The 43,753-nt window shown below is 44.6% G+C and carries 26 protein-coding genes, 1 tRNA gene and 1 riboswitch; of the genes, 8 read left to right on the top strand and 19 right to left on the bottom strand.

Annotated features, from left to right (window positions below):
- The 3 genes from ACT29H_RS15995 to ACT29H_RS15985 form a co-directional block, all read right to left on the bottom strand.
- Positions 1-353, bottom strand: a 353-nt coding sequence (locus tag ACT29H_RS15995; protein WP_444822662.1) for a hypothetical protein, incomplete at its 3' end; no start/stop codon positions are given.
- Positions 354-904: 551 nt separating this feature from the next.
- Positions 905-1,648, bottom strand: coding sequence for an NADPH-dependent oxidoreductase (locus ACT29H_RS15990; protein ID WP_444822661.1), 744 nt, complete (start codon positions 1,646-1,648; stop codon positions 905-907).
- A 115-nt stretch (positions 1,649-1,763) separates the two neighbouring features.
- Complete coding sequence (locus ACT29H_RS15985; protein ID WP_444822660.1) at positions 1,764-3,749, bottom strand: glycoside hydrolase family 97 protein; 1,986 nt, start codon at positions 3,747-3,749, stop codon at positions 1,764-1,766.
- 659 nt (positions 3,750-4,408) lie between these two features.
- Between ACT29H_RS15985 and ACT29H_RS15980 the strand changes: the two genes are divergently transcribed.
- Positions 4,409-4,771 carry a BlaI/MecI/CopY family transcriptional regulator gene (locus ACT29H_RS15980; RefSeq protein ID WP_444822659.1) on the top strand — a complete coding sequence of 121 codons (363 nt, stop codon included), beginning with the start codon at positions 4,409-4,411 and terminating at the stop codon, positions 4,769-4,771.
- 12 nt (positions 4,772-4,783) lie between these two features.
- Complete coding sequence (locus ACT29H_RS15975; RefSeq protein ID WP_444822658.1) at positions 4,784-6,559, top strand: TonB family protein; 1,776 nt, start codon at positions 4,784-4,786, stop codon at positions 6,557-6,559.
- A 554-nt stretch (positions 6,560-7,113) separates the two neighbouring features.
- Here ACT29H_RS15975 and cobU read toward each other — a convergent pair.
- The 15 genes from cobU to dapA form a co-directional block, all read right to left on the bottom strand.
- Complete coding sequence (gene cobU / locus ACT29H_RS15970) at positions 7,114-7,647, bottom strand: bifunctional adenosylcobinamide kinase/adenosylcobinamide-phosphate guanylyltransferase (protein ID WP_444822657.1); 534 nt, start codon at positions 7,645-7,647, stop codon at positions 7,114-7,116.
- 223 nt (positions 7,648-7,870) lie between these two features.
- Positions 7,871-8,443, bottom strand: coding sequence for a histidine phosphatase family protein (locus ACT29H_RS15965; RefSeq protein ID WP_444822656.1), 573 nt, complete (start codon positions 8,441-8,443; stop codon positions 7,871-7,873).
- Between the two features lie 342 nt (positions 8,444-8,785).
- Positions 8,786-9,544 carry an adenosylcobinamide-GDP ribazoletransferase gene (gene cobS, locus ACT29H_RS15960; RefSeq protein WP_444822655.1) on the bottom strand — a complete coding sequence of 253 codons (759 nt, stop codon included), beginning with the start codon at positions 9,542-9,544 and terminating at the stop codon, positions 8,786-8,788.
- Between the two features lie 224 nt (positions 9,545-9,768).
- On the bottom strand, positions 9,769-10,833 hold the full coding sequence (cobT, locus tag ACT29H_RS15955) for a nicotinate-nucleotide--dimethylbenzimidazole phosphoribosyltransferase (protein WP_444822654.1): 1,065 nt from the start codon (positions 10,831-10,833) through the stop codon (positions 9,769-9,771).
- Positions 10,834-10,953: 120 nt separating this feature from the next.
- Positions 10,954-11,898 (bottom strand): adenosylcobinamide-phosphate synthase CbiB, encoded by a 945-nt coding sequence (cbiB, locus tag ACT29H_RS15950; protein ID WP_444822653.1) that lies wholly within the window; start codon positions 11,896-11,898, stop codon positions 10,954-10,956.
- Entirely contained in the window at positions 11,889-12,899 is a 1,011-nt protein-coding gene (locus ACT29H_RS15945) for a threonine-phosphate decarboxylase (RefSeq protein WP_444822652.1), read from the bottom strand. Before ACT29H_RS15945 ends, cbiB begins: the two co-directional genes overlap by 10 nt.
- Complete coding sequence (locus tag ACT29H_RS15940; protein ID WP_444822651.1) at positions 12,899-14,368, bottom strand: cobyric acid synthase; 1,470 nt, start codon at positions 14,366-14,368, stop codon at positions 12,899-12,901. Before ACT29H_RS15940 ends, ACT29H_RS15945 begins: the two co-directional genes overlap by 1 nt.
- 354 nt (positions 14,369-14,722) lie before the next feature.
- Positions 14,723-14,972: riboswitch (cobalamin riboswitch) on the bottom strand.
- Positions 14,973-15,809: 837 nt separating this feature from the next.
- Positions 15,810-18,242: a beta-galactosidase GalB gene (galB, locus tag ACT29H_RS15935; RefSeq protein ID WP_444822650.1), complete on the bottom strand. Its 2,433-nt coding sequence runs from the start codon at positions 18,240-18,242 to the stop codon at positions 15,810-15,812.
- A gap of 204 nt (positions 18,243-18,446) precedes the next feature.
- Complete coding sequence (locus ACT29H_RS15930) at positions 18,447-21,287, bottom strand: TIM-barrel domain-containing protein (RefSeq protein ID WP_444822649.1); 2,841 nt, start codon at positions 21,285-21,287, stop codon at positions 18,447-18,449.
- Positions 21,288-21,465: 178 nt separating this feature from the next.
- Entirely contained in the window at positions 21,466-22,977 is a 1,512-nt protein-coding gene (locus ACT29H_RS15925; protein ID WP_444822648.1) for a cellulase family glycosylhydrolase, read from the bottom strand.
- Between the two features lie 114 nt (positions 22,978-23,091).
- Positions 23,092-25,080, bottom strand: coding sequence for a hypothetical protein (locus tag ACT29H_RS15920; protein WP_444822647.1), 1,989 nt, complete (start codon positions 25,078-25,080; stop codon positions 23,092-23,094).
- A 23-nt stretch (positions 25,081-25,103) separates the two neighbouring features.
- Positions 25,104-26,702, bottom strand: coding sequence for a RagB/SusD family nutrient uptake outer membrane protein (locus tag ACT29H_RS15915; protein WP_444822646.1), 1,599 nt, complete (start codon positions 26,700-26,702; stop codon positions 25,104-25,106).
- Between the two features lie 14 nt (positions 26,703-26,716).
- Positions 26,717-29,833, bottom strand: coding sequence for a SusC/RagA family TonB-linked outer membrane protein (locus ACT29H_RS15910; protein WP_444822645.1), 3,117 nt, complete (start codon positions 29,831-29,833; stop codon positions 26,717-26,719).
- A gap of 403 nt (positions 29,834-30,236) precedes the next feature.
- Positions 30,237-34,394 (bottom strand): two-component regulator propeller domain-containing protein, encoded by a 4,158-nt coding sequence (locus tag ACT29H_RS15905; RefSeq protein ID WP_444822644.1) that lies wholly within the window; start codon positions 34,392-34,394, stop codon positions 30,237-30,239.
- A 203-nt stretch (positions 34,395-34,597) separates the two neighbouring features.
- Positions 34,598-35,488, bottom strand: coding sequence for a 4-hydroxy-tetrahydrodipicolinate synthase (gene dapA, locus ACT29H_RS15900; protein WP_444822643.1), 891 nt, complete (start codon positions 35,486-35,488; stop codon positions 34,598-34,600).
- Between the two features lie 319 nt (positions 35,489-35,807).
- Here dapA and ACT29H_RS15895 point away from each other — a divergent pair, with 319 nt between their 5' ends.
- The 6 genes from ACT29H_RS15895 (at position 35,808) to ACT29H_RS15870 (ending at position 42,413) form a co-directional block, all read left to right on the top strand.
- A complete protein-coding gene (locus ACT29H_RS15895) occupies positions 35,808-35,939 on the top strand; it encodes a hypothetical protein (RefSeq protein WP_444822642.1) in 132 nt (43 codons plus the stop codon).
- A 616-nt stretch (positions 35,940-36,555) separates the two neighbouring features.
- A complete protein-coding gene (gap, locus tag ACT29H_RS15890; RefSeq protein ID WP_444822641.1) occupies positions 36,556-37,569 on the top strand; it encodes a type I glyceraldehyde-3-phosphate dehydrogenase in 1,014 nt (337 codons plus the stop codon).
- Positions 37,570-37,871: 302 nt separating this feature from the next.
- Complete coding sequence (locus tag ACT29H_RS15885; protein WP_444822640.1) at positions 37,872-40,136, top strand: aconitate hydratase; 2,265 nt, start codon at positions 37,872-37,874, stop codon at positions 40,134-40,136.
- A gap of 465 nt (positions 40,137-40,601) precedes the next feature.
- Positions 40,602-41,072 (top strand): Dps family protein, encoded by a 471-nt coding sequence (locus ACT29H_RS15880; protein ID WP_444822639.1) that lies wholly within the window; start codon positions 40,602-40,604, stop codon positions 41,070-41,072.
- Between the two features lie 150 nt (positions 41,073-41,222).
- Positions 41,223-42,065, top strand: a complete 843-nt coding sequence (locus ACT29H_RS15875; RefSeq protein WP_444822638.1) for a restriction endonuclease — start codon at positions 41,223-41,225, stop codon at positions 42,063-42,065.
- Positions 42,066-42,339: 274 nt separating this feature from the next.
- Positions 42,340-42,413, top strand: a tRNA-Asn gene (locus ACT29H_RS15870).
- A 492-nt stretch (positions 42,414-42,905) separates the two neighbouring features.
- Here ACT29H_RS15870 and ACT29H_RS15865 read toward each other — a convergent pair.
- The gene (locus ACT29H_RS15865; protein WP_444822637.1) at positions 42,906-43,565 is read right to left on the bottom strand and encodes a hypothetical protein; all 660 of its coding nucleotides are present in this window, start codon (positions 43,563-43,565) and stop codon (positions 42,906-42,908) included.
- Positions 43,566-43,753 lie beyond the last annotated feature (188 nt).

The following is a 43,753-nucleotide window of genomic DNA, read 5'->3' as shown; positions in this document are numbered from 1 at the left end:
CCGGTAAAATTGGTGCCTCGGTTGTAATAATCAATAGAATCAATGCTGCCACCGGAAGCAAGATAGTCTTCGTCGGGAACAACGGTCATCAAAAAGCCACGAGTTTCGCCCGTCACCTGGTTGGTTTGTACCACAATTCGGGTACGGGAACGAACGACATCTTCCTTATTTTCATCATTCTGCAGACTAATTCCCTTCAGTGCTTCTGAATAGGTCGCTTCATCAGCCGGTGAAAAGACCGGTACTTCAACATTTTTAATATCTCCCAAAGTACGAGATACACTGTTCTCCCAATCACCAAATAAGGGGACATCGGTGATCTGCGAAGCAGAACTTTTCGTCGTCGATTCCATTTCCAGAAAAACATTTCCACCGGTTTGTTGATAAAACCACTCGCGAGCCTCTTCAACACTTTGGTAATCTATTCCGATTGGAGTCGATTCAGCCCTTTCAACCTCAATTTCATCTTTCTCTCAACCGGTTAACAAAAACAATGAGAGATAAACAAACAGAAATAGAACAATAGAATAAATGTGCTTCATCAGGCAAAGGTTTTAGTTAAGGATAAATTATACAATAAAGAATCATTTATATGAAGAATTGCCAAACAACAACCTTTAATACCTTCAAAATTAAAAACATCAAAAATAAATGTCAAGAAAGAGAAACATAAACAAGGAAGTAGTTTAATAATTTATCATTAACAAAACTTTTATTTTTTAATACCCCAAAGACACCAAACAGCTAAAAGAAATATATTATTAATACAGTTTACCCTAAATCCCCTGCCCCCAAAAAAACGTTCTGTTCGCTAATAATTAAGGTATATTTTAAACCGAAAACACCATCAAAAAAGGGCGGCTCCTGTTTTTGGAACCGCCCTTTTCTTTATGAATAACCTCATCTATTCCAAAAATCCCTGTTTTTTGAGGACATCCAGAAAGACCCTGCTGAAATGTTCGTTATTCTCTTTGGTATAGCGAACATCGGTGAAGACCTGTGCCAGGGTTTCCTTGTTGTTTTCGGCCACAAATTGTTTATTGACTTCCAGCGCTTCCTTTTCTTTAAAGAGTCGGTCAATATCTTCGGGTGTATAGTCGTGGTAGGTCTCTTGATGAACAACAGCCTCCAGTGGCAGTCTTTCCGGTTGAGGCGGGTTTTCATCTGGCCAGCCCAGCGTTACGGTAGCCACAGGCACCACACCTTTGGGAAGCTTTAAGATGTCAATAATTTTATCGGCATTGTAAGTCACGGTTCCCAGATAACAAATGCCCAAACCTTTGGATTCGGCAGCCACGCAAACGTTCTGAGCCACCAGCAAGGCATCGATGGCTGCTGCCACAAACGACTGAAAATTATCATACCCCGGCTCTGCCTTTCGCTGGCGACACCATTTATTGAACCGGTTGAAGTCGGCACAAAATGTAAGAGACACCGGCGCGTTGGAAAAAACCGGCTGATTGAAATGGGTAGGCGCTAACATCTCTTTCATCTGCGAGTCGCGCGTCACAACGATGCTGTATAGCTGCATATTACCCGTTGTTGACGCCCGGATGCCTGCTTGCAATAATTCATTTAACAAATCATCCTCTACCGGTTGATTTTTGTATTTTCGTATGGTTCGATGATTTAATAATACGTCTGTCATAACTGGCCTTTTTTATTCAGAATGCAAAGCTACAAAAAGAGGAAACTCTATTTATGATTATCGATCCAAAATTGCGATTTTTCAAACAAAATAGAGGCTGGCAAACAATAACAACCTACTTAACCGGCTGAATAACAGCAGCCCATCCTCCTCCGCTTTTCATCTCTATTTTCATCTTCTCACCGCCATTAATGGTAACTTCTTTTCTGGTGTAATCGCAGGCTGCCCGGTCGGCATTGATGCCGTCAGCAAAAACGGTGGCACGGTAACGCCCCTCTCCCAGAAATGAAAAATCAAGTTCAATTTCCCGGCTGTTCCAGTCGGTCATGGCACCTAAATACCATGTTTCACCTTTTCGGCGAGCCACTGCCACATACTCCCCCACTTCACCGGCCAGCGGAATTGTTTCGTCAAAGACGGTAGGTATCGAAGCAATAAATGCCACACTCTCAGGTTCCCGCATGTAATTGGAAGGATTATCGCAAAGCATGGAAAAAGGTGAATCGAACACCACATACATGGCCAGCTGATGGCATCGGGTACCCTGACTCATGGGTTCGCTATATACAGGTCTCCAATTATTACGATTGGCATTTTTCATGGCGCCGGGCGTATAATCCATTGGTCCGGCCAGATTACGGATATAAGGAACGGTCACATCGTATTCGGGAAATTCTTTGTAATCGGTCCATTTCACCTGTTCCTGACCATATACGCCTTCAAAAGTCAACACATTGGGATAGGTACGACTCAACCCGGTAGGTTTGTAGGCGCCGTGGAATAAAACAAACTGTTTGAATTCCGCTGCCTTTCTCGCGGCTTTATAGTAAAAATTAACCATCTTCTGGTCATCCCGGTTCATAAAATCAATTTTGTAACCTTTCACACCCATGCGGGAATATTTTTCAAAAACCTCATCCATCTGCTGATTCAGCGGAAACCATCCTGCCCAAAGTACGATGCCCACCCCCTTCTTATTTCCATGATCAATAATTTCCTGAAGATCTATCGCCGGAACCACATTCATCAGGTTGGTACTCTCCGACCACCCTTCGTCCAGAATGACATATTCGATGCCATTCTCTGCAGCAAAATCGATGTAATATTTATAGGTTTCGGTATTGATCCCTGCCCGGAAGTCAACACCATAAATATTCCAGTCGTTCCACCAGTCCCACGCCACTTTTCCCGGCTTGATCCAGGAGGTATCCTCCAGACGGGAAGGTGACGCCAGCTTATATACCAGGTCATTCCCCACCAGGTCGAAATCATTTTTACCTACCGCAATAACTCTCCATGGATAAGCTCTGTTGCCGTTGGTCTTTGCTATATAATCGGCCCGTCGGGTAACAAACGATTGCAAATTATTGTGTCCACCCTGTTTCTCTTCGAGGGGGAAAGGTGCAAATTCAGCTTCAAAACCAGTGCCCGCACCGTTGACGGTAAGAAACATCCCGGGATAATCCTCCAAATCGGCTTCGGTTACAACCAGAGAAGTACCGTCGTTATTCTTCACCAAAACCGGTGTAATAATCAGGGAATCGGGCTTTATTTGAGAAAGCGGAAGTACATCGTAGGTGCTTTCAAACGATACCTGGTATCGCCCCACCGGATTCTGTACATAGGGTACGTATGCCTCCCTGGCATCGGGAAATACAAATACACTCTTTTCACCCCTTATCACGATATCGCCTTTCATAGAGGTAACGAAACGGTAGGCCACACCATCGTTGTAGGCCCTGAAAATAAGACCGTATCGCCCCTTAAATACCATATTCAGTTCATTATAGCTGTTCTCAACCTCAGATTTTTTATAGAGAGCCGTACGGATTACTTCATCTTTCGATGAAGTAAATGAATTTCGCAATACCGGATTTTTACCCAGTACGCCATAATTCTCCACCTCCATTGCCATGACCGAGGGACCAGCAACCACATTACCATTTACTTTTAACACCCAGCTAATTTGGTCGGATATGGTTATTTCCACCTGAAGCGTTTTATCCGGAGAAACCAGATTGAGCACTTCTTCCTTTTTGGCATACGATGATATTGAAAAAGTTGCAATAATCATCAATAAGGCAACAAGTCTGTTCTTCATTTTTATAAAGATTTAGTTATCAAAAGATGGATTATAAGATTTTAAGATATAAAGATGTAAGTTATAAGATTTTCGATAAATTATCACCACCGGCAAATTCATAAGGCTTATTTCCTTCCATAAAAAACTATGGATTACGAATGTCCATGTGGCATTGTTCAAATATACCAGTTATTTTCAAACCATGGGAAGTATAATAACCAAACATTAATTAGTTGATAAAAAGAAACAAATATGACCATTTTCGATTGTCGCAAAAGAACATGTATTTAACCATTTTCATGCGGGTTCCATTAGGCCATTAACTCATATATAATTTATAAAACAATGTAAGTATCATAGTAACTGTAAATTCGTTTTACAATCAGACAGACAAAACAAGACATTAAAAAACAGTCATTTAACCCTCACCTAAACAAGAATTTTACAAAATGACTAATTTTTTAGTCATTTTAACATTAAAAAACTTGCATGACTAATTTTTTAGTCATTACTTTGTATTGGGATTGACAAAAAGCACTTTAATAGATTTATAGATGTAAGATTAACAGATATTAGATATTTTATATAGGGAATCAATACATCAAAGTCTCAGCTTTAACCGATTGGTTTCCCTGATAGAACGATTAATAAAATGTGGCACACAAAAAAATAGAAAGATGCAGTTAACAAAAGCCGAAGAACAAATAATGCAAATCCTTTGGGAACTGAAAGAAGGCGCAGTACGCGACATACTGGCAAGATTTGATGACCCCAAACCGGCGCGAAACACGGTATCCACCATCGTGCGTATCCTAGAGAAAAAGGGTTTTGTGGGGCACCGGCAATTTGGGAATGTGCACGTTTACCATCCTTTGGTACAAAAGGAAGAATACTCCAAGACCTTGCTTTCAGGGGTATTGAAAAAATATTTCAACAACTCTTTTCCTGCCATGGCCTCTTTTTTCGCCAAAGAGAACAATCTTTCTTTGAATGACATAGAGGAAATCCTGGAAGAGGTAAAAAAAGAAATTAAAAAATAAAAACCGACAGTTATGGAATCGCTGCTCATATACATATTAAGATCCTCGGTATGGTTAATTTTATTTGGCTCAATATATTTCCTTTTCTTACGGAACGAAAGGTATTTTTTTCTCAATCGCCTGTTCCTGTTGGCCGGGATGATAGCATCGCTTTTATTTCCGTTAATTACCTGGCACTACACAATAACGGTTAACATGGGGCCGGAAACCATATCTGCCGGGGCTCCGTTTGCATCCGCTGTTGTGGAAAAGGAAACAAATATCTGGACCCTACCAAATTTCATATCCGGAATTATTGTTCTGGGCTTCGTGATCCTTTTTTCCAAAACTGTCATTCAAACCCTGAAAATTTTGGCAATTGTCCGACATTGCCCCATTGAAAAACTTGACAATATAAAAATAGTACGTCAACACCCTTTCCGAACTTCTTTTTCCTTTTTCTCCTATGTATTTGTCAATCCCAATCTCCGGGAAAAGGAAATACAGGAAGTTATTTCGCACGAGAGGGCTCATATTGCGCAATATCACTGGATCGATCTGATGCTGATTGAATGGATCAGGCTCATTCAATGGTTCAATCCGATGGCATGGTTATATGGCCAGTTCATCCGGCAAAACCATGAATACCTGGCCGACAGGGCAGCCATCCATTCTACCGGCAACCCGGCTGTTTACAAAGCCATCCTTCTCAATCAAATGGTAGGTGGCGAAGTCATCAGCCTGGGAAATTATTTTAATTATTCACTCAACAAAAAACGTTTTATCATGATGACCAATAAATCAACTTCCATTATCAGCAAACTGAAACCGTTAGTTGTATTGCCTTTTATAGCTTTTGTTTTTTATGCTTTTGCAGAACCGAAATATCAATATATTTCCGGTATGGAACCTGCCACTAATGCGCCCGGTTTAATTTCCGATATGAAAGGAAAAACTGTTAATGGAATGGTCGTCCGGGAAAATGGTGAACCGCTTCCCGGGACCAGCATTGTGGTAGCAGGAACAACCTCAGGTACCGTTTCGGACAAAGACGGTAGTTTTACCCTTCAAAACATCAGCAAGAAATCTGAGTTGGTATTCTCTTTTGTGGGATACAAAACCACCAAAACACGCCCTGAATTTGGGAAAAACATGAAGGTGGTTATGCAAAAAGATACCATTGAAATTGATACCGGTGTTTCCATTACCATCAACAAAAAAGAACCCAAAGAAAAACCGCTCATCTTCCTAGATGGCAAAGAGATGCCCTATGAGGCATTGGAAAACATCGAACCGACAGCAATTAAAAAGATTGAAGTTTTAAAGGACAAATCGGCCGTTAGGAAATATGGCGACAAAGGGAAAAACGGGGTTATCTTAATTCAAACCAAACTTAAAAAGGATGGAAAGAAAGAAGAAATAGTTGAGGTCCGCATTCAAAAAGAGAATGAAAAGGATACCCTCGCCCAACCCACCTTTTTCATTGTGGAAGAGATGCCCAAGTTTCCGGGTGGCGATCAAGCTTTACACGACTATATATTAGCAAACACCAACTATCCACCTAAAGCTAAAGAAGACGGTATTGAAGGAAGAGTATATATCTCTTTCATTATCTTACCTAATGGAAAGGTTGGCAATGTTAATGTGGCTCGCGGGGTTCATCCGCTACTGGATGAAGAAGCCGAAAGAGTCATTGCCGCCATGCCCGAATGGAAACCCGGAAAACAAAGGGGTAAAAACGTGGCAGTGCAATATACATTGCCCGTAAATTTTGCACTCAACGAGACAGATTCCGATAGTGACCAATAATTAAACAGAACAACATAATTTATTCCTATTGGTAACAGTTTCTGTAATGGGGAAGGCAATGTGTATCATTACCTTCCCCATTCCGAGTTCATAGCTACTAGTTTTTAGCATATTTTAATTCCCAAAATATTCCGGTCTAATAGCCTAATAGTCAATCAACCTAATCGCCTATTTTCGAAACCTTCATGCAGCGTTGCAATGCCTTCCGCTGTCTGCCGAAACCTTCATGCAGCGGTGCAATGCCTTCCGCTAACTGCCGAAACCTTCATGCAGCGTTGCAATGCCTTCCGCTGTCTGCCGAAACCTTCATGCAGCGTTGTAATGCCTTCCGCTAACTGCCGAAACCTCCATGCAGCGTTGTAATGCCTTCCGCTAACTGCCGAAACCTCCATGCAGCGGTGCAATGCCTTCCGCTGTCTGCCGAAACCTTCATGCAGCGGTGTAATGCCTTCCGCTAACTGCCGAAACCTTCATGCAGCGTTGCAATGGCTTCACATGAAAGTTTTCATCAGACGGTATCCTTGTATAGTCAAAGAAAGTATCTTAAACATTCCTTATTCCCTGCGCTTTTCCTGTTTGCCTGCTTTCACCGTAAGAGGTAACCCCGACACCATAAGCGTTACCTCATCGGCTTTTGCTGCAATATGTTGATTCATCCACCCCTGCAGGTCGGTAAAACGTCGCGCCACCGCATTGTCAGCATGTCCGCCCATACCTATCTCGTTGGAAATAACAATCAGTGTGGCTTTCTTCTCCAACAGTTTTTCAAATTCAAGTTTTGCCATTTCCAACACCTCATCCACACTTTTTTCCTGATTGTCGAAAAAAAGATTGGTCAGCCACAGCGTGATGCAATCGAGCACCACCACCCGCCCGTCAATGTCGACACGGGAAATATTAACCGGTTCCTCCAGATTGGTCCATTCGGGCCCGCGGTCTTGTCGGTGCCGCTCCACCCGTTGCCGGAAATCTTCATCCCAGATGCGGGCGGTAGCCAGATAAACGGGACGGTCTGTCAGCTGTAACGCCAGACGTTGTGCATAACTGCTTTTCCCCGACCGTTGTCCGCCTGTTATAAAATAGAGCATGGCTTAGAAGTTTAAATTGACAGATTAATAGATATTAGATTATTAGATGTAAGATTGTTAGATATTAGATTGTTAGATATTAGATGTCAGGGGCCGGAAGTCAGATTTCAGAAGTTCAAAAAAGACCATAATACTTATCGCCCTCTTAAATCTATTAATCTTAAATCTAACAATCTAATATCTAAAAATCTAACATCTATTAATCTATCCTCCACCATTTGTCCTACAAATATTTCACTTTATAATACTCATTATTATGCCATTCGAGGCAAAATACGTCTCCGTAGTCGATATGAAGGGCAAAAATTTTTCGTGGTGAAGCCTCCAGTAAATGAGCCAGCAGGGCTCTCAGCAGGCCGGCGTGAGTTACCACAAGAATATTGTTATAACTTGTTTGTACCACCTCTTCCAGAAAAGTCAGCACGCGCTTTTGAACGTCAAAGAAGTTCTCCCCACCATGTACTTTACAGTTGATGAAATCTTCGCCCCATGCCTTTTGTTCTTCCTGCGAAATGTCGACCCAGGGCTTCAGTTCCCAACGGCCAAAGTCTATTTCGCGCAAATGTCGGGACCGAACAATCTTTTCCGGCGTCAGGAATGCTTCGGCCAGAGTGGTACATCGTATGAGCGGACTGGAAAAACAGATTTCCGGGCGCACCCCTTTAAGTTTTAATCCAACCTTCTCAACAGCCATTGCCAATCCTTCTTCCGAAGGCTTTACATCTGAGATACCGTAACAGATTCCCTGTGGCACCTCGGTTTTGGGATGACGCATAAAATAAATTCGCTTGGGCATACTTCCTTTCTTTATATTTAAACCATAAGTTTAAAAACTTATTCATCCGTATAAATTTTATCTAAGTTATTGGCTGGATGTAACTCGCATGGCTTAGTCAAATTTATACATGTACTTTTGTGGCAGCAAGCCGCCATGCTCGTTTCATTAGTATAAAATTTACTTATATAATTAGTTTAAAGTCCATTATGGCCAGCCCACACCCCTTAATCCCCTAAAGGGGAAATTTCCCAACCCGCAATCATTAAATCGATAAATCTCACTTCTGCCTTCTGCCTGTGCACTTCTGCCTATATCATTTTATACATGCTCTTTTGTGGCAGCAAGCCGCCATGCTCGTTTCTATTGTAATACGACAAACAGAACAGCCATCACCAACACTTCATTCAGCTGCTGCACAGCTCCCAGACAATCGCCGGTATAGCCGCCAATCCTTGCCTTAAACCACCTGCCGGCCATCAATGCGGATATAATTACCATAGGCACCGAAACCAATAACCACCATGAACAGAAATATATCAGGGGGACAACGCCTAAAACCGTGGCAATAAAAAAACGTCCGGCAGAGAGGGGATGACTGGTATCCCTCGACTTGGAAGCGCCCGACGGTCGCGCATAAGGCCACCGCATGGCGATAATCAAAACAGACCACCGGCTTAAGGCATGTGATGCCACCAATACCGCCGGCACCACGGAACTATCCGTCTCGGTCAGCAATACCATCTTCATCGCCAGCAACAACAACAGACCAAGAACCGCATAGGTACCCACCCTCGAATCTTTCATAATATGCAACCGCTGCTCAGCAGTATATCCCCCGCCAAAGGCATCGCACACATCGGCAAAACCGTCTTCGTGAAATGCGCCGGTAACCAATATGGTCACTCCTAACGCCAACACCACGGCAACCGACGCCGGGAACACCATACTTGCCAGATAATAAGCAACGCCTCCCATCAACCCCACCACCACACCTACCAGCGGAAACCAGGTAAGGGCCAGGTGCTGATTTTCTTTCCTGTATTCCACACGAATGGGTAACGACAAACGCGTAAAATAAAGAAATGAAGAATAAACTATTTGTAATTCACGCTTTAGCATTGGAAAGTGTTTCGTTTTTATTCCTTAGTTTATAATTTTTTTAACTCCCCTATCCCCTCCATCCGGTCAATCTCCACTCCGGCAAACAAGTATCTCCGCCTTGCGGCTCAGTCAGTAGCTAAAAGCCGGTATACAGTGAACAGAAGCCCCCCCAAAACCCAAGCCCCACTCATCAACATACGGTCTATCAAATCTTTTATCTAATAACCTATTGGCCCAATAGTCTATTGGCCTCTTATGTCTGCTACATTATACACCTTAGCCTCGCCGAATGAGGTCATTTGGTTCAGCATGGCCACGCTGCCCTGAACGATGGGATAAGCCAGTGCGGCACCGGTACCCTCTCCCAACCGCATTTCAAGGTCCAAAACGGGACGCCCACCCACAAAGTCAAGCATTTGCTTATGTCCCGGCTCCCCCGAACAGTGGGCAAAAATGGCATAATCGCGTACTGCCGGACAAATGGCATAGGCGGCCATAAAGGCAGAGGTTGTGATAAAGCCATCCACAAGGATGACCATGCGTCGCCGGGCCGCTTCCAGCATTCCGCCGGCAATGGTAGCTATTTCGAGCCCTCCGAAAGACGCCAGGTTTTCCTCCGGCCGTTCAGAAACACCATGTTTTTCGATGGCCTGACGTATCACCTGCGCTTTTTTACGTACCCCACTCTCATCCAGTCCACACCCCGGACCGGCACACGCTTCAACGGGGATACCGGCATAGACCGACAACAGAGCCGTGGCCGGTGTGGAATTACCGATGCCCATCTCACCAAAGCCCACCACGTTACTACCTTTCTCTGCCAGCGAAGCTACGACGTCCCGCCCGTTTTGGATGGCACGGTCACACTCGTTCAGCGTCATGGCGGGCTCCTTCAGAAAGTTGCGCGTTCCTTTCCGGATTTTCTTATCAATCAATTGCGGGTGGGGTTCAAAGTCAAAGTTAACACCGGCATCCACCACATACAGCTCAAAACCGTATAGCCGACAGAACAGTCCGATGCCCCCACCACCATTCAAAAAGTTTTTCACCTGTTGCCAGGTTACTTCTGCGGGTGCAGGGCTTACCCCTTCGGCGGTAATGTCGTGGTCGGCGGCCACCGTCAGCATGACCGGCGCCTTCAGCTGTGGCGTGGTGGTTTGCTGAATGAGTCCCACCTGCATTGCCAGCGTTTCCAAAAAACCCAGTGACCCTACGGGTTTGGTCTTCTGATTGAGGTTATACTGCAGTAGTTTTCTCAGCTCCGCATTTTCTGCGGGTTCAATGTTCAGGTTTTGTAATGCGTTCATTCGTATAAAGTTCACTTATATAGTTAATTTAAAATTTATTCCACCCACCGTCTGACCCGTCCTGATTTTTGTTTACAGAGCCTCAAAGCCCGGTGTTGAATCAATAATTTTACGGCCTCCTCACACTCTTAGTATTTCCGAAATGATGATGCCTGAAATGACCAGAGCAAGCATGACCACCTCCACAGCTCGGTTAATGCTTATGGTTTTCTTCAAATCACTTTTTTCCGGTTCACGCGGATTGGTGCCAATAATGGGCTTATGCATCTGCCGGCCGAAATAGGTATGGTCACCGCCAAACTGCACATTCAGGATTCCTGCCAGGGCCGCCTCCGGGTAACCGGCATTTGGGCTGCTATGAGCCTTCCCATACCGTAAGATAAACCGGCATGACCGCATGCTCCACCCACATAATGCCATTAACCAAGCGGTAATTCGTGCCGGAATGAAATTGGCAACATCGTCGAGCCGCGCGGCACCTTTTCCAAACTGTTCATATTTCTCGTTTCGGTATCCTATCATGGAATCCAGGGTATTCACCATCTTATAAGCCATCATTCCCGGCATACCTGCTATTGCCAGCCAAAACAACGGGGCCACGACCCCGTCGCTAAGATTCTCGGCCATTGTTTCCAACGTTGCAGTCTTGATTTCCCGCTCCGAAAGGGCAGCGGTATCCCTCCCTACGATGCGGCTCAGTTGTTTCCTTCCCGCTTCGATTCCCGATTCCAGCTTTTCAAAAACAGCTTTTCCTTCTTTTATCAACGTGGTACCAGCCAATCCGTAAAAAATGAACACCGTTTCAACCAGACCGCCGGCCATTGGCGACAAAGAAAAAAACAACTCCCACCCACCCCGGAAAAACAAATATACCACCATAACCGCCAATAGTGCCACCCCCCTACCTTTGAGCATACGATGTGTCCCGCTGTTCAGCCGATGGTCACACCAACCAATGATTTTCCCAAACCACACCACAGGATGCGGCAACCATGGCGGGTCACCAAGCAATCGGTCCAGCAAATAAGCTATTATTATCGCTCCTATATGAATCTTCAGCCCCATCGTTCCAATGCCCTGATTAAATAATTATTTTCCTCTTCCGACCGTACCGACACACGAAAAAAACGGTCGCCCAACCCCCTGAAGTTGGAAGCATCACGGATAAGGATACCATGTTCTTCTGCCAGTCTATTTTTCAGGATGGATGCCTCCACCGGCCCTTCCACCAGAAAAAAGGTGGTGGAAGACCAATGCACCCGAAAGCCTTTCAGCCGGTGAATACTGTTTTGTACTCTTTGCGATTCCTGCAATAGGGTCTTTATATTGAATCCGTCATCGGCATTTTGGGTCAGACAAAATTTTCCGGCCTCAATGGCCAGGGCATTGAGGCGCCAGGGCATCACCCTTTGCTTTAAAGCTTCAATAATATTTTTATTGGCCATCAGAAATCCCAGTCTGAGGCCGGGAATGGCAAAACGCTTGGTCATGGATTTTATGACCATCAGATTCGATGCTTTGGGCAAACAAGAAACTAAAGAACAGACCTCATCGGTAAAATCGACATAGGCCTCATCGACCACAAACAGGGTATTGGGATACGCTTCTATCTTTTGGGAAAGAATGCCTGTATCATAAATGGCTCCATCGGGATTGTTAGGGTTACAGAACCAAACCAGGTCGGCGGCAGAATAATCAACTTGCGAAAACGCAGAATGGTGATAATATTCAACGGAATGGTTAAACCGGACACAGGCCCCTTCATACTCTGAAAAAGAGGGATAAAAAATCCATGACTTTTTTGCCGCAAAGAGCTCTGCAATAAGGTATATGGCTTCCACCGCCCCGTTGGTGGCCAGCACATTTTCAGATGATAAAGCCATGCTTTGGGCTATCATCTCCACCCAATCCTCAGCCATAGGGGATGGATAGTGCTCAATTTTTTCCATACATCCTTTTAGATGCTCCTTCAACGCGGGTGAAGCGCCCCGGGGATTGACATTCGAACTGAAATTGTATCGAATGTCGGGATATCTGTAAATATCATCGCCGTGACCTGTCAGCATTACTCCATAATCTTATAAAGGGTATCCATATCAACATACTTTCTCAGATGGTCGGCCAGTAAATCATACTGCTGCTGCTTAAAGGCATCGTAATTTTGAGCAGCTGTTTTACCGGCCACGAAGGGGGACAATAAATCTTCAATCACCACGGGATTATCAAGAATACCATGCATATAGGTTCCCCAGATGCGTTGGTTCAGGCAGCACCCCTCCGCGCCACCCTTTTCCAATCGATTGAGGGGTTGGGCATCATCGTCCAGACGGGTACGACCCATATGAATTTCATACCCGTGGCATAATTCATCAAAATACTTAAACTTAAAGACAGTACGAACGGTGGCTTTTTCGGGACCAATGGTCGTTTCAACGGGCAACAGATTCAATCCGGGCAATTGTTCCAGCGCACTTTCGATATGATGCGGGTCACGGATAGTCCGCCCCATCATTTGATAACCGCCACATATGCCCACGATGCTCTTTCCTTCTCTGGCCTGCCGAACAATCTCGTCGGCAACGCCGTTGCTTCGCAACTCATTAAGGTCGGCAATGGTACTTTTAGAGCCGGGCAATATTATGAGGTCCGCCTTCCGAATCTCTTCAACATTATTGGTATAAAAGAGGTTAACCTTTTCTTCCTGCTCCAAACGGTTAAAGTCGGTAAAATTGGAAAGTCGGCGCAGTAAAATCACGGCTACATTAATTTTGTCTTCCACTGCCGCAAAGGCTTTACGCGCCAATGAGACGGAATCCTCTTCTTCAATTCGTATATGCCGAAAGGCAGGTACCACACCCAATACAGGGACACCGGTCAATTCTTCAATGATTTTTTTGCCTTCGTCGAAAAGGGAAATATCACCTCTAAACTTATTGATAATAATTCCTTTGATGCACTTTCGTTCTTCCGGCGATAATAATTTAATGGACCCGTAAACGCTGGCAAAAACGCCGCCCCGTTCGATATCTGCCACCAAAATGGTAGCGGCATTAACGGCAGTAGCCATGCGCATATTTACGATGTCATTATTTTTAAGGTTGAGTTCGGCAATGCTGCCGGCGCCCTCAATAACAACAGGATTATATTGACTTTGCAGCCGCTTAAACGCCTTCATAACCTCCTCAAACAACCAACCTTTTATCTCCCCTCTGAAATAGCTGCCGGCAGAATAGTTTCCCAGCACTTTCCCGTTGACGATGACTTGCGACTGCTTGTCGGAACCGGGTTTCAACAACACCGGATTCATGTCGGTGTGACATTCCAGCCGGCATGCTTCGGCCTGTACGGCCTGTGCTCGACCCATCTCGCCACCGTCGGCCGTCACATAGCTGTTGAGCGACATATTCTGCGCCTTAAAAGGCACGGGACGATATCCATCCTGCAAAAAGATGCGACAAAAACCGGTGGCCAGAACACTCTTCCCCACATCGGAACCCGTTCCCACAATCATCAGCGGATGTTTTAATGCTTGCATCAGTATTAATTTTATTTCAGTTATTGGTGGAATGAAACCCACATGACCTAAAGTTTAAACATGTTCTTATTTTAGGAAGCCTTCTTGCCATGCTCGTCTCTTTGAATTTATTTAGTTGAATTGCAAATCCACACCAACGAAGGCTGATGGAACTGAAAATTAGTCATTATCAATTAGAGTAACCACCACTGATGCCTAATGACTGTTGACTAACCACTAAAAATCCGACGGTGGATAAAAATAATTTTAGTTGAAATTATTCCACCTTGCATCCATAATGATTAGGAAAAACATGCCGAACACGCGCGCGAATGTTCTGAACATATACTTCTAACCCGGAAGCAAAATGTTACTTTTAACAAACTAATTCTGGCAGGTTTTCTGGCTCGCTCCGGTTTGAATGGCCTTCCCGTCCTACTTTGAAGCCTTATGGATTCAAAGTTCTCCTTCCCTGAATTCAAAGAAGGTATTGACAGTGGCAAGAAGTAATATTCAAACCTTTTAAAGAGCTTACAGCTGCGGGTACAGCTCCGGATTTTCACCGGATTCCCTTTTACAGACCATGAAGAAATCATGACCTGTCACCAAAATCTCAGGCAAAGATATTGGATTTTTGATAACTATAAAAACATAATATTTGTTTAGGATGAATCTAAAGGCGAGTGAAGAGTGTGAGCATGGCGGGTGAGATTGGTGATTATAAGTTCCGGCTTCTGGCCTCTTCGAATAACAGAAACTTTCATGCAGCGATGTAATGACCTCCAGAACGATTTGAAACCTTCATGCAGCGATGCAATGACCTCCAGAACGATTTGAAACCTTCATGCAGCGATGTAATGCCCTCCAGAATGATTTGAAACCTTCATGCAGCGATGCAATGGCTTCCAGAGTGATTGGAAACCTTCATGCAGCGATGCAATGACCTCCAGAACGATTTGAAACCTTCATGCAGCGATGCAATGCCCTCCAGAACAATTTGAAACCTTCATGCAGCGATGCAATGCCCTCCAGAACGATTTGAAACCTTCATGCAGCGATGTAATGGCTTCCAGAACGATTTGAAACCTTCATGCAGCGATGCAATGCCCTCCAGAACGATTTGAAACCTTCATGCAGCGATGCAATGGCTTCCAGAGTGATTTGAAACCTTCATGCAGCGATGCAATGGCTTCCAGAGTGATTTGAAACCTTCATGCAGCGATGTAATGGCTTCCAGAGTGATTGGAAACCTTCATGCAGCGATGTAATGGCTTCCAGAGAAGAATATTCACGGAACTGTGTCTTTAGAAAAAAAACAATTAATATAACGCCATGGAAAAATCACAGCGGAGTGATCATTAAACGGTGACTCACCTTACAAAACATAAAAACCCCAGAGCCGGAATAGATATATCATTTTCTCAACTCTGAGGAGATTCCCGGTAAGCAAACCTAATTCCGATTACTGCAATTCTATTCTTGCAACCGCTTCGGGCAATCCTTCGGAAACGGCCTTCACCATAACACTTCCCTTTTTACTGCCGGCACGTACAATGGCCAGACATTTCCCGTGAAACGCTTTTCGTTGATGACTCTGAAATGAGGTGAGGCTGGTCTGACTGCCATTATCGGTAGCGACGATGGAGGCCTCTCCATCCAAACTAAATTTGATCAAATTCTCGGCATCGGGCACGGGAACACCTTCTTTATCGGTGACGATGGCCGTGACGAAGGCCAGATCTTCTCCATTGGCATGGATTATTTCTCTGTCGCATGTCAAATGAATGCGAGCGGGCTGCCCGGCCGTATGAATGATTTTTTCTGCCACCCTTTGTCCGTTTTTTCGAGACACAGCTCTGAGGGTTCCGGGTTCGAAGGACACTCGCCACATGACGTGGAACTGTTCATCCGATTTACTTTTACTCCCCAACGATTTGTCATTCAGGAATAATTCCACCTCATCGGCATAATTGTAGTAAGCCCATACATCCACCGTTTGCCCTTCTTCCCAGTTCCAGTGAGGGAAAAGATGCAGTACGGTATCTTTCGACCATTCGCTTTGATAAAAATAGTAGGCGTCTTTGGGGAAACCGGCCAAATCGACCACCCCGAAATAGGAACTGCGCGAGGGCCACTGGTAAGGGGTAGGCTCTCCCAGATAATCGAAGCCGGTCCAGATAAACATTCCCGACAGGAAGTCATACTTTTTAATCAGTCGCCAGGTGTCGGCATGTGTTGATCCCCATGGGGCCCTGCAATTGTCGTAGGCCGAACAGGTATTACCGGGATTTCCGCCCTCAAACGGCACATCCCAGCGGTTAGGCCATACTCTCACGCTGTCCGACGGCATATCGTAGTAACCTCTGGTATGCAGTGATGAGTTGGTTTCGGTGGCAATGAACTTTTGTCCCGGAAAAGTTTTCGGGAAATCAGTCCATCCCTCATGATGATAATTAACCCCTATGAGGTCGAGAGCGCCCGACTGAATCAGATAATTGCGTGGGGATGGCTCATTATTGCCCGTGGTTATGGGACGAGTAGGATCCAACTGACGGACTATGGCGGCCAGTTCACGGGTTAACTCCACGCCGGAACTGTCCCATTGTTCCAGAATTTCGTTACCGATGCTCCAGATCATCACCGAAGGGTGGTTGCGGTCGCGCCGGATGAAATCGCGCAGATCTGTCTCATGCCACTCCTCCCAATGGTGTGAATAATCGTATTTCACCTTTGCGAGGGCCCACATATCGAAAGCCTCGTCCATAACGATGAAGCCCATGCTGTCGCACAATTGCAACACTTCTGGCGCCGGCGGATTATGAGAAGTACGAATGGCATTGACGCCCATCTTTTGCATGATTTGAAGCTGACGTTCCATAGCCCTTCGGTTAAAGGCGGCTCCCAGGGCACCCAGATCGTGATGCAGACATACGCCTTTAATCTTCACTGGCCGTCCGTTGAGGAAAAATCCCTTTTCGGCATCAAAATTAAAACTGCGAATGCCAAACTTTGTATGATACTGATCCATTAAATGTCCGTCGGACCATATCCGGGTGATGGCGGTATAAATCCTGGGCTGGTTAAGATCCCACAACACGGGATGGGGTACTTCCACCGAGTCGGAAAACGTAATTTTTTGGTTGGGCAAAAGCTCCTTATCTGCCGATTCAGTTTGAGCAACCACCTCGCCTTCGGGCGACACCACCTGGGTAATAACCGTACAGACAACAGGTTGGTCGAAGTCATTACTTACAGTACTTTGAATATGTACCACAGCCCTGTCGTCTTCGATATGGGGGGTCGTAATAAATGTTCCCCAATGATCGACATACAGGGGGTTAACGGTTGTGAGCCATACATTTCGGTAGATGCCCGCCCCGGAGTACCACCGAGAATTGGGCTGAAGACTGTTATCCACCTTCACGGCCAATACATTTTCTTTATCACCGAAATTCAAATGAGGGGTAAGGTCATAACGGAAAGAGATGTAACCATATGGTCGCTTTCCAAGGTAATGACCGTTGATCCAGACCTCACTGTTCATATAAACGCCGTCGAAATCGATAAAAACCTTTTTGTTTCGATCATTTTCCGGCAAGGAAAACGATTTGCGATACCACCCGACACCTCCGGGCAGGGCGCCGCCTCCCACATCGGCCGGATGGTCGGGACTAAAGGTTCCTTCAATGCTCCAGTCGTGCGGCAGATTGAGCACGCGCCATTTGGAATCGTCCAGGTCGGGACGATAATAACCCGAATCGTTTTCCAGACTATCCAATAAATTAAATTTCCACTCGTGCGTGAATTTCCTGACAACCCGAACATTTTCTTCATTTTGGGTACAGGAAGAGATTAGCAGGACTGAAAACAGGGATAAGAATACTATAAATCTCATTTCAATAATTTAAGTTATAATATTTCAACACGTAGTAAAAACGTCAGGGTGAATAGCATTACTTTGCAACATAAAGAATAAAAAATTCTTAATGGACCATACCGATGTAAAACTACTTTCCTGATCTAAAAAAACCAAATGATCGGCAAAAAGATTATGGCCCAGGCCATTTGCTTGTATCACCCTCTCCCCCCGTTTTGGCTCTCATCTCACGGGCACCTCCACCACCTCGCCATTGTAAGGTACCACCTGTGCGGTAGCGATATCGGGATCAAATTCGACGGGATGACCGGGCGATACAAAAACCACCTTAAACAGGCGTTTTTCCGGCATCCCGTCGAATGATCCTTCCCGTTTTCCGATAGTCAGGGTTTGATTTTTTTCGTTGTATGTGAAAGGTATGGTGGCAAATTGTCCTTTCTCATAATTATAGTTGGTGTTTTCGTCTTCGTACAGTTCAAAGCTTCCATCATCACCGGTATAGACATAAAGGGTGATGGTTTCAGGAATTTTTTCCATGGCATACTGAATTTGTGGGCCAACGGGAATGATGGACCCGGCGGGGACAAACAAAGGCATGCGTTCATAAGGAGCTTCCACCCGTTTGGTTTGTCCGCCTTCGACATATTTTCCGGAATAGAAATTATACCATCCTCTATTTTCCGGGAAATAAACATCACGGTGACGGGCCTTATAGTTGTATACGGGACAAACCATGAAGCCGGGCCCGAACATATACTGATCCCCAACATTAAAGACCTTGGTATCATGGGGGAAATCCATAACCAGTCCACGCATGATGGTATAATCGCGGTGATAAACAGCGCCGGCCAGACTATAGATGTAGGGCATCAACCGATAGCGCAGCTTATTGTACCAAAGCATGGATTCATAGGCCGGATGTCCAACCGGAGCAATATTCCAGATTTCCCGGTAGGGATACTGCCCGTGCACCCTGAAAAGAGGGGCAAAAGCACCGAATTGAAACCAGCGGGTATTCAGTTCGCGCCACTCTTCCATCTCTTCGCTTCCTTCTTTAGCCGTTTCGAAGCGTTTTTCGACACAGAAGCCGCCGATGTCCATGGTCCAGTAGGGCAATCCGCTCATGGAAAAGTTGATGCCGGCAGGGATCTGGGCTTTTAAATCTTCCCATACGGTTCCGATATCACCACTCCAGGTGGCGGTACCGTAGCGCTGCATTCCGGCGAACCCCGACCGAGTGAGAATAAAGACCCGCTCATTGTTATTTTGCGCCCGCTGTCCTTCATAAATGCCCTTGGCATTCATCAAAGCAAAGGCATTGAAATATTTGACCGATGGTCCCAGATGAGTGGGATTCATCAAGGCTTTGCGATAGTCCATGCTGGCATTGGAAAGAATATCGGGTTCGGTAGCATCGAGCCACCAGGCATCGAACCCTTTATCGTAAAGTTTTCCCTTTATCTGTTCCCAGAAAAGCTTTCGGGCGCCCGGGGAATAGGCGTCATAGAAGGAACCGATATAGCCGGGCGATATCCAGTCGCGGATACTGTCTTCTATGGCGCGACGATAGATCCATCCTTTTTCATCAAACGCCTTAAAATGTTGAGTCCCCAGATAAAACTTGGGCCACACGGAAATCATGATATGCGCATTGTTGGCATGCACTTCATCGACCATGGCTTTGGGATCGGGGAACCGTTCCGCATCGAATTCATGACTACCCCATTGGTCAACGGGCCAGTATGACCAGTCCTGCACGATGTTATCGATGGGAATTTGTCGTTTTCGGAATTCTTGCAAAACGCCGAGCAATTCATCCTGGGTTTTGTATCGTTCCCGGCTTTGCCAGAATCCCATAGCCCATTTGGGCATCACCTGAGCTTTACCCGTCAGCGTCCGATAGTTACCTATAACCTGGTCCATCGATTCGCCTGCCATAAAGAAATAGTTGATCTGATCGCCCATTTCCGACCAGAAGGAGATCCGGTTTTGCTCTTCGGCCGGTCGGGGGGTATGCACTTTTAAGCCAACATAAGAGACACCCCCGTCAGGGATCCATGCCAACTTCAGGTGATATTTTTTATTCTTTTCCATATCGACCCGGAATTTGGCCACTGACGGATTCCAGGCCGTCCGCCATCGATCGGCCATCAGTTGGCCGTCGATCCAGATTTTGGTATATCCGGCGTAGTAAAGCAGGAAGTGGAACACGCCACTCTCCCCCGGTTGCAAATAACCTTCCCAGGTAATCTCCGCCTGGTTAAAATCAAACCCCTCGGGGAAATTTTGTATGGTAGTCAGGTTTTCGTAATCAATGATGTCTTCCTGACGAACGGTATAGACATGGCTGGTCTCGTAATCATCCATGTAGGTAGCGGTCAGTCCTCCCTCCTCGCCGTCGGCATTAAAAAGCTGAAAGACGTTGATTTGCGAGTAGGGCCGTGGATCTCCAAACCGAGAAAGGGAATAATTATCCCATAGGATACCGTAATTTTGGGTGGAAACGATAACCGGAACAGAAACTTTGGTATTGTATTGAAAGAGCTCTTCGCTTTTTCCTTTATAGTTAAAGTCATGAGCCTGATGCTGTCCCAATCCATAGAGTCCCTCCTCGGCCGAAGACTCCCACTCCTGCTGTATTTCGTACCCCTTAACCCCATCTACCTCTATGGGCTTGAAGGTTTTACCACCGTTTTCTTTTTCCCGAAGGATAAGCTCTCCCTTGGCATTATAGAAATGCACCTCACCGGTTATTTTGGAAATTCGGGCTGATATTTTTCGTGTAGAAAGCATCACCTCGTCATCGGTTTGGGTGACATCAAAGTCTACAGGACGGTTGGGTGGCAAAGCAGTCAGGCTCACCTCGTCACTAAATTCAACATCTGCCGTGGCCGATACTTTTATGATTTCATCGGTATAGGGCTCCAGCCGCACGGCATGCAGCATCTTATCCGATGGATTTTCGGGGAACAATGTCAGTCCCCGCTCATCCGCGTTCCAGTGATCGTTCGTACAGCCAAAACACATAAAGGCAACAGCTACAATAAATATTAGTTTCTTCATAAAACAGATCGTTGTATTATTTCTATTCCTAACCCGATTTTTCGGAAATATTCGTGATCAGATTAAAATTATTCCCATTAATTTAACAAAACAATAATCAATACCAGCCCCACCACAGCAATAAAATTACTTTACAGGGAATATTTCGGTCAGCTCTCCATATATCCCCACGCTTTCTTTAAAGTCCGGCACCTTTCAGTAAGGCATTGAGGGCCCCGGCATCAACCACTTGGGCAGAATGGCGATCGAACAAAGCGAATCCGTTGCTACCGGCCCAGCCGTTGTCCCAGTAAAAAGGAACCAATCCATTGGCGATGGCGGCATGGGTCACATATTCGAGGTAATAGTTTCGAGCAGCGATGTGTTGTTCCAGGTCTTCACCCGACAAGTCGGACCTGTACACAGCACCGTATTCCCCCAGAATCACGCCGATGCCTTGATCCACAAAATGAGTTTTCATCATTCCGAAGGCCTCATCAACCCACACTTCCTGTCCCCACGATGAGACGTCGCCCCCGGCAAAAGGCTCACCCCATTGGGTTTTGAAGCCTCCATCGGTCTGAAGGGTGAAATCGTAAGGATCATAGAAGTGCACCTCGGCCAGAAGGCGATTCTCCGTATCGTCGTCGGGCATCACCATATGCTCGACGGCATAACCAATGTTGGTGTTGTAGGCCTGCACCACCAGGAAACGGTAGGTGTTTCGGCCGCCCGTACTGCGAACGGCATCAACGAAGGTTTGGTTAAAAGAGTTTTGGACCTCCACGTTTTCGGTTGAGGGGTCGCTGTAATCGCCTTCCACATGCACCTCGTTGGTGCCGGCAAATAAGAGGCGGTCGTCGTAATCGCGGAAGTGAACGGCTATTTGCCTCCACAAGGCGCTCAGCTTGACATTGATCTCATCCTGACGGTCGTCATAGGGATGATCCAACCACCCGCCGTCCCAATGGATGTTGATAATGACAAAAAGGTCGTTATCCATAGCATAATTGACCACCTCCTCGACGCGTTCGAGCCACGACCGGGATATTTCCCACGTGGACTCCTCCACGATCTTATGCGACCAGGATACCGGAATACGGATGGTATTGAAGCCTGCCCCGGCCACCGAATCGATCAGTTGCCGTGTGACCACGGGGTTCCCCCAAGAAGTTTCATTGCCGCTGTAAACACCTCCGTTCACCTGAATGGCTTCAAGTGAGTTTCCCAGGTTCCAGCCAAGGGTCATCAATTTAGAAAACTCCACGGAGGTAAGGTTTCTCATTTCCGTAGCATCAGGTTCAATATAATCGGGCACTTCATCCGGCGGATCATAGGCATCCTGCGTCACGGTCACTTCTATTTCTCTTTTATTATCATTAGTACCTGCAGAAACGGTGAGCACCACACTCCTTTCTTCTTCCACCTCACTGGCATCGGCCATAATCTTCACATTGGCATCCCCTTTAGCAACAGAGACAGAAGGCCTGGCCCAGGAAGCCGTCTCAAAAGCAATGGTCCAAGAAGAATTACTGGCAATTGAAATGGTTTTCTCGCCGCCATCCACAGGAAAATGAAGCGCAGTCGGCTCAACGGAAAGAGTGACTTCCGGGATTGGTTCAGGATCGTTGCCTCCGTTAGAACTATCGCAGGCTGTAACCAAAAATGAATAGGAAAACAAGAAAGAGAGATATAAGATAAGTTGTTTCATGCCATTAATCATTACGTTCGCTGTAATTCACAACTCAAATTACAGCGAACAAATTTGCTTTTGGTTTAAAAATCATTAAAAAGAACCCGTAGCAACCGGATTCTTTTTAATTTATTATTCAGGAACATAAATGTAAGTGATCGGCATCTCATCTTCACCGGAAAGTTCGGCTGACCTTGTAACCTGAAGGAGCAAAGCATCCTCTTCAATTCTGTAAATATCGATCGCCCCCCAGTCTGCCACAGCATAATCACAAGTCCAGGGATGAAGAATGCCGACAGACAATGTAATGGTGTTTGCCTCTCCATCCAGACTCCAGGTGCCGCTTAATTCAACCGTTTCGTCGGTTTCAAGGACATCTCCTTCCACGGGAATTCCCTCTCTTACAGCCGTTGTTTCAGTTGTTTCATCCGTGTAGGTATAGATTCTTTTACGCTGGAAGACTTTAACCGTTCCGTCGGTTTCAAACTTCATGGTTCCGTAGTCTACCTCCGCTTCACCGGCAGCATAGTGTTCTCCGGGTAATGGATTCCACGACCATGTTGAATAATCAGAGAATATAACGGGCCCCTGTTCTGCGCCCCAACTTGTACTTTTATTATAAGATCGCTGGGAGTCAATTTTCCAGGTTTTAGCGCACAGCATTTCAGTTATGACAGTGGTAGGATCGACTGTTTCTCCTCCTTCAGCATATGGTTCAAAATGATAAGCCATATATTCATCTTTTTCGGTGGATCGTTGTCCAATCCATATTCCTGTTACAGCACCAATGCTGTTTTTCTCGACACGCAAAACCCGAAGCCTATTATTTTCTGTAGTTGCAAAAGTCACCCATCCGGAAAGAGAGAACGAAATAGATTGATCGAAGACGATATTATTATCCTCGTCAATTTCATAAGCACCTGCAATTTGATTTCCTTCTCCATCGGTAAATTCATAATCCCCGGAGGTTGCATCGATCTTGGACATTTTGAGTGTAATGTTTTCTATAAGCGCTGCATCATAGGGAGCCCATCCCGAGTTTTGATAATCTTCTGGCGATGTAAAATCATTTAAAAAAGTACCATCCAGACTCGTCCAGTTATAAGGATTTGTCAACGACAGTCTCCACTGTTTTGTGGTTGTGGTGGTTAAATCTATATTCGCATCACCGTCGTAGGGAGGCTCTGGCTCTTGTTCATCGGCCGGCACCCAGTTTTGGGCATATTCCTTACTTATATAATTATATACCAGCAATGCTTCTCCTTCTTCCGACAGGTCACGGATAACGCCAAGCTGTAAGGCATCTTCTGTTAGCAGCATCACCTTCACGTCACCCCATGAAGATACCAACGGATCATGTTCCGGATTGTGAACAGGAGTAGCATCAGTCATAGATAATCTCTTTGCCTCTGCATCCAGAAAAAAGGTTCCTATCTCCACTCGTCCAAGCATTTTATTGTCAACCGTAACGATTGCATTTCCTTTTAGGCTAAAGGTCATGGAACCATAGTCGCCAGCCTGCATAATCCACTCATTCCCTTTCCAGGAAGGGGACCAATTCCAGGAGTCTTCAAGACCTAACAAATCCTTAATAAAATCAGAATTTTTCCCATCTCTATAAAGAGCATTGCTATCCCAATTATCATCCGTCCCAAAAAAGTAGAGCGGACTGGTAAAATATTTACTGACTCCGTTTTCATCCAGATCAAGCAGCCAAGTTTTTTCATTACCTACACCACCGGTTAATTTTTCCCACAAAGGGTCTTCAACATACATCAGATTATTGGTTGTGATGGTCACCTTAAATGTGTCGGCCTGCACAAATCCGCCATCACTCTGGACACCATATATGAAACTATAATTTCCGGAGAAGGGGATAAACAGGGTATCTTTCAGTTGGGTTGATCGTCCCATGGGGGTAATCCATAAAGGGGTAACGCCCGGTGTAAGGCTTTCGAGAAAAATCATATTGGGATCGTCCGGATTTTGGGTGATGCTATACTCCAACTGATTTTCAGAGATCATCTCACCCAAAGCATATTCATCTGGCTGACAAGCTCCAAAGGCCAGAACCATAAAAGCCAGAAGCGAACAAACAACATATATTTTATTGGTTTTCATATTCTTAAAAATTTATAGATTAGTTATTTCCAACCGTCGTTTTGCTTCAGGACGTTATTGGATAAACTGATTTGATTTTGAGGTATCATTTGCAATCCTCTGGTCTCAATAATTTTTTGAGGATCGATGACCTTTGTGGTTTCCACGCCGCCATTCAGTACGGTGGTTGACCGGGCAATGGTGTTGGCCGCTGTTTCGACCCCCTGCCTGAGAAGATCCCAATAACGAATGCCTTCGAAGGCAAATTCGAATCGGCGTTCTTCCAAGATGTTAGCCTTCGTGGCCGGTTTGGTGTCGAGGCCGGCCCGCTCACGCACCTGATCCATGTAATCCTGTGCGTTGGGGCTTCCAAGCTCGGCAGCCATCAGTAGAACATCGGCATATCGAATACAGACGTAATCCTGATACTGGCCTATCATAAAATTCACCCCTCCATTGTAAACAGCCACATCACTTCCATCGGGCAGTGCCAGAGGGATATATTTCTTATTGGCATAACCGGTATATTCACGTTGTCCTGAATTGTCGAAATCCAGACCTTCTTCATCTATACTAATTATAGAGGCGTCTTTCCGCTTATCACCCACTTCAAAAGCATTGACCAAGCCGGGGTCCACCGGACAAGCGCCCCACCCTTGCCCGTAAGGGCTAAAGGTTTGTTCGCGAAAGCCCAGCATCACCAACCAGTGGTTGCCATCGGTATCTCCGTCGTAATTGGAAGTAATATTGTGTTTAATGGCAAAGATGGTTTCCTGGTTATCCTTACCGGCATAGGTGGAGATCAGGGTATTGTTTTCCGGATCGGGGGTGGCAGAGGCGGCCGGCCACAGATTTTTAAACGTCTCCACCAGGCCGTATTTTTCGCTGGCAATCACATCTTCGAGATGAGACAGGGCATCGGAAGCAGAGACCAACCCCACCAAATCGGATTTATTATAGTAGCCGGTATAGAAGAGAAAGACCCTTCCGAGCAGGGACTTGGCGGCCCATTTATTGATGCGCCCGGGTTCCACCGTTTCGCTTCCCTTTTCAATGGCGATGAGCAGATCGTTGGTTATCTGAGTGTAAATCTCATCGGGTTCGCTCTGAGGTATATTCTCCTCGGTAGGTACCGTGATCAAGGGAACCTTTTCCCAAAGACGAGCCATATCGAAATAACAAAATGCTCTGAGAAAGCGAGCTTGCGCCTCAATGGAATTCATCGTGAGGGTATCCCCTTCCCAGTTAATCTGGTTCATTTTGGATAAAAGCATATTCACCCGGTAAATGGCTTCATAATAGTTGCTCCAGTTGTCCTCGAAGATGTTCTGGTCAGATGGAGACCTTTGAAGATCAAATTCATCCAGTTGTTGATAACTATAACCGTCATTGTTGCCGGTACCACCAAAACAATTGTCAGAGAACACCTCAGAAACCACGGGGAAGGCCACATTTCCCTGATTGATGGCCTGAACGCCATCATAGCAACCTACGATGGCCAGTTCGGCATCTTTCAGCGTCCGATAAAAGTTAGCATCGGTTAAAGAGGTTTTGGGCTCGCTGTCCAGAAAATCATCGGAACAACCGGAAAAGCCCATAAAGCCGGTCACCACAGTCAGGAAATATATTTTTAAGTTCTTCATTTTTAAAACCAATTTTAAAATTTGACATTAAGGCCCAGCAAAAAGGTTCTCGGGCGCGGATAATACCCCAGATCAATGCCGGAAGAGCCGTCTTCGACACCATATCCCACTTCGGGATCCATCCCGTTGTATTTGGTAAAAGTAATTGCATTCTGCACGGAGCCATAGAGTCTTAGCCGGCTGATGAAGCTTTTATTGAACAGGTCGGAAAAGTCATACCCAAGTGTGATATCACTGATTCTCAGAAAATCACCATCTTTTACAAAAATATCCGAAAAGAGATAGTTTCTGTTGGTTTCGGTTACGCGGGGGATGGTGTTGGAAGTTCCTTCACCATGCCAGCGATCCAGAATCTCGGTGGTATAATTAGCAAAAGCATTGGAGTGATTACGATAGGACTGGACAATCTGATTTCCGAAAACGCCATTGGCAGCAACGGAAAAGTCAAAATTTTTGTATTCAAACCCAACGTTAAAGCCAAAAACCGCATCCGGATTGGGATCCCCTACCATCACTTTATCCCTATCGTCCAGGGTGCCATCACCATTCTGATCGATATAACGCAAGTCACCGGGCGAGGCATCAGGCTGAATCACAACGCCATTACTGGTATGCACCAGCACTTCCTGCTCGTTCTGAAAGATACCGTCGGTTTGCCAGCCCCAGAAATAACCAATGGGATAGACCGTTTCGGCCCGATGATAAAACTCCAGAGAGTTATCATAGAGCATATTTGTCAAGCCATGAACAATGCCATCGCTGGTTGGTACCTGGGTCACCTCATTATCGTTGTACGCATAATTGGCAGAAACAAAATACCTGAAATCGCCAATCTGATCATTCCAGCTAATCGCAACTTCCACGCCTTTATTTCTCACATCCCCACCGTTAATGAAAGGTCCTTCGGCGCCTGCTGTAGCTAGAATCGGGGCCTGTAACAGCCAGTCTTTTGTATCTTTTTGATACAAATCGAAATTAATGCCCAAACGAGATCTCATAAGGCGAGCATCAAAACCGATGTTGAGTTGTTCGGAAGTCTCCCATTTAAGATCTTCATTGGCCAGCCGGCTGGGATAAGCCCCCGGGGTGTTTCCGGCAGCATCAAAATCATCCGAACCGAAATAATAATTCGTATTGGCAATCTTAATGGGAGCCAGATACTGCCAGGGATCGATATTTTGGTTTCCAACTTGTCCCCAGCTGGCGCGTAACTTGAAGAAATCGACAAATCCATCAGCAAAATCCATGAAAGGCTCACTGGATACCACCCATCCTCCCGACACCGAAGGGAAATACCCCCACCGGTTGTCTTTGGCAAATCGGGATGATCCGTCGGCACGGAAAGTGGCATTCAGCATATATTTTTCTCGGAAGTTATAGCTTAAACGACCAAAGTAGGAAAGCAACATAGATTCGTCATTGGGTGCCCCCTCATAGGTAAGGCGGGCCAAATCGGTATTGGTGGTGTTATCGATATAGGCATTATCAAGTCCTGAAGGCAAGAGGTCGGTGTTGCGGGTATGCATCCAGGTGCCTTTGTTCTGGTAGGCTTCCGTCCCCGCCAGGACGATAAATTCATGATTCTCCAGAGCAAAATCATAAGTGAGGGTATTGGTCCATGTCCAGGCCACACCTTTTTCCAATCTCTGGGAGGCCTGATCGTGGTCGCGAAAATCGTAAATCGAGAGTTCGTATTCCGGAATGTAAGAACGTTCTTCTTTGGTGTAAAAGTCGATCCCGTATTTGGTTTCAAAAGAAAGGCCTTTCAGAGGGGATATACGAAGATAAATGTCGCCCAGCAACTTTTGGTTATTGTCGTCAGACTGATTATTATACATCATACCTGCGTAGGGATTGCCTTCCCCTTCGGCCCATGGTTGCCACACAGTTCCATTATAGAACTCTCCAGCATTCTTAGTATTGTTCAAGAAGCCCCCTTCATCGTTATAAACGGGCAAAAACGGGCTGGTATTAAAAGCGCCGCGCAACGAATTGTTGTATTGATTGCCAACTTTGATACCATTTTGCTCGATATAAGCAAAGGTAAGGTGCTGCCCCAGAGTGATCATATCATCAAAAAGCTTATGTTCCGAGTTGATCCGGAAGCTATAACGGTTGTAATCGGAAACATCAGGACCTCCAACAATTCCTTCCTGTCCGGTATAAGACAAAGAGGTGGAATAAGTAGAGGAACTGTTCCCCCCACTGGCACTCAAGGAGTAGTTTTGGGTTACGGCATTGTCGTAAAACATCTGGTCCATCCAGTCGGTATCGGCCCAACCGGTATTACTGATATTGGCAATATCATCGGCAGTGAAATAAGGCGCCTTGCCGGAGTTAATGGCCGCTTCGTTCATGATCACAGCATATTCACGAGCATTCAGCATATCCACTTTACGAGCCACGTTTTGGATTCCGTAATAACTATCAAAGGTTATGAGAGTTTTACCCGATTGCCCCGATTTGGTCGTAATCAGGACCACGCCATTGGCAGCCTGTGAGCCGTAGATGGCCGCGGATGCAGCATCCTTAAGCACATCGATGCTTTCAATATCTGAATTGTTGAGATAAGAAATATCACCCGTTTGAACGCCGTCCACAATATAGAGCGGTCCGGCCTCTCCAATGGTTCCTAGCCCACGGACAATTACTTTCAAATCTTCTCCGGGTTGTCCGGAGGTAGAGGTAATCTGAACTCCTGCTGTTTGTCCCTGCAAGGCATGGAGAGCGCTGGTCGTATTTCTTTTCTGGAGATCTTCACCATCCACCTGTAAAGTAGCACCGGTAATCAGTTTTTTCTTCTGAACCCCATAGCCGACCACCACCACTTCTTCGAGTCCGGTAACTGCCTCGTTAAGCACAACATTTATTCTGGTGCGGTTATCAACAGCGATTTCCTGAGGCTCAAAGCCTACGAAAGAGAATACCAGAGTTGCATCTCCTGGTACCTGCAAAGAAAAAGTGCCATCGGTCTGTGTGATGGTCCCATTCATAGATCCCTTTTCAAGAATTGAAACACCCGGAATAGGTTCATTCGACGAGTCCGTGACCACCCCGGTCACCGTTTGCTGAGCCTCTAGTCCCAGTCCCGCCATGAAAAGGAACAATAGTAGAATACTCTTTTTTAGCATAGCTTTGGTTTTAATATCTATAATCAAAAAATATTTAACAGAATTGTACAAAAACAAGAAAAACGCACTAAATCCGCTTCAATCCGAAGCATTTCCAAAGTTAATTTAACATTAATTAAAGATTGGCGTCATTTCGTACAAGACTTGGGTGTGAATTGTACACAAAGAGGGATGAGATGTCTTCAGAAGGGGGGTAATATGTCTTTCGAAGCTTAAAGAAGCAATTAAATATCAGCGCCTTAAAAAAACGGAACTGTTCAACTCTGTTTTGTCGCGGAATGGCAGTTGGTGGATCGATTCAAGTTCAGAGTTTATGGTGTTTCATTGTAAGACAGAAGACTGATGATCGCGAGAAAAACATATCAGTTAAACCAGGAACTCGGAAAATCAACTTTAAACGATACTATTCTTCCTGTTGCTTTTGTGAAAGCCGACGAATGTACTGGGAAGGAGAAACGCCAAACTCATCTTTAAAATAACGGGAGAAGTATTTGGGATCATTAAAACCACATTTATAAGCTACTTCTGCCACCGTCAACTGACTTTTCCCCAGTAGCTGAGCACCTCGTTTCAGGCGCATGATACGGATAAATTCGGTAGGCGTCTTACCGGTGAGGGCCATCAATTTATTGTATAGATGGCCTCGACTGACGCCCATCTCTTTGCTGAGCAGCTCAACAGAAAGATCGGTATTGGATAAATTATTTTCCACAAATCGGGTGGCCTTGGTTATAAATTTTTCGTCTAAAGAAGTAATGCCAATTTCTCCGGGCGTAATTTCAAACTGATGCTTCTGAAGTTTATTTCTGAATTTTTTTCGAACCTCGATCAAATTTCTGATTTTCAATTCAAGCACTTCATAGTTAAAAGGCTTGGCAATGAAATCATCAGCGCCTGCGCTAAGCCCTTCCATTTCCATTTGGGTGGATACTTTTGCCGTCAGCAAAATGACAGGGATATGCGATGTTTTGGGATCATTTTTCATTTTCCGGCAAAGTTCAATGCCATTCATTCCAGGCATAAGGATATCACTGATGACGACATCCGGGAAAACAGCTGCCGCTTTTTCATAGCCTTCATTCCCGTTTTCAGCTTCCACAATGCGGTAGAGGGCCCCCAGGTTCTCCTTCAAATAAAATCTTAGATCTTCATTGTCTTCAACGATCAACAAGAGGTGGTGATCCTCTCTTACAACAGATTTTGGGCGATTTGAATTTGGTGGAGATCCGGATGACAGTGAGCATCTGAGAGGTTTCGAGGTGTATTGTCCTTGATGTTGGACAACCGGCAGTTCAACAATAAAAACGCTCCCCCTTCCCGGAATACTCTCAACCCACATTTTTCCATTATGCAGTCGAACAAACTCGCTGACAATAGACAACCCTATACCACTGCCCATATTATTAATTCCTTCGTTGTCGATCTGGAAAAAACGTTCAAAGATATGCTCCTGCTTCTCTTTCGAAATGCCAATCCCGGTATCACTGACAGATATTTTGACTTTTGCATCGTCAGTGTCGGGCCAATCCTGTCCGACATATTCAATTTTCAATTTAACGACCCCTTTTTCGTGAGAAAACTTAAAAGCATTGGAAAGAAGATTGAAGATGATTTTTTCAACTTTCTCGTGATCAAAACCCATTTGAAGAGATGACACATTGGATTCGAAACTGAAGCGAATGGATTTGGACTCAAAAAGATCTGTGAACGAATGGGCCACCTCTTCCACAAACGGAACCAGATCCCCAACAGATCGATTCAGCGTCATTCCCTGAACTTCTATCTTCCTGAAATCTAACAACTGATTTACCAGCCCCATTAATCGTCGGGCATTTCTAAGCACCAGATTCAACTGCTCATTTACATGTCCGTCTTTTATTTCCTTCACAATTTTATCCAGTGGTGTAATGATCAGTGTCAGAGGGGTCCGAAACTCATGACTGATGTTGGTGAAAAATCTTATTTTCATGGCATCCAGTTCATGGATACGCTTGTGTGCCAAGAGTTCCTGTTGCCTTTCAAAGCGAATTCTTTCCCTTCTCCGAACAATAGTCCCAAACAAAACAACCAGTCCGGTAAACAGAACAAAATAAACTCCATAAGCGTATTGGGTGGCGTAGAATGGCGGCTTGATTATAACCACCAATTTCTTTTCAGGTCCCAGTTCTCCCCCCTCCCCAATGCGAGCCCTGACCCGAAATATATAGGTACCCGGATTGAGATTGGTATAAGTGGCCAATCTGTTGGAAGCATCGGTGGCAACCCATTGATCGTTGAACCCTTCCAATAGATAACGATAGATTATTTTTTCGGGATGAGGGTGTCCCATTCCTGCAAATTCCAACGAAAAAACATTTTGGTTATGTTTCAATATCAAGGTGTCGGATAAGAATAAAGGTTGATTCAATATTACCTTGTTATTTATTGTTTCGCCCACTTCAATGGGCCGATTAAACAATCTAATGCCGGTAATCAAGACGTTAGGGGGTACCGTTCTTTTTTGTATGCGTTCCGGTTGAAACAGATTAAAACCATTGGGTCCTCCAAAAATCAGCTCACCACCTGAAGTTTTAAAAGCGGATTGCTCATTGAATTCCCTGCCTTGCAACCCATCCAACATGTCATAGTTACTGAAAGAAAACTCCAGAGAATCATTGGTTTTGTTGTATTCAAGTTTGGAAAGTCCATTTAATGTACTCATCCAAAGATGGTTCTGATCATCCATCAAGATATTCAGAATGTTGTTATCCGGCAGTCCGTCTCGTTCGAGGAAAAGATGAAACTTCCGGGTAACAGGATTGTACATATTAAGTCCATTCCGGGTACCGAACCACATCACCCCTCTTTGATCCTGAATGATGGATAGGACAATATGATGGCTTAAGGCATTTTGTTTTCCGGGATTAGCAGGGATATGCGAGAAACGACCGGTAGTGCGGTCCAGTACATCGATGCCATTGGAAGTTCCTAACCACAAATTATTGGACCGATCTTCATAAATGGTTAAAATAAAATTAGAATGCACCGAATTCAGATCCCCATCGCGATAATGGAGAAACCGATTATTGTTTTCGTCAAGCAGATCCAATCCTCCCCCAAGGGTTCCAATCCAGATTCTGCCCTCCAGATCCTCATAAATCTTCCATATTCGGTTGTCTGCGATGGTGTTGGGATCATCCGGATCATGATAATATCGTTTAAACCGTTTTCCGTCAAAACAGTTCAGCCCACCATAATAGGTGCCAATCCACAACCTCTTTCTGGAATCAAAGAGAAGGCTGACGATGACGTCATGACTTAGCGAATCGGGATTTTCGGGACAAGCCCTGAACACGGAAAAACGATCGTTTTCACGGTCAAAATAAATAAGGCCGCTGCCATTCGTGCCAATAAACAAATTTCCTTTGTCATCTTCGGCAAAACAATCGATATCATTAGACGGCAACCCACCTTTCTTAAAAATATTATGAGCCAACAATCTGAACTGAAACAAGTCTGAATGGTAGTAATTGACCCCTTCCTTATAAGTTCCAATCCAAATGACATCAGAATCATCTCGCATCATGGCGGTTATGCTATTTTGGGAAATGCTATTGGCATTTCCTTTTTCATTTAAGATGGTCCTGACACTGAAATTACTTTTATCAATGATTTGGAGTCCTCCATGGTCCGTTGCAACCCAAATGAAAGCATTTTGATCCTGAAGCACCTCTGTGACAATATCACTGGACAAAGACATTTCTTCCAGAGTGGAAAACCGTACTTCCCTGCCTGTTTGGGGGTTGGCATAGAAAAGTCCCAGGTCATTTTGTTCCGAAAAGACCCAAAGATCTCCGTCATCATCCTCAAAGAGTGAGAAATAATCCGGCTCTGTCAAATCCCTCAGCAAACTGAAGGGATACCTTTTTATCACTTTCCCGCTATTGGTATCGATATGCTCAACAACTCCAAACGCATTAACTGTTAAAACCGTTGAGTCATTTCCAACAATCACATCGGTAATAAAATCACTGGAAAGGGTTTCGTCCTTTCCTGCCTCAGAAGGGACCTTAAATACGGTGTCCTTCTCAGCATCCACACGATATAAACCATATTGATTGGATGCTACCCAGAGATTTGAATCAGGATCGACCGTCAGTGCGGAGATAAATTGAGCCGATAGAGATTGCTCACCAGGGAAGAGATTATAATTCCGATAAAAAATATCCTTCGTCGGGTCGAAGACAGACAGCTGATTATCCTGAGAAATGATCCATAAAAACCCCCTATTGTCTTCATAAATATCCCGAATATTATTAAAAGGGATCGTAGTGGTATCTCCTGGAATGTTCTTGTAAACCTTAAAAGCGTATCCATCATATCGGTTGAGTCCGGAAATGGTTCCAAACCAGACAAAACCGAAGCGGTCTTTATGGATAGAGGTGATCTGATTACTGGACAAACCATTAGAACTGTTGAGGTGCCGAAAGTGATACTCAACATTTTGCACATTTTGCCCCAATATTACCGGAACAATAAATACACACCAAAAAAAAGAGACAACCGCTTTGTTTTTTGTCATAATCCCGGGATTAAACAGCCTACAACCGGTTCCCGAATTATATGAAATCACCGAAAATAATAGCACCCCACAGAAAAACTTTTCAGATATTTTCTCGCCGGAGACATCCATGTCCATTTGTCAGTCTTCCACCTTTCACCGAATTAAACGGTGGCGGGAAAATTACTTTTCTGTTTATGTTGATCCCGGGGATCAAAACTTCATCAAAGAAGTTTCAATTTTTTCAGTTCGAATTTCAACTGATCCCGGTTTTCATCCTCCATTTCGCAGAGGGGGGCCCGAAATACTTCACTTACTTTTCCCATGAGAGCAAGCGCAGTTTTTACGGGTAAAGGATTGGACTCCACAAACATCAATTTCATAAGAGTACGATACTTAAAAAACAGTTTTCGTGCAGTTTCCAAGTCACCATCAATAGACGCCTTCATCATGGTATGAAAATCGGCAGGAATAAGGTTGGCCACCACAGAGATACATCCGTCGGCGCCCATTCCATTGGCCGAAAAGGCGAGAAAATCATCGCCGCTGAACACCTTAAACCCTTCAGGTTTGTTGGCCAGCAACTCGGCAAAGACGCTAATATCTCCTCCGGCCTCTTTAATCCCGATAATATTTTCATGATGAATTGCCAGTTCAATGGCGGTTTCGGGATCAATGGCACTACCTGTTCGACCCGGCACATTGTAAAGAATGATAGGTGCATCCACATTTTTAGCCACTTGCGAAAAGTGTTTGTAGATTCCTCTTCGGGAAGGTTTATTGTAATAAGGGGTTACAACCAGCAAGGCATCGGCCCCCAATTGGGCAGCTTTTTGGCTATATTTTATGCAATCAGAAGTAGAATTACTACCAGAACCGGCAATGACGGGGATCCTGCCATTTACTTTTTTGACACAACGCGCAATGAGTTCGGCATCTTCGGCATCACTTAAAGTGGGCGTTTCACCTGTTGTTCCGCAAACCACGATACCATCGGTTCCGTTATTCACATGGAATTCTACCAGTTCGTCAAATGCCTCAAAATCAATTTGACCGGAATTTTTAAAAGGCGTTACAATGGCTACAATAGACCCCTGCAAACTTTCAACTTGCATAATGACATTTTTAATTTCACCTTATAATTAATTGTGCATATTTGCCATGTTTAGCTTATCACCTGCATCAAAAGAGTTCTCGGACAGGGCACCATGCACATGGACAAAGTTCAAAGTTAATATTAATTGGTGATTTAGTGAAATTTTTATCATTTCCGAACGTTATGTTTTTTATATCCATTCAAAAAGCTTTCTGTCACAAAAAATAAAAATTTTCGTAACCCATCACAGTACTTTATCGTTAACAGAAAAAATCAGGAACAAAAAATTTTGTGATTATCGAAGAAACCTTTTACTTTTATTTCAAAAATTTTCAATCATGAAGAAAGTATCAATCGTTGCCACCGTTATGTTATTTATTGCTCTGGCCTTTTCATCCTGCAAATCGGTCCAAGATTGTCCGGCTTACGGCCAAGGGGCTCAAGCAGACACAGAAGAGGTGCGGGCTTAATTTTTTACGCAGAACAACAATTGATCCAAGTGCCTTTGAAGAGGGAAATATTCTTTCTAAAATCCGGAAGGGATATCATTCGGAAGGCACCGATCTACTCATCGGAAGAATTTAGCTGCGTTCATGCCTCAGAGAAAGCTTAAATAATATTTGTTTACAGGATTTTAGAAGGGCTGTCAAAAAAATAACGGACAGTCCTTTTTATGTATCTGTATTCCCATTCCAGAACCACCACCAACCTATCTGTTTTAGGGGCTTCTTCATTCTTAATTTGAGCCTCTCCTTTTTTATTTTCATCACATAATTTTGCTCATCCGGAAGAATACCCTCCATTTTTTGTCTGAAGATTTATTTTTGATGCGCAGAAAGAATATAATAAAGGGCTATTGTCAGAAGCCATTCAATTGCCTTCCGACCTCACGTACTGATTTTCGAGCTAATCCCTCACCGCGGAGAATACGAAACACAAACCGTCCATAAAGGATTTCAGCGGCATAAATTAACGTTTATTTAAGAATTTCAGCCGGTTATTTCTTGATGTTTTTGGTGTGATTTCTTACTTTTGTAGCGCAAAAAATGAGAAGGTAGTAATTATAATCACTAAAAAAGCGATAATATGTCAAAAATTAAAATTGGTATTAACGGTTTTGGCCGCATTGGCCGTCTGGTGTTCCGCGCCGCACAAAACTTCGACAACGTACAAGTTGTAGCCATCAACGACTTGATTGATGTTGATTATATGGCTTATATGTTGAAATACGACTCTACTCATGGTCGTTTCAAAGGAGATGTTGAAGTAAAAGACGGTAAGCTGGTGGTTAATGGCAATGCAATTCGCGTTACCTCTGAAAGAAATCCTGCTGATCTGAAATGGAATGAAGTAGAAGCAGAATATGTTGTTGAATCAACAGGTATTTTTCTGACCAAAGAAAAAGCTCAAGGCCATATTGAAGCCGGTGCCAAAAAAGTGGTAATGTCTGCTCCTTCAAAAGATGACACTCCTATGTTTGTAATGGGTGTTAATCAGGACAAATACACCAAAGATATGTCCTTCGTATCCAATGCTTCTTGTACCACCAACTGCTTGGCTCCTATTGCCAAAGTATTGAACGACAAATTCGGCATTGTTGAAGGTTTGATGACTACCGTTCATGCTACCACAGCTACACAAAAAACTGTTGACGGTCCTTCCATGAAAGACTGGCGCGGTGGTCGTGGTGCCGGACAAAACATTATTCCTTCTTCTACCGGAGCTGCCAAAGCAGTAGGGAAAGTAATTCCTGAACTGAATGGCAAATTGACCGGTATGGCATTCCGTGTTCCTACTCCTGACGTATCCGTAGTAGACCTGACTTGCCGTTTGGAAAAAGGTGCTTCTTACGAAGCTGTTTGCCAGGCTATGAAAGAAGCTTCTGAAGGTGAATTGAAAGGAATTCTTGGTTACACTGAAGATGCTGTTGTTTCTAACGACTTCCTGGGTGAAACTCACACTTCTATCTTCGATGCCGGCGCCGGAATTGGTTTGAACGATAACTTCGTAAAAGTTATCAGCTGGTATGATAACGAAATGGGATACTCAACCAAAGTTGTTGAATTGATTCAACACATGGCTTCTGTAGACCACGCCTAATCAAGGTAGAAACCAATAATATTGAAAAGCTGTCTCATTGATATGAGGCAGCTTTTTTATTTTCATCTACTCTTGTTTGAAAAAATTCACCCCACCACGGATGAATCGGGCCCTAAGAGGGCAAAAGAACAGTAATTAACGTTCAGGGAATAAAATCACTCAACAAAATTATATTTGCATTGTTAACAAGAGGCAGGGATGTGAAGCCGGGTCAAGGGGAATAAGGAAAACCGGCAATAATTTTTAAATTTGTCAAATTATAACCAAAAGCATATAATTATCTTACAAAAACACATTGAAATATGGCATTTGACATTGACATGATTAAAAAGGTCTACTCAGGCATGGACGAAAAGATCAAATCTGCCCGTTCGCTACTGAAAAGACCTTTAACGCTTACCGAAAAAATTCTCTACAGCCATTTGGCAGACAACCTTCCTTCCACCCCTTACGACCGCGGAAAATCGTATGTAAATTTTGCGCCCGACCGTGTAGCCATGCAGGATGCCACAGCGCAGATGGCCTTACTGCAGTTTATGCAGGCCAGGAAAGAGAAAGTGGCCGTTCCCTCGACCGTCCACGCCGACCACCTCATCCAGGCCAAAGTGGGTGCTGCCAATGACTTAAAAACCGCCCAGGTAACCAACAAGGAGGTTTACGACTTTTTGAGTTCGGTATGTAACAAGTATGGTTTGGGTTTCTGGAAACCGGGTGCCGGCATTATCCACCAGGTGGTGTTGGAAAACTATGCCTTTCCGGGAGGAATGATGATTGGTACCGACTCCCACACGCCCAATGCCGGTGGTTTGGGGATGATCGCCATAGGTGTTGGTGGTGCCGACGCCGTGGATGTGATGGCGGGCATGCCCTGGGAGCTGAAATTCCCCAAACTCATTGGTGTTAAACTAACGGGGAAACTGAATGGCTGGACCGCCTCCAAAGATATTATACTGAAAGTGGCCGGTCTGTTAACGGTTAAAGGCGGTACCGGATACATACTGGAATATTTTGGTGAGGGGGCACGTTCGCTTTCTGCCACCGGGAAAGGCACTATCGGAAATATGGGTGCCGAGATCGGCGCCACCACCTCCACCTTTGGGTATGACGAAGCCATGGAACGCTATCTGCGGGCCACCAAACGGGATGATGTGGCAGATGAAGCCAACAAAATCAAGGAACACCTCACCGGGGATCCAGAAACCTATGAAAACCCGGAAAAATATTTTGATCAGGTCATAGAAATCAATCTGAGTGAGTTGGAACCTCACATCAACGGGCCGTTTACCCCCGACCTTGCCACTCCGGTTTCTCAACTTCGTGAGGCCGCCCAAAAAAACGGATGGCCCACAAAAGTAGAGGTAGGTCTTATCGGTTCTTGTACCAACTCCTCGTATGAAGATATTTCTAGAGCCGCCTCCATTGCCAAACAAGCTGTGGAAAAAGGATTGAAAGTTAAATCGGAATTTACCGTCACTCCCGGCTCGGAGCAAGTGCGCTATACCATAGAGCGGGACGGATTTATTGATCTATTTGAAAAGATAGGCGGCAAAGTATTTGCCAACGCATGCGGACCATGTATTGGCATGTGGGCCCGCGAGGATGCCGAGAAGCAAGAGAAGAACACCATCGTTCACTCGTTTAACCGCAACTTTGCCAAACGAGCCGACGGGAATCCCAACACACATGCTTTTGTGGCCTCTCCAGAGATGGTTACCGCCATTGCCATATCGGGAGAATTGGGCTTTAATCCCCTTACGGACACCTTAATTAATGATAAGGGTGAAGAGGTAAAACTGGATCCACCGTCAGGATTTGAATTGCCCCCCAAAGGATTTGAGGTAAAAGAAACCGGTTACCAAGAACCAGCCAAAGACGGTTCAAAAGTAGAAGTTGCAGTAAGTCCCGACAGTAAACGTCTTCAACTGCTAACGCCCTTTGAACCCTGGGACGGGAAAAACCTCATGGGTGCCAAACTCCTCATCAAAGCCGAGGGCAAATGTACCACCGATCATATTTCCATGGCGGGTCCGTGGCTGCGTTTCCGAGGTCATTTGGACAATATTTCCGACAACATGCTGATTGGTGCCGTTAATGCCTTTAACCATGAAACGAATAAGGTGAAAAATCAAATCACCGGCGAATACGGCAAAGTGCCGGAAGTGCAACGAGCCTACAAAGCTAAAGGTATTCCCACGGTGGTAGTAGGAGATCATAACTACGGAGAAGGCTCATCTCGCGAACATGCAGCGATGGAACCCCGCCACTTGGGGGTAAAGGTGATTCTGGTAAAAAGTTTTGCCCGCATACACGAAACCAACCTGAAGAAACAGGGTATGTTGGCCCTTACTTTTGAAAATGAAAACGACTATGATAAAATCCGGGAAGATGATACTTTTAACTTCATCGATCTGGAACAGTTTAGTCCCAACCGACCGGTAACCATAGAAGTTGTTCATTCCGACGGATCAAAAGAGACCATCAAGGCGTTACATTCGTATAATGAGCAACAGATATCCTGGTATAAAGCGGGATCGGCCCTCAACCTTATTGCCAGAAAAAACGCTTGAATTACTTGTATATTTTACTGTCATCTTTACATTAAGGAAAGCCCCCAAAGGAACCTTCTTCCCAAGGGGGTTTTTTGATATCGTGTTGGCAACGGCACTTTATTGAACCCGAAAAATGCATTAGAAAATCTATTACGAATTAAAATTGCTGCCAATCAAGTCGCAAGCTAACTTGTTTACATTCACCATAGCGGTGCTATGCCTCATTTCAACACGTTCTTGATTGATTGCACTTTTAATTCTCACGACGAAAGTCTAATGCATTATTCGGGTTGAAGCCATCGGAGGTGTTTGGGTTCCATTACTTCTTCCGGCATTATCATTCCCTCCTTTCTTGACGTTGAGGCATCTGCCGCTCACCTTTTGCAATATAGCCACAACCTATAATTGATAACTTTTTTCGATTTGATCAATACTTCAATCTTCTCTACATTTGTATCAACAAAAACCAAAAAAGATAGAACTATGAAAAGTTTAAATGAAGTACTGGGCTTAAAAGATCCCAAAGAAGTGAATGAAAAACTCAATGAACTGTTGGCCAGTTTTCAGGTATATTACCAAAACCTCAGAGGTTTCCACTGGAATGTTAAGGGAAAATTGTTTTTTACCCTTCATGGCAAATTTGAAGAATTGTATAACGATGCCGCGGAAAAAGTGGATGAAGTGGCAGAACGCATTCTGACACTGGGCGGAACACCGTTGCACACGTTTGAAGATTACCTGAAAACTTCAAAAATAAAGGTGGTGAAAGACGAGAATGACGGTCTCAAACTGGTTGCCGCCACCATTGACAACTTAAGCACACTGATCCAACTGGAACGGGAACTGATTCCTATTGCAGAAAACATTGAGGATGAAGGAACCCTTGCACTGATGAGTGACTTCATCTCCGAGCAGGAAAAAACGGTATGGATGTTGAATGCCATGATCAACTAACAAAGATTACTTTATTGAAAGAAAGACCTCATCAGAACCAATCTGTTGAGGTTTTTCTATTTTCCTCAATGACATATCCCTTGATCAACCTGAAAATTTATTAATATTGTCAGAATAATAAAAAAACTATAACTGACAGTATTCAATTTTATGACTCAAATTCCTAGTATTCGAAAGGCATCGGGGGAGTTACAACCATTTGAAACCGTTAAACTTCATAATTCGCTGTCTCGAACCGGAGCCGACCCAAAGCTAATAGATGAAATCACCACCAACATTCTGGAATGGATTACCGAGGGTACCTCAACCAAAAAGATTTACACTCGAGCTTTTCGTCTCTTGCGCAAGAAACAGCGTGGCATGGCCGCACGTTACAGTTTGAAAAGAGCCATCATGGAACTGGGTCCTTCGGGCTATCCTTTCGAACATTTCGTGGGACATATCTTCCGATGCAAAGGCTTCGAGGTTGAAGTTGGGCAAGTGGTTGACGGGAAGTGTGTGACCCATGAAGTGGATGTGATAGCGTCGGACAATCAAAATCAACACCTGGTAGAGTGCAAATACCACAACAGTCAGGGAAAATGTTCCAGCATTCAGGTTCCGCTATACATACGTTCGCGTGTAAATGACATTATTGAGACGCGGCAAGAGCTTCCTCAATTCAAGAACCTCACCTTTCACGGCTGGGTGGTAACCAATACCCGATTTACCACCGATGCCATGCAATATGCGCGTTGTAGTGGTCTCAATCTTATGAGTTGGGACTATCCGGGTGATGACAGTCTCAAAGCACAAATTGAAAAATACAAAGCCTTCCCCATAACTACTTTAACCCACCTGACCAAGGCCCACAAACAGCACCTGTTAAAAGAGGGCATTGTGCTGTGCAGTGAACTGATGAATCAACAACAATTGCTCACCTCTCTGCCCTTATCTAAAACGACACTCAGAAAAGTGATGGAAGAATTGAACGATCTCTGCGACGGGCAATAATTTTTTTTGAAAAGTAATTCCGTAATTCACAAAAAGTTATTCTCGAGGCCCGTATTTTTTTGAAAAAAATTTCGCTTCAACTGTTGTATAGTTGAAGCGAACCACCTATATTTGCATCGCAATTGAAAAACACGGCAGCCCTGATAAACAAAAGCATTGAGGGCATTATTTTCCAAAAGAGGAAAATAAAAAATTGAAAAAATAATTTGCCTTTTTCACCAAAAGGAATTACATTTGCAAACCTTTTGAAAGAACAAGACAATAAAAGAAATATTCCTCAGTAGCTCAGTTGGTTAGAGCGGCGGACTGTTAATCCGTAGGTCGTAGGTTCAAGTCCTACCTGGGGAGCATTAAGAAAGCCATCCATTTTTTGGATGGCTTTTTTTGTTTCTAAAGAGCTGATTAGATTTTACACTCCGGCCATGGAAAAGCTTGGCATCCGGTTTTATTGCGCCGTATAGCGTTCATGCCGATGCCCCATAACGCTGATGATGACGCCGCACCGGATCTCAACCTGTATTTTAAAAAGTTTGGGATAACAAAGCCTGCATAGCAAAAGATGTAAAAACTCCAACCCCACAAGTAAGCCACCAAGTCCCCCCTATGGCATCCACGACATCCCGGAATTTTTCCTTTTCCTTGTTGCCGCTGAAGATGAAGTTTATTGGTTTTAACCCGAAAAATGCAATAGAAAATCTATTACGAATTAAAATTGCTGCCAATCAAGTCGCAAGCTAACTTGTCTCAATTCACCATAGCGATGCTATGCCTCATTTCAACAAGTTCTTGATTGATTGCACTTTTAATTCTCATGACGAAGTTCTAATGCATAATTCGGGTTCAACTTCTGACGAATTTCCCCAGAGCTTCCAGTAATTGGGGTCTGTCTTTAAGAGCAATTTTGGCCAGGGCATAAAAGTTCTGCATCCAATGGTTAATCTTGGCGAGAGCGGCATTTTTGGCCTTGGTGGCATCCTGGGCCTCCCCCACTGTTTTTAGGTATTGAGCTCTGGCGGTATCCAGGTCGGTAATCATATGAAGGGTTTGGGTCAGGTATTCCGGAGCAACGTTAAGTTTTTTCAGTGCTGAAATAATATGGGGATCTTTAGTTGCGACGGAATAGTATTTCTTCACGGTTTCGAGCCAATTCACGTAAGATCTGGGCAATGCTCCTTTTACACCCAATTTTTCTTTGGCCACCGGGTCTTGTCTGAAGATGAGTTTGGCGATTTTCCGGTCGACGGAGTAACGTCGAGCAATCCTATTTTTGAGTTCCGTCCAAATTTGGTGGTGTTTCGCCTTTTCATCATCTCCGGTTTTGTTCGCGTTGTAGGCGGCAACCGCTTTATTCAAAAGCTCTTCTCCTTGTGCTATGGTGGCGGCATCATATCCAAACCGCGCCAATGCAGAAGCGATGTCAGGTTGTTTCAGGGCGTTGTCGATGGCCACCCGGTACTGTTCCAGAATTTCTGCTTCCGAAATTTTTGGTCTGGTTGGCATGGTAAAGAATTTACAGATTAGACATATAGTACAACAAGAAAATGCTTTTCCGTAACGTTATGGCGTCATCCATAAATTGCTGGCCGACGGTGGCCGATGGTCATTTAACTAGGGAATGTAAATTTAACTCTGTCCGGTATAATTTTCTAAACTCAGAATAACTTATATTTTTTCTTTCAACCAATTCT

The organism is Thermophagus sp. OGC60D27 (assembly GCF_052400625.1).
In the GTDB taxonomy this organism is placed as follows: Bacteria; Bacteroidota; Bacteroidia; order Bacteroidales; family Marinilabiliaceae; genus Thermophagus.
The sequence above is the reverse complement of the archived record's forward strand: the minus strand, read 5'-3'. Positions and strand labels throughout refer to the sequence as shown.

Bases quoted from the DNA above. Each gene is read 5' to 3' on its own strand.
- ACT29H_RS15875 (WP_444822638.1), top strand. From the start codon at position 41,223: ATGACTCAAATTCCTAGTATTCGAAAGGCATCGGGGGAGTTACAACCA.
- ACT29H_RS15910 (WP_444822645.1), bottom strand. From the start codon at position 29,833: ATGCTAAAAAAGAGTATTCTACTATTGTTCCTTTTCATGGCGGGACTG.
- cobS (WP_444822655.1), bottom strand. From the start codon at position 9,544: ATGCTAAAGCGTGAATTACAAATAGTTTATTCTTCATTTCTTTATTTT.
- ACT29H_RS15980 (WP_444822659.1), top strand. From the start codon at position 4,409: ATGCAGTTAACAAAAGCCGAAGAACAAATAATGCAAATCCTTTGGGAA.
- ACT29H_RS15975 (WP_444822658.1), top strand. From the start codon at position 4,784: ATGGAATCGCTGCTCATATACATATTAAGATCCTCGGTATGGTTAATT.
- ACT29H_RS15990 (WP_444822661.1), bottom strand. From the start codon at position 1,648: ATGACAGACGTATTATTAAATCATCGAACCATACGAAAATACAAAAAT.
- ACT29H_RS15905 (WP_444822644.1), bottom strand. From the start codon at position 34,394: ATGACAAAAAACAAAGCGGTTGTCTCTTTTTTTTGGTGTGTATTTATT.
- ACT29H_RS15965 (WP_444822656.1), bottom strand. From the start codon at position 8,443: ATGCCCAAGCGAATTTATTTTATGCGTCATCCCAAAACCGAGGTGCCA.
- gap (WP_444822641.1), top strand. From the start codon at position 36,556: ATGTCAAAAATTAAAATTGGTATTAACGGTTTTGGCCGCATTGGCCGT.
- ACT29H_RS15915 (WP_444822646.1), bottom strand. From the start codon at position 26,702: ATGAAGAACTTAAAAATATATTTCCTGACTGTGGTGACCGGCTTTATG.
- galB (WP_444822650.1), bottom strand. From the start codon at position 18,242: ATGAGATTTATAGTATTCTTATCCCTGTTTTCAGTCCTGCTAATCTCT.
- ACT29H_RS15895 (WP_444822642.1), top strand. From the start codon at position 35,808: ATGAAGAAAGTATCAATCGTTGCCACCGTTATGTTATTTATTGCTCTG.
- ACT29H_RS15940 (WP_444822651.1), bottom strand. From the start codon at position 14,368: ATGCAAGCATTAAAACATCCGCTGATGATTGTGGGAACGGGTTCCGAT.
- ACT29H_RS15930 (WP_444822649.1), bottom strand. From the start codon at position 21,287: ATGAAGAAACTAATATTTATTGTAGCTGTTGCCTTTATGTGTTTTGGC.
- cobT (WP_444822654.1), bottom strand. From the start codon at position 10,833: ATGAACGCATTACAAAACCTGAACATTGAACCCGCAGAAAATGCGGAG.
- ACT29H_RS15865 (WP_444822637.1), bottom strand. From the start codon at position 43,565: ATGCCAACCAGACCAAAAATTTCGGAAGCAGAAATTCTGGAACAGTAC.
- ACT29H_RS15945 (WP_444822652.1), bottom strand. From the start codon at position 12,899: ATGCTGACAGGTCACGGCGATGATATTTACAGATATCCCGACATTCGA.
- cbiB (WP_444822653.1), bottom strand. From the start codon at position 11,898: ATGGGGCTGAAGATTCATATAGGAGCGATAATAATAGCTTATTTGCTG.
- ACT29H_RS15985 (WP_444822660.1), bottom strand. From the start codon at position 3,749: ATGAAGAACAGACTTGTTGCCTTATTGATGATTATTGCAACTTTTTCA.
- dapA (WP_444822643.1), bottom strand. From the start codon at position 35,488: ATGCAAGTTGAAAGTTTGCAGGGGTCTATTGTAGCCATTGTAACGCCT.
- ACT29H_RS15925 (WP_444822648.1), bottom strand. From the start codon at position 22,977: ATGAAACAACTTATCTTATATCTCTCTTTCTTGTTTTCCTATTCATTT.
- ACT29H_RS15885 (WP_444822640.1), top strand. From the start codon at position 37,872: ATGGCATTTGACATTGACATGATTAAAAAGGTCTACTCAGGCATGGAC.
- ACT29H_RS15920 (WP_444822647.1), bottom strand. From the start codon at position 25,080: ATGAAAACCAATAAAATATATGTTGTTTGTTCGCTTCTGGCTTTTATG.
- cobU (WP_444822657.1), bottom strand. From the start codon at position 7,647: ATGCTCTATTTTATAACAGGCGGACAACGGTCGGGGAAAAGCAGTTAT.
- ACT29H_RS15880 (WP_444822639.1), top strand. From the start codon at position 40,602: ATGAAAAGTTTAAATGAAGTACTGGGCTTAAAAGATCCCAAAGAAGTG.